Here is a 54,252-nt window from a genome sequence, read left to right as displayed (position 1 = left end):
AGACCGCCCCCGGACTGGGTTCGGAGCTCAATCAGCGGGTCGAGCAACACGCCAACGGTGACGTCGACATCGAGATCAGGTACGTCAACATCGTCGAGGAGTGAGCGTCACCCGTCCCGTTTTCGGGCGCCGTTCTCGACCGAGCTTTCTGACCCTCAGCGGCTCCGGAGCCGCTCGAGCGGCGATCCTCGATCGGTACCGGACGATCGGTCGGCGTCGGTCCCGCCGTCCGCCGCGGTGCTGTCGTCCTCCGTCTCGTCGTCACCGCCCCGACCGAGCCGACGCCGGACCCAGGCTCGCGGCCCGCCGATTCGGTTGACGAGGTACGTCGGGAAGTAGAGCACGAGCAGCCCGAAAAAGAGGAAGCTCACGCCCCAGGCGTACCGCCCCGCGAAGAGATAGTTCGCCGCAAGGAAGAACAGCGGCCCGGCCAGCGAGAAGCCGGCCGCGGTCTGTAACATCCAGAGGATTCCCGGTCCCTTCATCTCGTTACTCCTCGAACGGCAGTTCCGGTTCGTAGCCGATCGCCTCGACGGCCGCATCGAGAACGGTCTCGACGTTCTCGCCGGTCTCGACGCTCATCTCGTAGTCAGCGGCGACGTCGGCCGTCCAGTGTTCGGCGCGGTCGACCTTGTTCGCGACCGTGAACACGGGAACGTTCTCGAACTGCGCGGCGATGGTGTCCCGAAGCTCGAGCTGGGACTCGAGGGGGTAGCCACACTCGCCGCTGGGGTCGAGGACGACGAGCATGCAGTCGGCCAAGTGCTCGATCGCGCTCACGGCCTGTGACTCGATCTCGTTTCGATCTTGCGGCGGGCGGTCGAGCAGCCCCGGCGTGTCGACGATCTGGTAGCGGATGTGGTCTCGCTCGAAGTGACCCAGCCCGATCCCCTTCGTCGTGAACGGGTACGAAGCGGTCTCGCCGCGGGCGTTCGTGACGTCGTTGACGAACGACGACTTCCCGACGTTGGGGTAGCCCGCGACGACGATCGTCGGCTCGTCGGGGTTGATCTCGGGCAGGTCCCGCAGATCGTTGCGCGACTCGTTGATGTACAGCAGCTCGTCGTCGATCTGCTCGACGATGTCCGCGAGCCGGGCGAACGCCTGTTTTCGGTGTTTGCGCGCGGTGTCGATGTCGGTCTTGCGCAGCTTCGGCTGGTACTCCTGGTGGATCTCGCGGGCCTTGCGGCTGGCCCACATCGTCTCCGAGAGGCTCTGACGCAGGCGGTCCACGTCGACGATCGCGTCCGCGATCTCGTAGTAGAACGGGTCGACGTCGTCCTCGTAGGCGAAGTCCGGCCAGGCCGTGACGACGTTTTCCAGATTGTCGGAGATGATGTTCGCCGCGGTCTGGAGCATCGACTGCTGGGCCTCGAGGCCGCCCTTGGCCTTGCCGGCCCGCGCCGCCCGCGAGAACGCCTTGTCGATCAGCTCTTCCGACGTGGGCGTGGTCGGAAGGTCTTCGAAAATCATGCCTCCAGCTAGAACCCGCGGTCGTAAAAGGTCGTTCGTTATCCCGCGGCCATCGTGCGGGCACTGTCCGACGGCCCGACGAGCCGTACCTCCGCAGTATCCACGCCGAGGGCTTATGTCCGCTCGCGTCCGACGGATCGGTATGACAGACTGGCGCTCCGTCGTCATCGGCTTTCTCGTCATCACTATTCTGGGGATCGTCGGGCTCACGCTGCCGGGCGTCGGCCAGCTCGCCGCTGGACTGATCGGCGGTTTCGTCGCCGGCTACCTCGCCGGCGGCGGGCTCGGACGCGGCTTCTGGCACGGGCTGCTCGCCGGCGCCCTCGGCGGGCTCGTCGCCGGCGTGCTCGTCGCGCTCGTCGTCGGGGTCGCCGGCTGGGCCGGCGGCCCGATCGGCGGCGCCATCAGCGGCCTCGCCGGCCTCGGGATCTTCCTCGTCGCGCTGGCGCTGTCCTTTGTCATGGCCCTCGAGAGCGCGATCGCCGGGGCCATCGGCGGGTTCTTCAACTCCGGATCCTCGAGCGACCCGGGGGCTTCAGGGCGTCGGGTGTAGATCGGCCGCTCGAGCGACGAGTTGCGACGAACGTCGCGGGAACGGACGCCGTGCGGAAACTGATCGTCTGGGTTCAGGAGGCGATCGGGGCGGGAAAACCGGTTCCAGACCCCGTGGAAATGCGAAAATGCGGTGCTGAGATCTGTTGAAAACGAGGGATGGGGGATCTCGACTGGAAGCTGCCTGGGCGCGTCGCTCCCGTGGACTCGCGTCAACTGGAAGCCATCTCGCGGCAGCTCTCGACGCAGTTCGGAAGGATCTCGGCGCAGGCCTGACAGTGGTCGTGGTCGTGGCCCTCACACTCCTCGGCGCACTCCTCACAGAGGTCCGCACAGAGCTCGCCCAGTTCCGCGTGGTAACTCGAGTTGCGGGCCATGAACCGCGCGTGCAGCGAGGCGATGTCGGCCACGTCCCGACAGAGCCGGACGCAGCGGGCCATCTCCTCGCCCTCGTCGAGGCAGGCGTCGGCACACCACTCACAGACCTGCGCGGCCTCGAGACAGTTGTCGATACACTCCTGCATGTGGTCGTCGGCGTGTTCGATCTGTTCGACTGCCATGCAGGCCCCCTCACACCGATCGGGACAATCAATCTGGGCCGGGCGGCTGCAAGCGTCGGCCTCGTCGGGCGTTCGTCTAGCGCCGCGCCTCGAGTTCGGCCTCGAGCTCCTCGAGGTCCATGTCCTTCATCGACAGGAGGACGAGCAGATGGTAGACGATGTCGGCGGCCTCGTAGGCGATCTCCTCGCGATCGTCGTCTTTGGCCGCGAGCACGAGCTCGGTGCTCTCCTCGCCGAGTTTCTCGAGCACCGCGTTCTCCCCCTTCTCGTGGGTGAACAGCGACGCGGTGTATGAGTCCTCGGGCAGCGTTTCCTTGCGATCCTCGATGACGGCGAACAGGGCTTCGAGCGTGTCGTCCATTCAGAACTCACCGGAGACGTCACGGATCGATTCGAGGTGCTCGAACTTCTCCCTGTCGTCTCGGCCGTCCTCGAAGACGTCCTCGGTGACCTCGATCGGTGCGTTCGTCCGGGCGGCGAGCGCGAGCGAGTCGCTCGGGCGCGCGTCGATCACCGTCTCGCCGCGGGGGGTCTGGAGGTGGAGGTCGGCGATGTAGGTGCCGCCCCGGTCGTTCATCCCGGGCTCGATCTCGCTGACGACGACGCGCTCGATCCGGCTGCCGAGTTCCTCCATGACGTCGAGCAACAGGTCGTGGGTCAGCGGCCGCCCGATGTCCTCGGCCTCGAGACCGCGATCGATGCTTACGGCCTCGTTGAACCCGATGAAGATCGGGACGACGTCGTCTTCGCTCTCGAGTTCGAGAACGACCACCGGAACCGGACCCTGGGGCGTTCCCGCGACGCGGACGGCGTCGATCGCTGCGTTCATGTTCGATTCGACGGGGGGCAGCGGAAAAACGTGTTCGGTCGCACATGCTTGCACGACCGAGCGCGGTCGAACGATCGCGGCGGTCGACTCGGCCCTACGCGAGCTCCTCGAGCGCCGGCCCAATCGACTCCTCGTTCTCGAAGAACGCCAGCCCGTGGAGGCGACTGTCGGGGGTCAGCTCGGGGTGGAAGGCGGTCGCGACGACGGAACCGTCACGCACCGCGACCGGTCGCTCCCCCCAGCGCGCGAGTACGTCGGTGTCGCCGACGTCGTCGATGGCGGGCGCACGGATGAACACCGCGGGAAACGGCTCCTCGAGGCCGTCGATCTCGAGGGGTGCCTCGAAGCTGTCCTTCTGTCGCCCGAAGGCGTTGCGCTCGACCGAGGCGTCGATCAGTTCGAGTTCGTCGACGCGGTCGTCGTTCGCGTCGCTCGAGGCGACGATCAGGCCCGCACAGGTCGCAAGCAAGGGCTTCCCGGCGGCGACGTGGTCTCGAATCTCGGCGGCGATCCCCTCGCCGTGGACGAGCCGCGAGATCGTCGTCGACTCGCCACCGGGTATCGCGAGCAGGTCGCAGTCGGGGACGATCCCGGAGTCACGGATCTCGCGGATGGTAACCTCCCGTCCGTGGGCTCGCGCGGCGCGTTCGATCGCGTCGGCGTGTTCGTCGACGTTGCCCTGAACGGCGACGACGCCGGCTGTCAGTGACATGGCTGTCGGGTACGGAGCGGACGGCCAAAAACGACGCGTCACGGTGGCGTCTCGAGCGCTTTGGTGCCACGGCTACCGAGACGCTCGTCGAGAACGGCGGGCGAGGATCAGGAGACGAAGATCAGCAACTGGACGAGCACGCCCAGCATGATCCCCGTGGCGATAACCGTCTTCGGGTCGATACGGATCGCGTTCGAGTCCTCTGCGTCGAAGTACCGGACGAGTCCGGCACTGGACATCAGCCCGCCGGAGTTCTGTCCTCTGTCCATACGTACACTATCGGGTCGGGCTGAACTAAAGCTTTCGACGATCGAACGGGTTCGAGCGAGCGGCGTTATAGTAACAATTGAAACGGTTTGCACACCGATCGCACAGTAGTCGTGCGATCGGGTGCGCACTGACTTTCAGTGGCTACTATAGCGTTCGCGAGTTTCCCGTCGAACGGACGCTTGCGGCCGCCATAGACGGCCTCGAGGCCGACCCGGTCCGAATCGGCGCCGTGGTGACTGCAGCATCGACGCCGATCGGACCTCCGTCGGCTGTCGGCGGGAGACGCTGCTCGAGGGCTCGACCACCGATTGGATCGCGCGACGGCGGCGCGGATCGACCCGCGGCGTCCGCGACATCGGCGCAAACCCCCGAGTGGGAAACCCTTATGCGCGGCGCGTGGCAAGTACCCCTGATCACATGTCCGTCACGCTCAAGGACTTCTACGCAGACTGGTGTGGCCCCTGCAAGACCCAGGATCCGATCCTCGAGGAGCTCGAGGACGACTGGGAGGGGCGCTTCGATGTCGAGAAGGTCAACGTCGACGAACAGCAGGACGTCGCCAACGAGTACCAGGTTCGCTCGCTGCCGACCCTGATCATCGAGAACGACGACGGCGTCGTCGAGCGCTTCGTTGGCGTCACCCAGCGCGAGGACCTCGAGGACGCCCTCGAGGACGCCGGCGCGTAGTCCGTCGATCAGCCGACGTTTCTTGCGTCGTTTTTCCGCCGATAGTGGGGCGTGGAGCTTTGCTTCTCTCTCGGTTCGGGTGACAGGAAGCCGTCGTCTGATTGCCGAGGGTACTTTAATGCCTGAAATAACAGGCCGTAGCTCGATGGGGACAGCGTTCACAGTTACGTCCATGTCGGATGGCGCCGGTGGACTACCAGCTACGCTGGAGATCTTACTTGTCGAGGACAACCCTGGGGACGTACGGCTGACGAAGGAGTCGTTGCGAGCGACGCCGATCGACCACGCGTTCCACGTCGTCGACGACGGGAGCGACGCGCTTGACTTTCTCCACCGCCGTGGAGAGTTCGCCGACGCACCTCGTCCCGATCTCGTCTTGCTCGATTTCAAGCTCCCGCGGCTGAACGGCGACGAGGTCGCGACCGAGATCGAGGGAACGCCCGAAATCGAGGAGATACCCCTGGTCGTGCTCACCGGCCACCCCGCACAGGACCGGGTGCTCGGTCTCGACGAACTTCCCATCGACGATGCGATGACGAAACCCGTCGACGCCGACGGCTTTCTCGAGACGCTGCGCTCGCTGGAAACGTCGTGGTCGCGAACCGAACTCGAGACCGAATCCGCGACAGCGTCAGAATCCGAGTCAGAGCTCGCCCGCTAGTCGAACTTCACGCCGACGTCGTGGAGGTCGTCGTTGTACCGTGCGATGTTGATTACGAGCGGCGTGACGCTTTCCACTTCGGCCGCGTTAGCCAGCGGGCCGACGTCGAGCCCTCGAAGTCCCTCGATCTCCTCGGCCAGCGCGATCACTCGCTCTTTTGCGTCCGAATCGTCGCCGACGACGAGCGTGTCGAGATCCAACTCGAGCTCGAGGTCCGTGAGCGCGCCGGCCGCGAGGTTGTGGAAGGCCCCGACCACGGGAACGCCGTCGGGCGCGCGCTTCGCGACGAGCTCGGTGACGCTGCCGGCACTCGGTGGGTGGTAGTGGAGCCCGTCGTCGTCGCCCTGCATCCCGACCGCTGGTGTCACCAGCACGGTGTCCTCATCGAGGACGTCCGCGACGGCCTCGACCGTATCCCCGACGTAGTACGGGGGGACCGAGAGCACGACGACGTCGGCTCGGTCCGCGGCCATCTCGTTGATAAAGCCCTTCACGCTCGACTCGGCGCTGATCGCCTCGAGGGCGTCTTCGTATTCCGCGACCGCGTCGCGGGCCTTCTCGGGATCACGGGAGCCGATGAGGATCTCGTGGTCGGTATCTCGCGCGAACCGAAGCGCGAGCCCCTCGCCGATGTCGCCGGTGCCGCCCAGTAGTGCGATTCGCATACGTCTCTCTCGGGACGGCAGCCGAATAAAACGGTGGGGGTCGGCCGATCTCGCCGGGTTCTCTGGCGCCAGCTCGAGATCAGTAGTCGCCCTGATTGCTGTAGATGCGTTCGTGGCTGTGAGTGTGAATCTCGACGATGTTGCCCCAGGGGTCCTTGCAGTAGGTCATTCGGTAGGGCTGATCGGGGAACAGCTCCCAGACGTCGGTGTGGTGTTCACCGCCACTGTCGTCGATCTCGGCCGCGAGCGTCTCGATCTCCGGGTCGATGACACAGACGTGGAAGTAGCCCGCCTCGGACGGCTCCGGATTGGGACCCGACTCGGTGTCGTCGAACTCGAAGAACTCGATCGCGACCTGGTTGCCCGTCGCGACGTGGGCGATCGAGACGGTGTCGAACTCACCCAGTACATCCGCACAGAGCCTCCCGATGTGGTCCTCGCCGTGGTCGACCTCGACGGGACCCATGATCGTCTCGAAGCCGAGCACGTCCTCGTACCACTCGAGCGCCGCCTCGATATCCGGAACGGTGACGCCGACGTGTGCCACTCCACGGGGGTAGCGAGCCATACTCAGTGGTGGCGTCGCTCGCGCCAAGTGCGCTCGCCCGGCAGCTGACACCTCGGTATCAGGGCGCGTCGTGATCTTCGGGGTTCATCGCCTCGCCGACGTTGCCGTCGTAGGCGTCTCGCTCCTCGATCTCCCGCATCCGCTGATCGAGCCGGTCCTCGAGGGCCTGCCGGCGCTCCTCGTCGATGTCGCCGTCGGTGCTCATTGCCTCGAGGTCCTGCTTTGCGGTCTGGAGCACGGAGAGGGCCTCCTCCTGCTCGAGGTCCTCGACGCGGCCCAGATTCCGTTCGACGTCGTCCAGGGTCGTGTCCGTCATACGCCCTCGGTTCGCTCGGAAGCGTATTGAAAGGCGGCCCGGCAGGCGAACGCTAGGAGTGCTGTCGTCGCCGTGGATCGGTGTAAAAAGAGGCAGATCCGCTAACTACGCACACGTACCTTTTTTCGTCGGGTTCGCTCGCAGGGCTCGCTCACCACTCTTGTGCTCACGGGCGCGAAGCGCCCTCTGTTCACGGACGCACAGCGTCCGTTCACACGGTATGCGAGACCGTTGGTCTCGCACTATTCGCATGGTCAGTGGGACCATCGGTCCCACTCCACTCCAAAAATCTACGCTAAAAACCCGCTCGCTCCCGCTGGTCGCTCGCGGGTGCTGCGCTTGTGGCACTACCGCAGTGGTACCGCCTCCGCCTGTACTGAACGCAAATCGCATAGTGACCGACCGAACTGCACTGCCAACCACTGATAGGGGCCGCAGCCGTGGGCGTCGGTATGCGCACCTCCGACATCATCGCCCACCGCGGCTACGCCGGTGTCGCCCCCGAGAACACGATCGCTGCGGCCGTTGCTGCTGCCGAGCGCGACGCGACCGCGATGATCGAGATCGACGTCCAGCCCGCCGCCTGCGGTACCCCGGTCGTCTTTCACGACGAGCGCCTCGAGGGGACCCGGGACGGACGCCCCGTCACCGACGCCTCGGGGCTCGTCTGGGAGACGCCCCTCGAGACGCTCGAGTCGCAGTCGGTACTGGGAACCGACGAGCCGATCCCGACGCTGTCGGCGCTGCTTGAGGCCGTCCCGGAGACGGTCGGGATCAACGTCGAGCTAAAGAACCCGGGGACGACCGACCTGCGTGTCGGCGAGTCTCTTCCCGAGGACGACCGGGAGCGACGGCGGGAGCTGTGGCAGCCGTTCGTCGAGTGCGTCCTCGAGGACTGCGAGGACTTCGGCGGCGAACTCCTCTTCTCCTCGTTCTGTGAGGGTGCGCTCGCTGCCCTTCGAAACGCTGCCGACTACGCGGCCGCGCCGCTCGTCTGGGGCGACCTCGAGGCGGGCGTCGAGATCGCGCGCCGGTACGACTGCGAGGCGATCCATCCGCCGCGGAACGCGGTCGCGGGGACCGCGCTCGCGAGCGAACCCTACTACGGACTCCCGACGAGCGAGCCCGCACTCGACGTCGTCGAGCTCGCCCACGGTGAGGGCCGTGCGGTCAACGTCTGGACCGTCGATAGCTGGCTTCAGTTTGACGAGCTCGCCGCGGCGGGCGTCGACGGGATCGTCGCGGACTACCCCGGGCTCGAGGCGGGAACGGGAGCGAGGATGGATACAGGACTCGCCCGGTAGCTCATCCTTTTCGAGCGGGTAGGTCCTCGTTCGCCGGCCCCTCGAGGACCTCGCCGTCGGGATCGAACCGCGAGCCGTGGCAGGGACAGTCCCAGCTCTCCTCGGCGTCGTTCCACTCGACGAGACAGTACATGTGGGTACAGACCGCCGAGACGGCGTGGAGCTCGCCGTCCTCGTCTCTGGCGCAGGCGATCGGCTTCCCGCCCTTCCGGACGATCTTGGCCTCGCCGGGCTCGAGCGCGGTGAGATCCGGCGTGACGAGCGTCTGGAACCAGTCGGTGACGAACTCGCTCGTCGTGTCGGCGTTCTCGGTGAGGGTCTTGCCCAGCGAGGCTTTCGGCGTCAGCCGGAGGGGATCGAACAGGTCGAGTTCGGGTACCGGTTCGCTGTCGATGTCGGCCGCCAGCAGTCGCCCCGCGGCGGTGCCGTTGGTCATCCCCCAGCCGCGAAAGCCGGTCGCGACCGAGACGTTCTCCGTTCCGGCGCCCGCGCGGCCGATGAAGGGCACCTTGTCGACCGGTTTGTAATCCTGGGTTGACCACCGGTAGGCGACCTCGTCGACGGGAAATCGCTCGCGGGCCCACGACTCGAGCCGACGGTAGCGGTCGGCGGTCGAACCGCCCTGGCCCGTCTTGTGGTTCTCGCCGCCGACCAGCAACAGCTCCTCCCCGTCGTCGCGGTAGGTGCGAACGGAGCGGTAGGGGTCGCCGCTGCGGTAGTACATTCCTTCTGGGGGGTCGCCGTCGAGGCGGATCCCGAGGACGTAGGATCGTTTCGGGTGCATCCGGGCGAAGTACCCCGCCCGGTCGCGGATCGGGAACCCCGTCGCGAGTACGACGTGTTTCGCCCGAACGGTTCCCCGCCCGGTTCGGACGAAACAGGGCGTCCCGTCCTCGAGGTTCGTCACGCGAGTCTCCTCGTGGAGGTGCGCGCCGTCGTCGGCCCGGAGCTCGTCGGCGATCGCGAGCAGGTACTTCCGGGGGTGGAACCAGGCCTGGTCGTCGAACCGGACCGCGGCCTGGGCGCGCTCGAACGGCGGGACGGAGGTGACGTAGCTCGCCTCGAGCCCGGCCGCGCGGGCGGCGTCGGCCTCGCGTTCGATCTCGTCGGGCTCGTTGCTGTAGAGGTAGGACGGCTGGCGCTCGAACCCGCAGTCGACCCCCAGCTCCTCGATCCGACGCTCGACCCGGTCGATCGCCTCCTCCTGGACGGCGGCGTACCGGCTCGCCTGCGCCGGACCGAACTCCCGGCGAAGGTGGTCGTAGATCGTCCCGTGCTGGCTGGTCAGCTTCGCGGTCGTCTTCCCCGTGATCCCCGTCGCGACGCGATCCCGCTCGAGGACGGCAACGGTCAGGTCCCGCTCGCGCAGCTCGATCGCCGTCGAGAGGCCGGCGATCCCGGCGCCGACGACGGCGACGTCGACGCTACGATCGCCCTCGAGCGGGTCGGGATCCGGATCGTCCTCGCGGGTGCTCGCGAGCCAGACTGAGGTCGCCTCGCCGGGAAGGTCGCCGCTTGCGAAGTCGGACATCGGAATCTGCGGGTAGTACGGCGAAGGCGGGGAAAAAACAGATGGGGGGAGCTGCAGGCCGCGCGGTTCCGGCCGCTCCAGCTTCGACCGACCGACGCTCCCCGATCGCGTCGATCTACTCGAGCAGATCTGGCAGCTCGTTGACCGACTCGAGGACGGCCGCGGCGTCCTCACGCTCGTAGGCCCGGCGGCCGTCCTCGCCGGTGAGCCCACCCGTCAGCACGCCGACGCCGCGGTACGTTCGATCGGGATCGGCCTCGCTCGCGTTGGTCGCCGTCCGCACGTCGTCCAGGGTGTCGCCGACAAAGACGATCGCGTCGGCCTCGAACCGCTCCGCGAGGGTCGTCAGCGCCCGTGGGTTGGGTTTCCCCTCCTCCCAGTCGTCCATCGTAAAGCGGTGTTCGAGCGGGATCGCCTCCTCGAGGCCGACCCGCTCGAGGGCGATCTCCGCTTCCGCGGCAGGACGCCCGGTCAGGACGCCGACGTCGTAGTTCTCGAGGAGCCGGTCCCGGTTCTCGGGCTCGAGGACGACGGGCTCGTCGTGGATGAACCCTCGCGTCTCGAGGTCAGGCTCGCCGCCCTCGAGACCCCGGTAGAGCTCGCTGCCGAGGTAGAGCTGCTGGAAGACGTCCCGGAGCCCCTCGCGATCCCACTGATCCGTTACGCGCTGGGTTGCCCGTGCGCCGATCGCCTCGCGGACGGCACTCTCGGCGGCTTCGAGCCCCCCGCCGCGCTCTGCGATCCCATCGGTAAACTCGTCGATCGACGCGCGGTATCCCTCCCCGGTCGCCAGGACGTAGAGGGCGGCCGCGTAGGTCAGCTCCCAGTCGTTATTGAACCCGCCGGCGTTTTTGAACGACTGGATGTCCTCCTTGCGGATCGTGCGGTCGTGGACGTGCTCGATCGCCTCGACGATCGCTCTGCGGTAGGAGTCGGCGACGTCGACGAGCACGCCGTCGATGTCCAGGACGACTGCGTCTGCGTTCATACGGGGACGAACGCGCCCCTGGGAATAAAGCCGGACGGTTCAGATCGCGAGCGCGTCGACGGCCACAAACGCGAGGACGAACAGCCCGACGGCGTAGAGGACGTGGGCCCAGAGCCACGAGAGCACGTTGACGACGTAGAGCAGGGCAACGACCGGGAGGCCAAGCAACACGGCCGGTGATCGTCGCCACTCCCGTCGGGAGCGAGTCCACAGCGTCCGCGCGTCGGTCGTGCTCGGGAAGGCGGCCATCCCGACCGAAAGCCCGATCCAGCCGAGGACGCCGGCGACGACCGCGTACTCGAGAGAGGCGGTCAGAACTCCCCCGGCCCCGGAGACGACGAGGACGGCGCCGACGAACGCGGCGACCGCGACGACCGTGTTCAGCAGGAACGGGGCAACACTGATCACGACCGACTGGCGGTACCGATCCGGCGTGGTATGGCGAACGTACCCCGGCGGGTTCCCGAATCGGAAGTAGACGGCCTCGATCACCCTGACGCCGACGAGCCGACAGGCGCTCGCGTGGGCGAACTCGTGGACGACGACGCCCGGAAGGACGAACAGGGAGATCGCGATCCGAAGGAGGAATCCCAGCCCTCGCAGGACGACCGCGAGCGAAACGAGCAGTCCGAGGACGGCGAGGATGGTGGTGGCAGGTGGCAGCGATTCGACGGCCATCGTTCCCGCTACTCTCGCGAACTCGTGTAACTCCTTCGCGTTCTAACGGGGCGCGCCGTCACTGCGGGCAACGTACAACGTCCCCTCACGAACCGTCCGCCGTTCGACCGGTATCGCGGGCTGGTCGCCGCCCAACGTTGTAAACAGGAAGTCGGCGCCGACGCGCTCGGCGACCTCGAGCGTCGGCCGATGGAGCTCCGGGGGCAGGTTCCGGGCGTAGATCACGTCGGCGCCTTCGTAGACCGCGAGATCGGGATCGACGACGTCGTCGGTGATGAACTCGACGGCACCGGGGACCGCTCGCCGGGTAATATCAGTTGCCGTCACGGAGACGTCCGCTTCGACGAGGGTCGCTGCCAGATCGGTTCGGCGCCCGATCCCGATCTCGACGGCCCGGTCGTAGGTGGCGAGGTATTCCTCGAGCGTCGCTCGATTCTCGCGGTAACTGGTCACGGCGGGACGTTTATGCTACCCGCGATCATAGCAGTTGCCATGCTCGTCGATATCGTGCCGGTCGGCAGCGTCTCCGCGGAGGTCAAGCGGGCCGCCTCCTCCGCGTTGCGATCGGTCTACGACTGCGACGTCACGGTCAACGACTCGCAGTCGGTTCCGACCGGCGCGTACGACTCCGGCCGGAACCAGTACTGCGCGGAGACGTTCATCCAGCTCGCCGAGCGGGTCGGTCGCGGCGAGAAGAACATCGCTATTACGCCCCACGACCTGTTCTACCGGCGTCGCAACTACGTCTTCGGGCTTGCCTACCTCGACGGCAGCGGCAGCGTCGTCTCCACGTACCGCCTGCAGACCTCGAGCGACGGCGGCTTCTCGAACAAGAGCGCGAGCGAGATCTTCGAGAACCGCGTCCGCAAGGAGATCGTCCACGAGATCGGCCACACCTACGGGCTCGAGCACTGCGACAACAACCGGTGCGTGATGAACTTCTCGCCGACCGTCCGCGAGGTCGACATCAAGGAGGAGAACCTCTGCGGAAGCTGCCAGCGACACGTGCACTGACGACTCCGTTCGCGTCCTCAGAAAGCGTTCTCGTTTTCGAGCAGCCCGTCTCAGTAGTCTTCGATCCATCAGTCCGAAACGGCCGTCCAGTCTGACGACCTCGGCCCGGTTCTGGAAAAACGCTGAACGGCCGTTCAGGGAGCCGTACGTGTTCGTGGTTGCGATTCTCCGGGAACACGTTTATTTCCGTTCCGTGTAGATGTATCCGTATGGTAAAACAGCAACTCGAACTCGCGCTCAGTCGTGCACGGTACGCAGCCATCGGCGCCGCCGTCGGCGCCGGCCTCGGCGGCCTGTTCAACAAAAACGCCGCGAGCTCCGGTGCGGCGGTCGGCGCCCTCGTCGGCGCGACGGTCGGCGAGAGCCGCCTCTCCGCCCAGTCGCGTCTCGACGAACTACGAGCGCGCAAGGACGAACAGTTCGGCGATGTACTCTCGAAGTCGAACAACGAGTAACTCCTCGAGTCGACTTACGGCGAGTAGTAGTACTCGCCTTCCCGCTTTTGCTCGCGATCGAGCTGTGACTCCGGCTTGTTGATCCGCGGACGCGAGGTCCGTTCGTCCCGCCGGAACGTGATCTCGAGGTTCGAGAGGAACTCGTTCATCCCCTCCCGCATCGGCTGGGGCTCGCTGGCGTGGCCCTCGACTGCGGGCTCGCCCTCGAAGACCATCAAGCGGTCGGCCAGCAGGTCGATCGTGTAGATGTCGTGATCGATGACCATCACGGTGGCGTCCTGCTGTTCGGCGTAGCGCCGGATGGCGCTGGTGGCCTGGACCCGCTGTTCGACGTCGAGGTGGGCCGAGGGTTCGTCGAGCAGGTAGAGATCCGCCGACTCCGACAGGCAGGCCGCGATGGCGACCCGCTGGCGCTCACCGCCGGAGAGATCCGAGAGGTTCTGTTCCATGATCCGCTCTAACTGCAGCGGCTGAGCGATCTCGGTGTTCCAGTACGAGGAGCCGAACTGGTCCGTAATGGAGGAGAGGAAGGCGTCGACCCGCATGTGCTGGTCGATGGTGACGTACTGCGGCTTGTACGAAATATCCAGATCGAGGTCGGCGTCGCCCGCGGTCGGCTCGAGGTTGCCCGTCAACAGCTTCGCGAACGTCGACTTCCCGATCCCGTTGGGACCGACGATCCCGAGCACCTCGTTGCGGTGGATCTCTCCGCCCTCGATCTCGAGGCTGAACTCGCCGTCGCCGTAGCTCTTGGTGAGGTCGGGGTAGTCGACCAGCACGTCGCCGTGAGACGCGATCCGGGGGGCGTGTTCCTCGAACTCGATGCGGTCCTGTCGGATCCGCATGTTCTCGTTGTCGAGATACCCCGAGAGGTACTCGTTGATCCCGTTTCTGACCGATTTCGGCGAAGTGATGACACCGTAGGCGCCGGGCTCACCGTAGGCGACGTGGAGGGTGTCGGCGAGCAGGTCCAGGATCGCGAGGTCGTGCTCGACGACCAGCATCGATCGGTTCTCCTCCTCGGCGAGTTCGCGGATCAGCCGCGCCGCGGTAACGCGCTGGCCGATGTCGAGATAGGGCGTCACCTCGTCGAGGAAGTAAAAGTCCGTATCCCGCGCCAGCGTCGCTGCCAGCGCGACCCGCTGGAGCTCCCCGCCCGAGAGGTCCTCGATCGCCTGGTCCATGACGGGACCGATCTCGAGGCGTTCGACTAGCGAGTCGAGTGCCCCACGTTCGTCGGTTCGCTCGAGCAGCTCGCGGGTGTTGCCGTCGAAGCTCTCCGGGATCTGATCGACGTACTGGGGTTTGCGGGCGACGGTAACCTCGCCGTCGCGGACGTCGGCGATGTAGTCCTGCAGTTCGGTCCCGCGGTAGGCCTCGAGGACGTCGTCCCAGCCGACGGCCTCGTCGCGGCCGAGGTTGGGCTGGAGTTCGCCCTCGAGGATGCGAACGGCGGTGGTCTTCCCGATCCCGTTCGGCCCCAGAATCCCCGTGACCTTCCCCTCCTGAGGCGCCGGGAGGCCGTACAGCGAGAAGGCGTTCTCGCCGTAGCGGTGAACGGGGTCGTCCTGGAGCTCCTGGGGCAGGTTGATGATCTCGATGGCGTCGAACGGACACTTCTCGACGCAGATGCCACAGGTCTCGCCCAGACAGATCTCCTCGGAGATGTGTATCTGGTCGGGCTGGCCCTGATCGGCCTCCTCGCCCCGGAGCGTGATACACTCCTTTCCCGTGCGGTTGGGCGGACAGTAGTTTTTGCACTCGTAGCTACACCGGTCGGGCTGGCACCGATCTAAGTCTACGACGGCGATGCTGTCGTCGGCCATCTTAACCCATTGCCTCCGTCGTGAGGAGGATTCCGAGGACGACGAACCAGAACGAGAACGTCATGAACGTGATGAACAGGTAGTGTTTCACGCCGAACTCGTCGTCGCCGTAGATATCCGTGAAGTCGTAGAGGACGAACTGGACGAGGATCGCCCCCAGAACGAGCAACAGTCCCCGCGTGTCGGTTGCGGCAGCGCTGGCCGCCTCGACGGACGACACGTCACCCGCCATCGCCAGCGAGGCGAACGCCGCACCGACGCCGAGCAGCGCTGACAGCGCCGTCACGCTGATCGAGCGGATATGCTCGCGTCGGTCGCTAATCGATTCGGTCGACATGGCTCGAGTTCTGTCGTCGGTGGTGAAAAGGGGTTCGCATTGTGGAGCGGCCGAACGCTCGCGAGCCTCGTTACTCGACCTCGAACTGCGCCGTTCCGACCTCCTCCGTCTCGGTCCTAGTGAACGAAACCTCGTAGGGTCCGCCGTCGTCGTCCGTCGCGTAGCTGCCGACCTCGATAACGATCTCATCATCGTGACCGTCCTGCGGGGCGACTTCGTAGACGATCGCCCCATCGCTTTCGTGGACGTCGCCGTTGCCCTCGGCGACCTCGAGGTTCTGCTCCTCGAACGTCTCGGTGTAGTCGACGCCGTCGCCGTGCGGATCATTCAGGTCGATTTCGATCTCCTTGTGGGGTCGTCGGTTCCCCGCGAGTGTGAAACCGACCTGCTGGCGTTCCTCTCCCGGACTCACGGACCCAGAGACGTCGTCGACGAAGATCGAGTCGAAACCGGCTCCCGGCTCCGTTTCACCTGGCGATCCCGGATCGGATCCTTTGGAACAGTCACGCTCGATCGCAAACGATCGCTCTAGCTCTTCGATCGAGATCCCGGTCCCGCTAGCGGAGTCGACCGCGACCTCGAGGTCCGTCTCTCCGACACCCTCTCCGGGCTCGCAGGTCACCGCGTAGGTCGTCTCCTCGCCCGGCGAAAGCGTGTCGTCGAAGCCGCTCGCCTCCTCGAGTCCGGGCCCTCGAATCGTCACGTCGGCGTCGATCGACAGCTCCTCGTCGGCGTTGTTCGTCATCACGAGCACCGTTTCGGCATCGTTCTGATCGTTGACAACGGTGTCGACCGACTCGATGCCGAGGTACGCCTCCTCGTCGTCGGCAGTCCCGACCGAAACGCCACGGTCCGCGGAAATCGAAACGAATCCGAAGGTCGGGCCCGCGAGCAAGACAACGCCGAAAACGACACAAAGTATCGCCAGGGATTTTGTCGTTCGCATACTATGGTGGTCGTTCCACCTCTCCCAGCCGCATCCGTCGATTCTGAACGACGTGGACGATCGACGACGCCGCGAACAGCCCGACTACGAGTGTCGTCCAGCCGAGTGCCGGAATCGTCCCGGTCGGAACGAACTCGAGCCACAGCCCAGCCATTACGATCGACGCGAGTACGGAGAGACCGAGGTAGTAGACTCCCCACGGGACGCTGTCGCTGGGAACGATATCGAGGTAGACGTCGAGTTCGGCCGCCTCCTCGGTGAGTTCGATCGTTCGGTCGTCGAAAACGATCATTCCGGCCCGCTCGAGGGTTGGCAGGTGGCTCTGCTGGAGGGAGGTGTAGACGCGCTTTCGTTCCGCGGCAGTCAGCTCCGAAACCTCCTTCTCGAGTTCCCAGGCGGCGACGTGTTCGGCGAGGTCGCCGAGCTCGACCGGTCCGTCCTCGCGCTTGCAGTAGTGGATCGCGTACCGCCGCCGCTGGTTCGAAAGCAGCCCGAAGATCTCGCCTCGATTTGGCGTCGGCTCGTCGAGATCCGTCTGCGTCTCATCGGCGGTCGTGTTCGTCGCCATCAGAACGTCAGTGCAGTGCACAGTACCGACCACCGATAGATAAGCCTACTGGCCAACGCGTTCGTTTCACCGTTCGTTCCGGAGTTGAAACGGTACGACGGCCGTTAGGATCCGGTTCTGGGAGGGCTTGAACAAATAGTAACTTCCTAAATTGACTTTCAGGATGACAAATACAAAGTGCGTGGGCCGTATAGTTCAAGACAGGAACCGTCCGCGACCTCGCTCGAGATCACGGTCGCCGGCGGCAATAGGAGACACTCATAATGAAAATCAACCGACGAAACACGCTCATCGGACTCGGAACGATCGTCGCCGGCGGCGGCGCAGCACTCGGCACCGGCGCGTTCAGTACAGTTGAGGCGGATCGATCAGTGGACGTCAGTACCGAAGGTGATGGCGATGCGCTTCTGGAGTTAGAGATCGATAGCGAAACACTGAGCGGAGATGATGACCTCATCGAATTCGATCTCGATAACCTCAATGAGGACGCAACGACGACGTTCGACGACGCGCTCGTAATTGGATATGACGGAGAAGAGACAAACGTCGAATACTCGATCGATATTGAGGATGAAGACACCGGAGATGGCCTTCTCAACAATGGAGAACATGCAATGTACTTCGAGGGAGACGAAGATCCAGAACTAACAGATAGCACAGATGTGACTCTGGACGTTGTTTTCGATCTTCGAAATAACGACGAAGAAGATATTCCTGAAGATGTCTCCATTTCTGCGACCGATGAGACCGGTGAGTAACGAATACGAACGTCGCTGATCAACGAGGAATTTGATCTTTGGCCAGGATATCGAGAACCGACGCTAACACCCGTCGCAGCCACAATACGAGTGTTACTGCTAGTAGACGCAGATATTTCTCCGTTCCGGAACTGTGTAGGTAGATTATGATAAGTAGTACAGATGAGGGATAGAGATGCGGTCGGTCGTTACCCACATAATAGCCGGACTCGTCGTTCTCGCCGTCGCCCTGCTCGTCGTCGGGCAGGTGCTCGGCCAGCCGATCCTGCTGGGCTACGTTGCGACGGGGAGCATGGAGCCGACAATGGACGCCGGCGACGGGTTCGTCGCCATACCGGACGCCGTCGCCGGCTCGCCCAGCGAGGGCGACGTCGTCGTCTTCGACGCCGAAGAGCTCCACGGGGGCGAACTGACGACCCACCGAATCGTCGAGGAGACGCCTGAGGGGTACGTGACGGCCGGTGACGCCAACCCCTTTACCGATCAGGGCGGCGACGAGCCACCGGTGAGCGACGAGCAGATCGTCGCCGTCGCCTGGCAGCCGGGCGGCGAGGTCGTGACGATCCCCTACCTCGGAACGGCCATAATGGGCGTCCAGGGCGCCCTCGAGTCGGCGTACGGGACGGTCGCGTCGGTTATCGGCGTCTCGCCGGCCGACAGCCACGGTATGGGTTCGGCGCTGGTCGGGCTCGGCGTTGCGCTGTTCGGCGTGGGAATCCTCCTCGATCGAGTGGGTGTTACGCGACGCGAGACGGTGCGGTCGACCTCCCGGGAGAACGTCTACGCGTTCTGGGGGACCGTCGCGCTCGTGGTGTTCGTGATCGTCGCGCTGGCCACCGTAGCGATGGTGGCTCCCGCCGGCACCTACGAGTACGAGGTCGCCGTCACGGAGTCGCCGACCGACGATCCCCAGATACTGGCTCCGGGCGAGACGGGCGAGCTGACTCGAGAGGTCGAAAACGCCGGCTACGCCCCGGTGGTCGTCGTCCACGAAACCGGCGGGGGACTCGAGGCCGAGCCCGGATCGCAGACGCTCGGTCCCCGCTCGGAGAGCGCGACGACGCTGTCGGTATCGGCCCCCCAGGAGACCGGCGAGTACACCAGCCACGTCGGAGAGTACCGCTATCTGACCGTTCTTCCCCCTTCGCTGCTCGTCTGGTTGCACGGAATCCATCCCCTCGCCGCGATCGCCGCCGTCGATCTCGTGCTCGTTGGCATCGTCGTCGGGACTGTCATACTCATGTTTGGACGGGGCGACTTCCGGATCCGAAGCCCCGGTGATCACGTCCCGCTCTCGACGCGGCTTCGGCGTCGACTGCGTCGGTGGCGGTAGGCGTTCGGGGCCGCTACCGTTATCACGATCGGGATTCTTGCCGTATGTATGAACAGTTCTCCCGAACGACCTGTTCGCTCGAGGGACACTCGGGGTCGAACATGGGATGGAAACCGGGGGAGGCCGCTGGGCGGAGGGGAGCGTGATCGATAACCCGCGTCTGGATCTGGTGATCGCGGATCGCGGTCGATCCCTCGCGATCGCTCTCGCGCTCGTGGGGGTGCTCGCACTCGTCGGCGCCGGCTGGGTTGCAGCGACGCCGGGAACGTCGACGACGACCGAGGAGGTCGATCAGGAAACCGTCGCAACCGAGGTAACGACGAGTGCGACGATCGTCGAGGACGGTCCCTGGGAGGCCGGTACGGAACTCGAGGGGAATCCGGTCTACACGCTGCCCGAGGCACCGGAGCTGACCCTCAGTGCGGCGACGTCGGTTCCGAGTGACGACGCCGAGGTCGTCCACGAGGTCCACGTCCGCCACGAGGCCGAACACGAGGACGCGGTCTTCTGGGAGGAGACGGTACGAGAGGAACGGACTGCCGCAACTATCGAGGACGGCGTCGCGCGGTCGGAGACGACGATCGACGTCGACTCGCTCGCGGCCGAACGAGCTGACGTCGAAGCGGAGTTCGATGACGTCGGAACCGTCCGAACGGTGCTCGAAATCGTCGCCGTCTACGATACGGGAACCCATGCCGACGAGCAGACGCTGTCGAGCACGCTCGAGCTGACCGAGGACGCCTACTGGCTCGAGGAAACGGAGCTGGCAGAGTCGACCGATCACAGCGAGACGACGCAGGTCGAGGTCGGGGAGTCACCGAACGCGGCGGCCGTCGTCGGACTGGCGGCGCTCGGACTACTTGCGCTCGGTGGGGCCGGAGTTGTTCATACGCGACGGCCAGTTGACACCGATTCGGCTCGCCGGTCCGTCCACGAACGCCGCTACGCGGAGTGGATCTCGGCGGGATCGATCCCGATGTGGGTCGGCGACTACCACGTCGAGCTCGATACCCTCGAGGACGTCGTCGATGTCGCTATCGATACGAACGCACGCGTCGTCCACGACCGACAGCGCGGACTGTTCGCGGTCGTCAACGATAACGTCGTCTACTACCATTCCGAACGCGGCAAATGGGAGCGAACCGCCTGGCCGGAGCTCGAACTCGGCAATACGGCCGCGGAGACGAGCGACGGATCCGCGATTCCCGCCGAGGAGTCGGTCGGCGAACTTCCGGATCCCGACGACGACGACGCCTGGGAACGAATCTGAGTCGGCCACTGACCGAGCCGTGGCCGGTATCCCCGCTCCCGACGACCGTTTTTGAGGAGTCCCCGGGTCAGGCTGACTGATCGGTCAAATAGTCGGGATTTTGCGGCATAGAACCCATGGAACCATTTTACTCGCACCTTGTGGCCAATATATTATGTCGAACTCCGTCCCTGTAAGGCTCAACTTTTATACTACTGGGAGCTTTCGAAACGTAATATGACCGCGACTGACGGCGAGGACCTCGAGGATCTGCCACCGAGCGCGAAGCTCGTTTTCAAGGTTCTCGAGTACGACGGTCCGCTCACGCAGAAACAGATCGTCGAGGAGTCGATGCTCTCGGCTCGGACCGTCCGTTACGCCCTCGAGCGCCTCGAGGATATCGGCATCGTCGACGAGGACATCTACTTTGCGGACGCCAGACAGAGCCTCTACCGCCTCGAGGAACCCGTTGCGGCCGACGGCAGCGGCGTCGAGGAATCCCCGAAGAAGGACGCCTGCTGCGCGGAGTAGACCAGAAGCGGCAGGATTATTTTTCAGTGGTGATCGCCTCCGTGTATGGACAAGGAGCGATTGCCGCGGTGGGGGTGGCTGCTGGCCGGACTGTTCGTCATGTCGATCCTGGCACAGATACTCAACCAGCTCGTGTTGTTTCCGGCGGGACTGCCAGAGGCGTACCAGTCGATCACGGTCATCACGCTCATGTCGCCGGTGTTGATCTACGTCGGCGTCTGGTACGACGAGAGTCGCCAGCACTACTGGGACCGATCACAGGAGCGGATCGCCGGCGACCTGGCGTTCGTCGTCGCCGGCGCGGCGCTGGGTTCGGCGATCGTCCTGGTCGCAATCGTCGATCTCGGTCTGCCCCAGATCGTCCAGGACATCGTCGCGATGGCTGTCGGCTTCATGCTCTCCTGGGGACTGTTCTGGTGGCGAAACCCGGACGTCTACCTCGAGTAGGGATCAGGGATCGACCGACGCGAATCCCTCGCGGCTCGCGACTCCCGGCGTGTGCGGCGTCGTCCGCTTGTGTGCCGTTTCGGCGAACAGCGAGACGATCTCGCGGGCGAGGCCGGGGTCGATCTCGAGGGCGTCAACCGCCTCCTCGAGGGATTCGCCCTCGTCGACGAGACGGTAGAGCAGGGGATCGATGACGTCGTACGGTGCGCCGAGCTCGCCGGCGTCGGTCTGGGTGGCCCAGAAGCCGGCGGTCGGCGTCTTGCTGATGATGCGTCTCGGAACTCCGAGTCGCTTGGCGAGCGCCCAGACTTCGGTCTTGTAGAGGTCGCCGATCGGATACGTATCCGCGGCACCGTCGCCGTACTTCGTGAAGTAGCCCAGCAGGAGCTCCGAGCGGTTCGCCGTTCCGACGACGAGCCGCGAGCCGCGGTTCGCGGCGTAGTACGCACAGCACATCCGCAGTCGCGCGATCACGTTTCCGACCGCGCGGTTGCGCTCGTTTGGTCGCTCGGCAGACGCCGACTCGAACTCGGCCCCGATCGTCTCCTCGAAGGCTCCCAGCAGCGGCTGGAGCTGGATCTCGCGGAACTCCATGCCGAGTCCGTCGGCGATCGTTCGGGCCTCGTTGACCTGTGTCCGGTCGCTCTTGTGACAGGGTAACCCGAGCCCAAGCACTCGGTCGCTTCCCAGCGCCTCGACGGCCAGCGCGGCAGTCACTGTCGAGTCGATCCCGCCGCTCATCGCGACGACGATACCGTCCGCACCGGCGTCGGCGACGGTCTGGCGAATGTCGTCGGTGATCCGGTCCCGAACGGCCTCGAGGGCGTCCCGATCAGTAATAAAGGGTCCAACACCGTTCTCGAGCTCAGAGTAGATGAACGTTTTTCTTTTAGCACCCATAGTTGAATCACGTAGTGTTGATCTACAGATAACCAGACATTTGTCTCCGTTAAGTGTTTTACGGTTATACAGCTAGTACTCTCCCGTATGGGTGGTCATGACACGACCGAATAGCGCTGGATCTGTCCATATGTCTCAATATCTCTGAGGCAATCGAAAAGACTCAATTTCCATCTACGAACAGCGGTCCGTATCATCAAAGCCAAGAGTTCGAAGGATAGGTACCCGTCTCGGCCGCTCGCTTACTGACTCACGGATGGTACCTGTTCGTCCTTTCGCAGCGCGTTTCGCTACGCTCTCGTTTGCTCGCGGAACGACTACGAGGGAACGACCGTGATCGGGTCCTTGCGGTCGATCGCCTGCTCGAGGTCGTCGGCGATCGCGCTCCCTCGCGAGACCTGGATCTCGCCACCGCGACTCACCGTCGCGGTGAAGAGATAGTCGCCGCCGGCCTGGACCTCGACGGTCTCGCCGTGGCTGCCGTCGACGGGGATGACGATGTGTCTCGAGGTGATCTCCGGCGTGACCATTTCGCCGGGCTGGGAGCCCGCGGCGTTTCCGCCGGCTCCGCCACCGCTACCGCCGCTTCCGGCTCCGTAGTTCGGGTTCTCGTCGTGGGTCCGGACGTCGATATCGATCCCGAGGCGGTTCTCGATGTCGGTGATGCGACCGCCGCCCTTGCCGATCACGCTCGAGATATCGTCCTCTTCGACGTAAGTGACTGCCTTGTCCTGGCTCTTGAGGTCGACGTCGACGTACCCTCGCGCGACCGAGCGGATCTCGCGTTCGATCTCCTGTTTGGCGATGCGGTCGACGCCCGACTCGCTGCCGGGGCCGCCCTCGTCGTCGTTGAGCGGGACGGTGACGACCTGTCGGTTGAACGTGTAGATCTCGTAGTCGGGTTCGCCTGTCTCGAAGTCGGTGACCTGGATGACGGGTCGAGCGAGGTCCTCCTCTGTGAGCCCCGCGGGGACCTTGACCTCCGTTCTGACGTCGTAGACGGTGTTGACCTCACCGGCCTCGATGTAGACGACGGTGTCGACGACCTGGGGGATCATGCCGAGTTCGACTCGGCCGACCAGCCGCTGGAGCGCGTCGATCGGTCGGGTCGCGTGGACGACCCCGATCATCCCGACGCCAGCCAGGCGCATGTCCGCGAAGACCTCGAAGTCGTCGGTCTTGCGGACCTCGTCGTAGATGGTGTAGTCGGGCCGGACCATCAGCAGGGCGTCGGCGGTCTTCTCCATTTCGCCGGCCAGTTCGGTGTACTGAGTGATCTCGGGGCCGACCTGCAGGTCTCGCGGTTTCTCCATCGTCTTGACCGCGTAGTCGTTGTTCGAAATGAAGCGGGCGACCGCCTGGGCGAACGTCGACTTCCCAGCGCCCGGCGCCCCCGAGATGAGGACGCCTCGCTGGCGCTCGAGCAGTCGCTCTTTGAGCTCGTCGGCGTTCTCGTAGTCATCGATGTCGGTCTGGGCGATCGGGCGGACGGCGGTGATCTCGATGCCGTCCGAGAACGGGGGGCGACCGATGGCGATCCGGTAGTCCCGGAACTGGACGATCTTCATCCCCGGCTCCGAGAGCTCGATGAAGCCGTCGTGGGACTCCTTTGCGCCGTCGACGATCTCGCGGGCGTATTCGTCGATCGTCTCTTCGTCGAGCGGTTCGTCGGCGATCTCCTCGTACCGCATCTCGCCGAGTTCGCCCCGCTTGGCCTTCGGAACGGCGCCGGCCCGCAGGTGGACGCTCATCGTCCCGTCGTCGAAGAACTCCTCGACGGTCAGGGTCCCGACCTCCCGGACCTCCGGCGAGACGTGCTCGACCTCGAGACCCTTCGCCTGGGCGACCTCGGCCTGGACGATGTCGCTCGTAAGGAACGTCGCCCCCAGCTCCTCCGCGAGGTCGCGGATCAGGGCGTCGATCTCGCCCTCCGAGGCGTGACCGCGCTCGATGGCGTTCGGCCGGTCGCCGACGTACTCGAGCGAAATCGCGCCCTCGTCGGCGAGGTCGGCGAGCCGCTGGAGCTCGGAGAGCCCGTCCCAGCCGCTGTCGAGCCCGTCGTTGGCCTGCGCCTCGAGTTCCGCGACGACGGCTTCCGGCACCGAAATCGTCGCTCCCTCGAACTGCCCGTCTTCGATCGTCGCCGAGACGCGGCCGTCGATGACCACGCTCGTATCCGGCACGACATTCATACCGGATACTGGGTTCCGAACGCCAATAAGGGTGTTCAAGCATATGAAGGGGTGGTGTCAGACGATTCCACGACTACGGTGTCGACTGCTCGCCGAACCAGCGACCGGCTACGGTGTAGTCAACTGTCCAGCCGAGGAACGACAGTTCATATCGGTTACTGATCTGATTCGAGAGCTCGTCGAGGTTTCGAGCTACGAGGACGAGACTGCCATCGGCAACGTCCTCGAGCCGTAGCTCCGGCACGAAACCGCCGCGAAGGTCCGCTGGAACGATGCTGGATACGTGGCCGGCAGAAATAGTTCGCACAGCCGGCTGCAGCTACGTAGCACCGTGGTCCACACAACTGAGGTCGGCCCTGACGAGGACACGATACTGCGTGCTCAACGCCGTCGAGCGAATCTGCTGGCTCAGTATACCGACTTCGAAGTAGTTGGCAACCACCTCGAGAGCCGCCTTGTGGTCTTCACAATTCGGGTACCGTAGAGCTCGGCGATGATACACGCGAAGACGGATTCGATTCGGGGTCCTGCGACGCTGTCGTGAAACCTACTGGCTGGCGTCATCGTAGCCCGGGACCCGACGGTATCCGAGGGATCCTAGACAGCGTCGTCCTCCGCTCGAACGGGGCCGGCAGAGCGGCGATCCGCCTCTCGGCCGTTGGTCCAGAGCAGATCGAACAGCTGGGATTGTGTTCGGTACAAAGTGTCGCTTGTGGTAGATATTGCGGCGTAGCCGTCGGCGTCGCTGACGGGGAACGCGACTAACACGTGCGTCGTATCGTAGAGATAGATCCGTCCTTCGATGGTCTCGGCGCGTCGAATGTCCATGAACTCCACAGCGCGTTCGTAGACGGCGGGTGAGATCGTACCGTCCTCGGAAACGATCGCCTGAATCGTCGTTCCGTCGTCGGCCTTCCGTACCAGTTCCTCGGCGTGGTGGTTGAGGATCCGCTCGAAGCTGATCGGCGTCGTGATCATTCGGATCTCTGAGGTCGTCGAACGCGTCAGTTCGGACAGCTTTTCCAGGATGCGGTGACGGTCGGAATAGGTCCAACAGACGTCCGGCTGGTCCGGAGAGCACGTTTCGGTATCGACTGTCTCGGCGAGCTGTTCGCCGAGGCGCTGGATCTCCGCCAGTTGCTCGTCGTACTGGCGCTGTTTGTACTGTTTGAACCGGTCGATCGCGGTGTCAGGTTCGATGGGGCCGAACTTCTTCGGTCGGCCGGGCTGGACGTCGATGAACCCCTTCTGTGAGAGTTCGTCGAGCGCATCGTAGACACGTGGCTGTGGAACGTCGGCACCGTCGGATACTTCCTGCGCGGTCGATACACCCTGCCGAAGGAGACACGCGTACGACTGCGCCTCGTACTCGCACAATCCAATCTCCTTGAGATACATTATCACCCGTCGCTCCATACCCCGTACGGCAACGACGATCGAGTTAAGACTTCGTCAAGTATTCACACACCTGTACGAAAAATATACTTCCAAAAACCTATAATTAAAACATCGACGCGAGGAGTCCGAGAAAGAGAGTTCGAGCGGAGTTGTCGTGTCGTTCGTGTGACGACGATTCGCCATCTCGGCGCCCATCTTGCGTCCGAGAGCGAGACACGCGTATCCGGTGTCCTGGCTCGAGTCCTGTCTGGTGGCCGTGACACAGCTGGAGACGCACACGACTCGGTTTCGAAGCAGCGGCTCCGATCCACAGGACCTCTAGGTTACTACTAGGGAGTTGTTACCAAGCACCAATACAACACCCGATAGAAAGACGCGTATCGGTCCGATCCACCACGAGCACCGCGATCGGGCCGGCACAACCCATGAGCAAACAACGAGAATCCGTAACCCCCGATCACCCGCTCGATCCGCTCACTGCCGACGAAATCGAAACCGTAGCTGCTACTGTCGGGGCGGAGACCGACCTCGAGGGCGAGATACAGTTCCACAACATCGTCCTCAACGAACCGCCGAAGGAGTTGGTCAAGGCGTTCGAACCCGGTGACGCGTTCGACCGAGAGGCATCGGTCGTCGCTAGAGTCGACGCGGAGACCTACGAGGGGACCGTCTCGCTGTCCGATGAGACGCTCCTTGAGTGGGAGCATCTGCCCGACGCCCAGCCCGCAGTGATGCCCGAAGAGATCGAGGAAGCCCGCGAAGTCGTCAAGAACGACCCAGAGTGGCAGGAGGCGGCGGCGAAACGCGGCGTGGAGAACTTCGATCTCGTCATGGTCGACCCCTGGTCAGCCAGTGGCTTCGAACCGGAAGAACACAAGGGGAAACGGCTCTGCAGAGCGATCTCGTGGATTCGGACGAGCGAGAACGACAACGGTCGGGCACGGCCGATAGAGGGACTGTTCGCATTCGTCGACCTAGACGGGATGGAAATCGTCGATATCGAGGACAACGGCGTCCCGGATCCGGAGAATCCGCTGCCGCCGGAGGACGCCGACTACCGAGCCGACAGGGTCGAAACACGCGACGACTTCGAGCACTTAGATGTCGTCCAGCCCGACGGCCCCAGCTGGGAAGTCGACGGCCACAACGTTGAGTGGCTCGACTGGGAGTTCCGCGTCGGCTGGACCGCCCGCGAGGGACTCGTCTTCCACGATATCACGTTCGACGACGGCGACGAGTCCCGGTCGGTCCTCCATCGCGCGTCGGCCTGTGAGATGGCCGTCCCCTACGGCGATCCGGACCCCAATCACTCCTGGAAAAACGCCTTCGACATCGGCGAGTACCACGTCGGCCGGATGGCCAACAGGCTCACCGAGGGCTGTGACTGTCTGGGCGTCATGAAGTACTTCGACGTCGAGATGAACACCATCGAGGGCGGGTCCGAGACCTTAGAGAGTGCGATCTGTATGCACGAGGAGGACGACGGCGTCCTCTGGAAACACACCGAAGAGCGCAAACCCCACACCGAGGTCCGACGACGACGTCGGCTCGTTGTCTCCTTTATTGCGACGGTGTACAACTACGACTATGGCTTCTACTGGTACTTCTACCCCGACGGGAGTATCGAGGCTGAAGTCCGACTGACCGGCATCGACTCGAACGGCGTTGTGCCGGCCGAAGAGACCGCTGAGGACACGTACGGCCAGTACGCCATCGTCGCACCACAGGTGAAAGCCCCCATCCACCAGCACTTCTTTAATTTCCGGCTGGACTTCGACATCGACGACGGCCCAATGCGGGCTTACGAAGTCCACAACGAGCCGACGGGCAGCGAACGGAACCGAAAGAACGGATTCCGAGCCAAGGAGACGTTACTCGAGCGTGAGAACGAGGCCCGTCAGGACATCGATCCCCTTCGTGGTCGATACTGGCGGATCGCAAACAGTGAGACAGAAAACTCATACGGACGCAACTGTGGCTACAAGCTCGAGCCCCACACGAACGTCTCGGCGCCGATGAAGCCGACCTCGAGTTACAAAGAGCGGTCGGGATTCATCCAGAACAACTTCTGGGTGACGCCACACGATGACGGCGAACGGTTCGCCGCCGGCGATTACCCGAACCTGAACGACGACACGACAGGCCTGCCCGAGTGGACGGAACAGGACCGATCGCTCGTCGACGAGGACCTCGTCGTCTGGTACACACAGGGAGTCAACCACGTGCCTCGAGCCGAGGACTGGCCCGTGCTACCGGTCGAGATCGCGAGTTTCGAGCTAAAACCCGAAGGGTTCCTCGACGGCAACCCCTCGATCGATCTACCGCCTGAGCCGTGTCACACGGAGTACGATATCACTAGCCCCAGTGACGACGACTGATACGGGGTGCTGTACGTCAATTCCGGAGCAACCACGGACTCTCCTGTGGTCGTTTCGGTAATTCGACACAGCGGGCCGTACGACCGTACCGGTTCCAACAACGATTACGACTACTGTACAATCGCCTACCCAAAGGAAATACAGACAGTCGCCGTCGGTACCGGTGGAACTACGCCCGTTCTGCGGTTACACCGGCATACAGTTACAACAGTTCGCATGAAAGGACGATCCATGTCGGTTACCGATCTGACTCGAGAGTTCGTCGAAATTCCGAGCCACGAGGACGAAACCGCCGCGGGCGACCTGCTCGAGGAGTGGCTCCGCCGCGAGACCGCGGCCGAGGTAACTCGAGACGAGGTCGGCAACGTCCTCGCCAGGAAGGGTGTGGGCGAGGAGACGCTCGCGCTCGTGGGCCACCACGACGTCGTCGCGCCCGCCGAGTCGCAGGTCGTTGCGGGCGGCGACGAGTACGTCGTCGAGGAACGGGACGGTCGACTGTACGGTCGGGGAACGGCGGACATGAAGGGAGCGGTCGCCGCGGCGGCGATCGCGTTCCGCGATGCGGACCCTGCCGGCGAACTCGTCTTCGCGAGCTTCGTCGGCGAGGAAGTCGGAGGGATTGGCGCGCGCCACGCCATCGAGAACGGGTTCGCGCCCGACTACGCGATCGTCGGCGAGGGATCGACCGGGTACTCGGTGCCCGGCGTCACCGACGTCGCCGTCGCCCACAAGGGACGCCGCGGGAGCACGATCACCGCTCGAGGCGAGCGGGCCCACGCGAGCGAACAGGAAGCGGGAGAGAACGCCATCTACCGAGCGAGCGACGCCGTCGACGGCGTTCGGAATCTCGAGGCGCCGACGGTCGAGGTGGCCGGCGAGCGGCTCGCCGGCAGCATCGTCGTCACCGAGATCGAGGGCGGGACGGCGATGAACGTGGTTCCCGACCGCTGCGAGCTAACGGTCGACGAACGGACCGTTCCCGGGGAGCGGGCGGCTCTCGAGCGGGTCGAAGAACTCGAGGGCGTCGAGTGGACGATTGATCAGGACCTGCCGCCGATGGAGTGTGGGGACGAGGCGTTCGCCGAGGCGGTCCTCGAGGCAGCCGACGGCGCCCAGTCCGGCTCGCCGCAACTCGTGACGAAGCCACACGCGACCGACGCCGGCTGGCTCGCTCGAGCCGGAACGGAGTGTGTGATCTGTGGTCCCTCGGAACCCGGCGAGGCCCACACGGATACGGAGAGCGTCTCGATCGCGGTGCTCGAACGCTGCGTCGATCTCTACCGTCGTTCGGCCGAGACATGGCCGCAGTAACAGCTCACTCCTGGTTCGGCGAGTTGTCGGTCCCATCGGTCGGCGAGGAACCGTCGGCGGAACCGGTCGAAGGATCGGATTCCTCGTCACTGGCCGGTTCCGCGGCGTCGCGGCCGTCCGAGTCTCCGTCGTCCGTACTCGTGTTGCGTTCAGTGACGTTCTCGCTGCCACACTCCGGACACGTCTGTTCGGTGTAGAACGTGTTTCCGCACTCCTCGCAGCGGTACCCCGCCTCGTCGGCGGCCGCCTCCTTCGCCTCGTGCGTGAACTCGCCGACCTTCCGGCCGAGCTTCTCGAACAGTCCCATTGGTCACGAATTGGCGATCGAACCGGATAACTCTTCACCGTCGAGGGGAGTGACACCGGGTGTGGTTCCTCTGCTAGCGGCGACGGGTACACGAACGTTCCTTCGAACGGGCGGTCGGTACCACACCCGAACGCTCAACCGATCTCACGGCAGTTCTCCGCTCGAGAGGGGCCGTATCCACCGCGAGTACAACGTCAGGCACCTGGGACGCCAGCCGCTTCGAACCCGGTGAGCCCGACGAACGCGAGCACGTACAGCACGACGAGCACCGACAGCCAGGCGACGATGGTGATCGTGAGCGCTGCGATCCAGCCGCCCGGATACCGGGAGTTGATCACGGCGAGGTACGCGAGGAACACCAGTATCGGGCCCAACAGCGGGATCCACCCGAAGAAGAACCCGACGACCGCCCAGACGATCGCCCCGATGAGGGCGGTGATGAACGCGTAGGTGTAGTCCTCGACGTCCACGACGAACTTCGCCCCGAGAAAGATCCCGAGGGCGCCGATGAGCAAACTGACGATGAACACGACGAGTGATGCGACGACCATTGCATCACGTTACTCACCAGTCTCGACAAACAGTCCGTGGCTTGCAGTTCCCACAGGTGTATCATTCTCGAACGTTTTTCCGGGAACTGAACTCGAACCGCCACGGCGAGTCGGTTCCGGAACCACGACGTTGATGGCACTCCCGTAAGTATTGCCAGCCAATGGCAACCGATCAGGTCCAGAACGAGCACCAGAACGACGCCTACGATCAGTTCGAAGAGCGAATTACGCGGATCTCGAACGTCGGCAACGCAGCCGGGATCCTCCGGTGGGATCAGGAGGTCGTCATGCCCGAGGAGGCGACGCCCGCCCGCGCACAGCAGCTCTCGGCGCTGTCCTCGATCAGCCACGAGCTGCTCACGGCGGACGAGACCGGCGACCTGCTCGAGACCCTCGAGTCCGCAGAACTCGGGGACGAACAGCAGGCGGCGGTCCGGGAAGTACGACGTCAGTACGACCGAGAGACGAGCGTCCCGCAGGAGCTCGTCGAGGAGATTTCCGAGACGACCGCCAACGCCCACCCGACCTGGAAACAGGCCAAGGAGGAAGACGACTTCGAGCAGTTCGCGCCGACCCTCGAGAAGCTCGTCGAACTCAAGCGGGAGTACGCTGAGCACATCGACCCCGACGCCGACCCCTACGCCGTGCTCTTCGCCGACTACGAGCCCTACCTGGACCTCGAGACCGCAGAACGGGTACTCGAGCGCCTGCGCGAGGAGCTCGTGCCGCTGATCGACGCGATCCAGGATACCGATGCCGACCTCGCGACCGACACCTTCGCCGGCGAGTTCGACGACGACGATCAGGAGGCGCTGGCTCGCGACGTCCTCGACGCGTTGGGGTACGACTGGGGTCGTGGTCGACTCGACACCGCACCGCACCCGTTTTCGTCGGGCACGCAGTTCGACGCCCGCGTTACCACCCGCTTCGAGGAGGACGACCTGCTGGGTTCGCTGACCTCGACGATCCACGAGTTCGGCCACGCCAACTACACGCTCGGACTTCCCGACGAGGCCTACGGCACCCCCCTTGGGGACTCCCGCGACCTGACGGTCCACGAGTCCCAGTCCCGCCTCTGGGAGAACCACGTCGGCCGCTCGCAGCCGTTCTGGGAGCAGTTCCTGCCAACCGTCGCCGACCGGTTTGCGGAACTCGAGGACGCAACTCCCGAAGAGGCCTACGAGGCCGCCAATCAGGTGTACGACGACAACCTCATCCGAGTCGAGGCCGACGAACTCACCTACCACCTCCATATCGTGATCCGCTTCGAGATCGAACGCGACCTGATCTCGGGCGATCTCGCTGTCGAGGACGTCCCCGAAGTCTGGAACGACAAGTACGAGGAGTACCTCGGCGTCCGGCCCGAAACCGACGCGGAGGGCTGTCTGCAGGACATCCACTGGTCCCACGGCTCCTTCGGCTACTTCCCAACGTACTCGCTCGGCTCCGTGCTCGCGGCCCAGCTGTACGCCGCCGCCGAGGACGACCTCGGCGATCTGGACGACGATATTCGAGCGGGAGAGTTCGACGAGCTCAACGGCTGGCTGCGCGAGCAGATCCACCAGCACGGCTGCCGGTACACCACACCTGACCTGATCGAAGAGGCGACCGGTGAGGAGTTCTCGGCCGACTACTTCCTCGAGTACGTGAAATCGAAGTACGGCGAGCTGTACGACCTCGAGGAGTACTGAGACCGGTTGTGGGGATTGATTCTTCCTTTTCGAGTAAGCGACGAGTGTTCTGTACAGAGTAGATGGGTACACAGCAATCGATTCCGCCGGTAGTGTCCATCCGGCAGGAATGGGACACTCCGAACCGCCCGTGAGGGGACGTCGCCTGCGGAGTCCGGAACCGTTCTCGGAGCCGTGGGTTCTGATTGGCCGCGAATCTGGACACTGTGGGTATTGTTCCTGCAAGCTCTGACGCAGAACCAGAACCCCACCCACCACTACACGGGAGGGCTGTCCGACCTCCCGGAGGACCAACGCGAACGTGTCGGGAGTTTCGACACCGTTAATCCACGCCGTTCGAATCGTTCGAGCAGCATGATCACTGAGGCGGCGCTTACCGTTGACCTCGCCATTATCCTCTTGAGTGCGACGCTCGCCGGCTTCGTCGCCAAACAGACGGGCCAGCCGACGATCATCGCCTACATCCTCGTCGGCATCGTGATCGGGCCGGCGGCCCTCGGGCTCGTCGAGGTCGGCGAACTCACCGAATTGCTCTCCGAACTCGGACTGGCGTTCCTGCTCTTCCTGCTCGGGATCAAGATGCGAATCGACGAGATCCAGCACGTCCTCTCGCCGATCGTCAAGATTTCGATCCCTCAGATGATCGCGATCTTTCTCGCGGGCGCAGGGGTCGCGTTCGCGCTCGGGTTCGGACCCGTCGAGTCGTTCCTGATCGGGCTCGCAGTAATTTACAGCTCGACGGCGGTCGTCATCAAGATGTTAAACGACAACGACGAGGCGACGTCGCTCCACGGCAAGGTCGACGTCGGTGTGTTGCTCGTTCAGGACATCGTCGTCGTCATCATCCTGGCCGTGCTCGCGGCCGGACAGCCGGACGACCTCGCCGAGGTCGCGACGACGCTCGGCGTCGTGCTCGTCCTCGTCGCGCTCGTAACGATCGCGGCGCTTGCCGCCTCGCGGACCGTTCTGCCACGTCTCTTCCGCCGGATCGCCGACAACAAGGAGGTGTTTTTCCTAGTCGCCCTCTCGTGGGCGTTCCTCTTCGTCTTCGTCTCGGACAACATCAACCTCTTTCTTGCACCCCTCGGCATCGAGGCGTACCTCTCGATCGAGATGGGCGCGTTCATGGCTGGGGTCGCCATCGCACAGCTGTCCTCTAGCAAGGAACTCCAGGACAGAATCAACCCACTGACCGACCTGTTCGTGATGGTGTTTTTCGTCTCGGTCGCGCTCGACCTCGAGGCCGCACAACTGCTCGCCTACTGGCAGGAAGCGATCGTCGCCGCACTGGTGCTGATCCCGATCAAGTTCCTCGTCTTCATGTATCTGCTCGACTGGCAGGGCTTCGACACCGAGACGACGTTCCTCGGCAGCATCCACATGATCCAGGTCAGCGAATTCGGCATCATCGTCATAGCCGTCGCCCAGACGGCCGGCTTCGTCGACGCGGAGGTGCTCGGCTTCGTAACGCTGCTCGCGATCTTCACGATGGCCGTCTCGGTGTACTTCATCGAGTTCAGACATCCGCTGTTCGATCGCTTCGAGCCGACGCTCTCGCGGGTGACGAGCGAGGGAACGTTCGAAACCAGCACGCGGGAGTACCGTGACCACGCGGTCGTCGTCGGCTACGACGACATGACCCGAAACGCCCTGCCGATCCTCGCGGACCGCTACGAGGATATCGTCGTCATCGACCGACGCGTCGACCACATCGACACGCTCGAAGCGGACGGATACGACGCAGTGTACGGCGACGCCCGCAAAGCAACGATTCGAAAGGACGCGGCGCTGAAACGGGCGGACTTGGTCCTCTCATCGTCGGCTGATCCAGCGGTGAACAAGGCGTTGCTCAGGGAGGTCGGCGACGAGACGGCCGTCTTCCTCGAGGCGGATCGGGTTCAGGACGCGCGCGATCTCTACGACAGCGGTGCTCACTGTGTGCTCATGACGGCCTACCTGTCCGGTAACAAGCTCGCGGAGTACCTCCGGGCGTATCTCGACGAAACGGAGGCACTCGAGGCATCGATCGACGACGACGTCGAACTGTTACGGAGCGAAAAATCGATTCCGGATATCCACTTGCTCGGAGGTGAGCCCGATGAGTGAGCTGCTCACTGCGGTCTCGATCATCTTCATCGTTATGGGGCCGTTCCTCGTGGTCGCAAACCGGTTCGATCTGCCGACCGTTCCGTTCTTCATCCTCGCGGGGATCGTCGCCGGGATCGGAATGGACCGGTTCGGGATCGACGAGGCGCTCACGCTCGAACTCGCCCAGTACGGGATCGCGCTGCTCGTGTTCACGTTCGGCGTCGGGATCGAGCTCTCGTCGGTCAGGTCGGTGTTGGTCGACAGCGAGACCGCCGCCCTCGGACAGATCCTCGTCGTTGGTGGGCTTGGCATCGGGGCCGGCGTCGCGTTCGGGGTGCCGCTCTCCGAGGCGCTCTACCTGGGTATCGCCGCGGCACTCTCGTCGACGATCGTCGGAACTGCCCTGTTGCAAGCCGAGATCGGCATGGACCTCGTCCACGGACGGGTCGCCGAATCGATCCAGTTCCTGCAGGACCTGCTCGCCGTCCTGTTGCTGCTCGTCCTGAGTGCCGGCGTGCTTGCTGCCGATCCGATCGCGGAGATGTTGGGGTACGGACTCGCGTTACTCATCGCCGCCGTCCTCGTCAATCGGTTCCTGTTCGACGCGATCGGACGGCTCGCGGGAGAGTCGTCCGAGCTCATGATCCTCGGAACCGTTTCGCTGCTCGCACTGTTTATCGGTGCGGCGGAGTTCGCGGACGTCTCCATCGTCGTCGGTGCCTTCGCCGCCGGCCTCGCGATCCGTCACGACCCCATCGAGCATCTCGGCCTGGTCAACGGCCTCCAGTCGATCAGGGACTTCTTCGTCGCGATCTTCTTCGTGACGATCGGGGCACTGGTCGTCTGGCCGTTCGTCGAGGTCGGCTGGGCCGCCTCCGTCGATAAGGTCCTCATCGCCGGTGTGCTCGTGTTCCTGACGGCAGTCGTGAAACCGGCGGTCACGACGGCGATCCTGCTCTACCAGGGTTACGAGGCCCGGTCTGCGACGCTGACCGGCCTCAACACCGACCAGGTCAGCGAATTTGCGCTTATAATCGCGATCGAAGCGCTGTTACTCGGCGCGCTGACCCAGTCGGTGTTCGACGCGATCATCCTCGCTGCAGCCGTGACGATGATCTCGTCGAGTCTTACCAACTACTACAGCGACGGGATCTACCAGGTGCTATCCGACCGCGGGGTCCTCAAAAGCGGACACGACAAGATCGATTCGTGGAGCGAGGTGCCCGACGACATCTCCGATCACGTCGTCATCCTCGGTTACGGTCGACACGGACGGAAGCTGGTCGACGCCTGCGAGGAACGCGACCGGCCGTACGTCGTCGTCGAGAACGATCCGGCTCGCCGGGACGAGGTGCGAGCCGAGTGTGACGCCGTCGTCATCGGCGACGCATGGGAACCGTACACCTGGGAGAAGGCTAATGTCGGGGACGCGCGCGTCGTGATCTCGACGGTCGAGGCTGAATCCCTCTCCCGGCGAATCCTGCGACTCGACCTCGAGCCCGACGTCGTGTTGCGCGCTCGTGACCAGGAGACGGCGCTTTCCCTGCTCGAAGAAGGAGCACTGTACGTCAACGTCCCGGCGTTGCTCGCCGGTCGGCAGTTGGTCGAGCAGATTCAGGCAGTGCTCGATGGGGATCTGACGGCCACAGAACTTCGTGAACAGCAGCTAACCGAATTGGAATCCTACACGCATACGTCTCTCGGCGGATCCGCAGACGACACGCCGTCGGTTCGGCCCTAGTACGCCAAGCTGAACCTCGTCCGATATTTGTGCCCAGTATTCCGCTCTCAACTCTACCAGACAGACCCGACTCATCGCTCGCCCGGCCGTCGCCTCGACCCGAGCGTTTAGTACGCTCTCCGGTGTATTTCGAACCGAAACATGGCAACCGCCGACGAAACCCACGACACCGCTGACGCACCCGATGCCTACCACGCCCTCCTCGAGCGCTCCGAGAAGCTCACGAACGTCCAGATGGCCTCGATGGCGCTGGGCTGGGATCAGCGGGTGATGATGCCGGAAGGCGGAACCCCCGCGCGAGCCGGCCAGCTTTCGACGTTGTCGGGACTGGGTCACGAGCTACTGGTCGACGACGAGGTCGGCGAGTGGCTCGAGGAGCTCGACTCTGTCGACCTGAACGAGGAACAGGCTGCCGTCGTCCGCGAACTGCGCCGGGAGTACGACCGCTCCGCCGAGGTTCCCGCAGCGCTGGTCGAACGGCTCGCGGCCCACCAGGCCGAGACCCAGCAGGTCTGGCAGGAGGCGAAAGCCGACGACGACTTCGAGCGCTTCGCGCCCGCACTCGAGGAGCTGATCGACCTCCACCGCGAGCGGGCGGCGGCGATCGAGCCCGACGCGAACCCGTATCGAGTGCTGTACGAAGACAGTCTTCCGTATCTTCCGCTCGAGACCGTCGAGGGAATCTTCGACGAGCTTCGCGAGGGGCTCGTTCCGCTGATCGAGACCATCGAGGCCGAGGGCCGGGAGCTACCGTCGCCGTTCCGGGATCCGGAGTACACCTACGACGAGGACGATCAGATGGCCCTCTCGCAGGAGGTCGTCGACCTGCTCGGCTATCCCGAGGAACACGGTCGTCTCGACACCGCGCCGCACCCGTTCATGTCGGGCAACCAGTTCGATGCCCGGATCACTACCCGGTTCCGGGCCCACGACCCGCTCGACGCCCTGATGGCGACGATCCACGAGTTCGGCCACGCGAGCTACCAGCTCGGACTCCCGAAAGAGGAGTACGGCAACCCGCTGGGCGCCTCGCTCTCTTCGGGCGTCCACGAGTCCCAGTCGCGATTCTGGGAGAACCACGTCGGCCGGACGCGAGCGTTCTGTGAGTTCTTCCTTCCGACGATGAAAGCGCAGTTCCCCCACCTCGAGGACGTCACCGTCGACGAGGCCTACGCCGCCGTCAATCGGATCTACCCGGAGAACCTGATTCGGGTCGAGGCCGACGAGCTCACCTACCACCTCCACATCATCCTCCGCTGTGAGATCGATCGGGCGTTCGTCGAGGGCGACCTCGACGTCGCCGAGATTCCCGAGGTCTGGAACGAGAAGATGAACGACTACCTTGGGGTCGTCCCCGAGACCGACACCGACGGCTGCCTGCAGGACACCCACTGGTCGTACGGCTTCGCGGCGTTCCAGGGCTACACCGTCGGCAGCGTGTTGGCCGCCCAGCTCGACGCCGCGATCCGCGAGGACCTCGACGTCGACGGCCTGGTCCGCGAGGGCGAGTTCGAGCCGCTCTGGGAGTGGATGACCGAGCACGTCCACCGCCACGGCCAGCGCTACCCCACCGGGGAGCTGATCGAGGTCGCGACTGGGGAACCGCTCACGGCCGACTACTTCCTCGAGTACGTCGAGTCAAAGTACGGCGAGCTGTACGAGCTCGAGGGGTACTGACACAAACATAGCGGAAGCCCACGACTTCAGTCGTGGGAGGACGTCACGAACCCGAACCGGACACTTTCGAACCCTTCGGAAACGCTTAGGGGGTAACGGCCGTCCCACCCGGTACGATGACCGACCAACTCGAGCAGCAGACGGCGATCGTCACCGGGGCGAGCGCGGGGATCGGCGCGGCGACCTGCCGGGAGCTCGCGGACGCGGGGGCGAACGTCGTCCTCGCGGCCAGAAGCGAGGGCGACCTCGAGGAACTGGCCGACGACCTCGAGACCGAACACGGCGTCGAGACGCTCGTCGCCCCGACGAACGTCCGCGAGGAAGCGGACGTCGACGATTTGATCGAGGAGACCGTCGATCGCTTCGGCGGGTTCGACATCCTGGTGAACAACGCCGGGCTTTCCCGGGGAAGCGAGATCGCCGAGATGAGCACCGAGGAGTACGAGACGATGCAGGAGACCAACGTCGACGGCGTCTTCTACGCGACCCGTGCGGCGATTCCCCACGTCCGCGAGCGGGAGGGCCACCTGATCTTCCTCGGAAGTTTCGCCGGGCAGTATCCCCGTTCTTTTAACCCGATCTACGCCGCCTCGAAGTGGTGGGTCCGGGGGTTCGCCAAGAGCGTCGCGGCCCAGGTCGGCGACGACGGCGTCGGCGTCAGCATCGTCAACCCCGCGGAGGTCCGCTCGGAGTTCGAGACCACCAGCGGTGAGACGTTCGCCGAGGCCTTCGACGAGAGCGAGGCCAGCGAGCCCGAGGAGGTCGCCGAGGCAATCCGCTTCGTCGCGAGCCAGGACCACTCGAGCGTGAGCGAACTCGACATCAATCGGCGAGACAAGTTCGCGGATCGCTTCTAATAAAAGGGGCTGGGAGTGCCGGCTCCAGTCTTACCCTCGAACGGACCTACTCTCAGGTATGCGCATCTCGATTCCCGGCTTCGACGGCGTCTACTTCGACACCGACGCAGAGTCGTCGGCGCTGACCCTCGCCTTTACCGCGGCGGGTCGCCGCGCGCCGAAACCGCAGGGGTACGCCGTGCAGCTGCTGCCGTACCTCTGGTCGTTCGACGTCGACCTCCGCGAAGTACCCAACGATCATCCTGTCCAGTACCTCCATCCCGAGGGCGCCCAGAGCCTCGGCGAGCTCCCCGCCGAACGGGGAATCCAGCAGGCGGGCGCCGAACTCGAGACGGTTTTGCGATTCGTCTGGGCGGTCAACGACGAGGTCGAGTCCGCGACCGGGAAGATGGTCGGCCGCCAGCGCGACCACGACGGCGTCACCATCGAGATCACCGACGGCAGCGTCGGCGTCGACGGGGAGGAACTCGAGACCGACGAGTTCGACATCGACGAGGAATCCTCGGAGACGACGATCGACATCGAGGACGATCCGACCGAACAGCCGGGTGACTCGGCGGACCCGGACCACGAGTTCGGCGACAACTCCGAGCGGGATCTCGGCGAGTACTGATTTTGTCGCTTCGCCGGGGCCGCAGCTTTTGATCCTGCCGTTCCTACGGGAGGTATGCGAATCGTTACGACGCTTCCATCGGCGACCGAGCTCGTCGCCGCACTGGATCTCGACCCCGTCGGCGTCTCCCACGAGTGTGACTATCCGCAGCGCGTCGCGTCGCTGCCGTCGATCACGCGTTCCCGCGTCGATGCCGATGCCTCGAGCGAGGAGATCGACCGCCAGGTCCTCGAGATCGGCGAGACCGACGACGGCGTCTACGAGGTCGACGTCGACCTGCTCGAGGCGCTCGAGCCGGACCTGATCATCACGCAGGGAATGTGCGACGTCTGTGCGGTCGACGAGGCGGTGATCGCCGACGCGGTAGATCGCATCGAGGCCGATCCCGACGTCCTGACGGTCGACCCCCACACCGTCGAGGACGTGCTGGACGACCTCGAGCGGATCGGCCGTGCGACAGGTCGCGAGGAGCGCTCTCGAGCGGTTCGAGCGGAGCTCGAGGACCGAACCGATTCCGTTCGGGAGCAAACGGCCGATATCGCGAGCGAGGAGCAACCCCGGGTCGCCATCTTCGACTGGACCGACCCTGTCATGATCGCGGGCCACTGGACGGCCGAACTCGTCGACTGGGCGGGCGGCGAGTACGGGCTGGCCGACGTCGGCCAGCGCTCGACGCCACGCGAGTGGGAGGAAATCCTCGAGTACGATCCCGAACTCGTGGTCGTCGCGCCCTGTGGGTTCGACCTCGAGCAGACCGCGGCGAATCGGGCGGATCTCACCGCCCGCGAGGGGTGGGACGAGCTCGCGGCAGTCCGCGAGGATCGAGTGTGGGCGATGGACGGCCACCACTACCTCAACCGCCCCGGACCACGCCTCGTCGACACCCTCGAGGCGCTCGCGCCGATCGTCCAACCGGAGCGATTCGACGGCCCGCCCGAGTCGGTCGCCGTTCCGTTCGACGACCTCGAGGGCCTCGAGACGGACACGAACGATTCGTCAATCGAGCCGCAAGCAGATCCGACCCCGTAGCCGTGCTGGTACTCCCTGAAAGCGTTCGCGACGAGATCGTCGACCGAGCTCGTGACGGGACGCCGCTCGAGATCTGTGGCGTCCTCGGGGGCGAGTACGAGTCGAACGGTCGAAGCGAGGTCCGGTCCCAGTACGCCGCCGAGAACATCGCCGACCACCCCCGAACCCGGTACCGGATCGACCCCGAGGAACAGCTCGAGATCTTCGATCGCCTCGAGGATCGGGGCGAGGAGATCGTCGGCTTCTATCACTCCCACCCGCAGGGCCCACCCCACCCCAGCGAGACCGACACGGCCGACGCGACCTGGCCCGATCGGTCGTACGTCATCGTCTCGCTCGACCCATTCGAGATCGGGTCCTGGCGCTGGCGCGAGGACGACGGGTTCGAGCGCGAGGACGTCGTATCCGAGTGATCGGCGTCGTTCACCGACACCGAACGGTTTCTGACCCCGGATCCAGTTCCAGACGACCTCCGATCGGTAGTGGTGCGATCGGGGTCGTATGGCCCCAGTCGAGACCCAGCAGGACGGGCGCCTCGGGGTTGTACCGCCGAACCTGCTCGACGATTTCTTCGTAGAGTCGGTCACGGTAGCGCTCCCGCTGCTCCTGTGGCGGTTCCTCCAGAAAGCTCCGGGTCGGGGGACGACCGATCACGACGCCGTCGAACCGCTCGAGCAACCCGCGCTCGCCGAGACACATGAGAGTCCCGCCGACAGTGTCGGGGCCGGGAATCGATTCGGCGGTTTCGAGACACAGGATCGCCCCATCGAGAGCACTCGGTGCAGGCATGAACCGATCGGTTGCCAGGAACCACTCGACGATCGCGCGACACCCGCCCCACGTTCGGCCCTCGGCGGCGTCGGTCCCACTAGCCCACCGTCGCCCCGGGTTCGGCTCGTATGCCGGCGGCGAATCCATCGCCGAGGGATCGGTCCACCACGTTGAGGGCTCGTCGGACCACTCCGGGGCGGGCTCGAGCCGGCCGAGGTCCTCCTCGAAGAACGCGCGCCGGCAGTACCGCTCGGTGTAGGCGGGCAGCTCGCCCGGGACGCCGAGCTCGTTCATCAGCTGTGCGCCGTTGTACGAGACGACGCCCGCGTTCCACAGAAACAACTGGAGGGCGGTGTTGTCGCTCATCCCGTAGAACCGGGTCGGGTTAGCCCGGAGGACGTCCGGGTCGAGATGTTTCAGGATCCGTAGCTGGTCGCTGCCGCCGATGGTCGCAACGATTCCACCGATATCGGGGTCGCGGAAGGCAGCGTGGACGTCCGCGGCTCTGGCGCGGGGGTTGGCGACCAGAAACTCGTTTCCTTGCCGGGCCGTCGGGTAGATGACTGGCTCGAGATCGAATCGGTTGCGAAGCCGTTCGAGGCCCAGTTCGAAGACGTGGAGAGCTTCCCGCGCCCCGCCGCTCGAGGGAGCGAGGACGGCGACGAGATCGCCCCGTTCCAGCGGTGGCGGCGTGACGAATTCGGACATACGCCACCGTCACGTCGACCAGATATACTTCTGTCGCGACTCGTTGCCGTCAGCCGCGAGGAGTTATCCTCCGTTGCCGTCGGTCTCGAGGTCGGCGGCCTCTTGTTGTTTCTTCTCGGCGTCCTCGCGGAACTCCGTGATCCGGTCCTGGAGCTCGCGGCCGACCTGGTACGTGAAGTCGTCGGGCATCAGCCCGCGCTGGATCTCGATCGTCACCATCGTATCGCAGTCGTCGACGATCTCGGGCGCCCACTTTCCCGCCGCGAGTTTGGACTCGTCGGTGACGACGGCGTCGCCGTCCTCGACGTCGATGAAGGCGGTGACGGTGTTCCAGATCCTCGGATCGCTGGTCGTCGCCTCGTCGAACAACCCCTCGAGTCGGCTCTCTTTGACCGGCTCGTCCCGCAGTTCAATGACGAGGTCCTCGAGCGCGTCGGCGATCGCCTCGTTCTCGGCGGCCTGTTCGCGGAGCTCCTCGGGGTCCGGTTCGTCGCGTCCGGATCGGCTCATCGGTTCCCCTCCGTCGCGATCGGTCCGTCGGTCATGGGCGTGCCTACCGGCCTCGAGACCGTAAACGTACGCTTCCGGGTTGGGCGATAGGTCCTGTTAGTCCCGTTCTCGTAGGACGTCCGGCACCCACTTCCGGTTCGGGTCGTCGGTCCGGTTCATCCAGTCAACCAGTCGCTCCCGCATCGCCTCGCGAACGTCGGCGTAGCCGGGGTGGTCGATCAGGTTCTGCAGCTCGGCGGGATCGCCCTCGAGATCGTACAGTTCGTCGATATCGGGGCCGTTGTAGACGTACTTGTACCGCCTCGTTCTGACCATCCGCTGGGTGTAGAGCCCGAACTCGTCGCCGTGGTACTGCGCGAAGACGGAGTCGGGGCGCTCCTCGGGATCCTCGCCCTCGAGCAGGGGAACGAGGCTCTGCGAGTGGAACGACTCCGGAATCTCGAGACCACTCATCTCGAGGAAGGTCGCGGCCAGATCGTGGAGGTGGACGGGGTCCTCACAAACCGTGCCGGGATCGACGACGCCCGGCCAGCGCACCTGCAATGGGATCCGGTAGGTGTCGTCGTACATCAGCGGCCCCTTGTTGAACTGGCGGTGGCCGCCGACGAAGTCGCCGTGATCCGAGGCGTGGACCACCGCGGTCTCCGCCTCGAGTCCGTGATCCTCGAGGACGTCGAGGATCCGCTCGAGCTGGTCGTCGATCATGGTCACGAACCCGCGGTACTTCGCGACCGCCTCGGCCCAGGTCTCCCAGTCAAAGTCGGCGACGCCGCGGTAGTGCAGGAAGTTCTCGTGAACTCGGGGTTTCCCGTCGAACGTCTCGGCGTAGCTGTCGGGGCGGTCGATCTCTGCTGGGTCGTACATCGAGGCGTACGGCTCGGGGACGACGTAGGGGTGGTGGGGGCTGTAGAAGTCCGCCCGGTGGAAGAACGGCTCCTCGCGGTCGTCCTCGGCGTGGGCCTCGATCGCGTCGATCGTCCGCTCGGCGAGGAAGTAGGCTCGGGTGTTCTCGACGTCGACGGGCGTCGTCGCGGCGACGAAGGTTCCTGACTCCTCGCCGCCGCGGGTATAGATCTCGTCCTCGAGCTCGGTCTCCTCGAGGGGGGTCCCGCGCTCCTCGCGGTACTCGCGGAACGCCTCGTCGATGTCGTCGTGATGTACGTCGCTGCCGCCCAGATACGAGAAACCGAAGTCCTCGGGCGTCTGGTCGTCGCCGACGTGCCACTTGCCCGTGTAGGTGAGCTCGTACCCCGACTCGGCGAGCAGCTCGGAGAACGTCGGCAGCTCCGCCGGCAGGTTCGCCCGAATCGCGTCGGCCTCGTGGCTGTTGTTCAGCATCCCGTGACCGTGGGGGAACAGCCCCGTCAGGAGAGAGGCCCGAGCGCTCGTACAGATGCTGATCGGAGTAACGGCCCGCTCGAAACGCATCCCCTCGTCCGAGAGCCGATCCATCGTGGGTGTCTCGACGGACGGGCCGTCGGGCGCGGAGTAGTCGTAGCGCTCCTGATCGGTGAGGACGAACAACACGTTCGGACGACCGTCGGCGTCTGGCATCGGGCGTCGTACGGCGAGCGCGCAGTTAACGGTGGTCCTCGAGTCCCGGGAAACTGCTCCCGTAATTCACGGGATTGAACCAGATAATTCAAGATCCCGTACTCGAAACTCCGGATGTGCCAATCGCGTACTGCGAGGAGTGTGAGTGGAGCCGTCGCGTCGACGACGACGACGACGGCGAACTCAACGAGGTGATGATCCGCCACTACGTCGAGACCGGTCACTCAGTCGAGCAACGCGAGCTCCGGGAGTCGGATCGGGAACTCGAGTCCTAGCAAGGGTTGAGCAGACGGGTTCTTCGTTCAGTCGGAGTCGTGTTTCGGAATCGGTCGATTCGTCACGCAACGCGTGCAGACGTACCTTTTTCTCGTCGGGTTCGCTCGCGTTGCTCGCTCACCACTCTCTGCTCACGGGCGCGAAGCGCCCTCTGTTCACGGACGCGCAGCGTCCGTTCACACGGTATGCGAGACCGTTGGTCTCGCACTATTCGCATGGTCAGTGGGACCAGCGGTCCCACTCGACTCCAAAAACCTACGCTAAAAAACCGCTCGCTCCCGATGGTCGCTCGCGGGTGCTGTGCTTGAGCCGCACCGCAACGGTATCGGCTTCGTCTGTACAGAACACGTGTTTCACGCGACTTTCTCGAGCGGAACTCTGCTATGTCCGTCTATCAGCCAGCTTCGCGTAGGCGTCCCACGAGGGATCGACCCGCGGGTGCTCGAGCCGTTCGCCGTCGGCGAGGACGCTCCCTTCGTCGCCGTCGGAACTCGCCTCGACCCGCCCGATGTCGGCCACGACGGTGCCGCGCTCCTCGAGTGCCTCGCGAACCGCGTCGACGCCCGCGGGGTCGACGGCGATGACGAGCGAGCCGCAGCTGGTCGCCGCCCAGGGGTCGATCTCGAGGTGCGCACAGACTTCGGCGACCCCGGGACGTATCGGGACGGCGGCGTGGTCGATTTCGAACCGCGCGCCCGCACCCGTGGCCATCTCGTTTAGCGCGCCCGCCAGCCCGCCCTCGGTGACGTCGTGCATCGCTCGGACGGGTCCCGCCGCGGCCGCGGTGAGGGCGTCCCGGACGCAGTGGACCTCCTCGAGCCGTTCCTGGGCGTCGGCGATCACGGCGTCGGGTAGCTCGAGCTCCTCGGGAAAGAGCGTGCTCAGGAGCCCGACGGACTCGACGGCGGGACCGGTCGTCAGCAGCAGCCGATCGCCCTCGCGGGCGCCGTCGGGACGGACGATGGCAGCGTGGTCGCCGACGCCCATCGCGGTCGCGGCACCGATCCAGGGGTGGGAGGGATCGGAGTAGCGAGCGGTGTGGCCGGTCACGACGGCGACGCCGAGGTCGGCACACTCCTCGTGGATCGTCTCCCAGACGGTTCCGAACGCCTCGTCGCTCATCGTCTCCGGCAGCGTAAAACAGATCGAGAGGTGTGAGGGCGGGATTCCACTGACGGCGACGTCCGCGAGGATCAGATCGAGCGCGAATCGGGCGGCGCGCTCGAGGCCGAGTGCGGGGAGGATCGAGACGGGGTCGGTGGCGGTCACCAGCGCCCGCTCGCCGACGTCGATAACGCCGAAGTCGACGCCGTGACTCGGCCCCAGGACGACGTCGTCGCGCTCGGCGCCGAGGTTGGGTGCGATCCGCGATTCGAAGAACTGCCGATCGATCTTGCCGAGGTCGCTCACGGCCGGTGAATGCGGGGACTGACTCTTAGCGGTAGCGGTAGTGGTCCGTCGAGTAAACGCCTCGTCCAGCTGTTCGGAGTGCGGTCCGACGAGCCCCCGATAGTGAGCTACTCCGCCCTACTCGTTTCCTTCGGCGACTCCTTGAGGACGGAGGCTTGGCGCCCTCTCTTTCAGCTAACTCCGCAGCAGTCCGCCGTCGATCGGCACCTCGGTGCCGTTGACGAAACTCGCTCGCGGACTCGAGAGGAAGGCCACGACCTCACCCAACTCTCGCGGGTCGCCGATGCGATCCATCGGGATGTCGTCGGCGAGATCGACCAGTCCCGACTCGTAGTCGTCGTACTCGCTGCGCTCGACGCGGGCGTCGACGAGCTCTTCGATTCGGGGCGTCTCGATCGTTCCCGGCAGAACGGCGTTGGCCCGGACTTCGGGGGCAAACTCCCGCGAGACCGTCTTCACCAGGCCGATCACGCCTCGCCGGACGGAGTTTGACAGCAACAGACCGTCGGCGACCTCCCTGACCGTTCGGGAGGTAATGCAGGTGATCGCTCCGTGTTCGGAGTCGCGCAAGTGTGGATGCGCCTCCTCGATCGTCCAGACGACGCTCATCACCAGCAGGTCGTAGGCCTGGTACCACTGCTGTTCGCTGGTCTCGAGGAAGGTCGTGCTCGGCGGGCCGCCCGCTGAGGTGACGAGATGGTCGAGCCCGCCGAAGGTCTCGACCGTCTTGCTCACCAGTCGCGAGACGTGGTCGGGATCGGTGAGGTCGGTCTCGACGGCCAGCACCTCGCCCGCGGCCGTCTCCTCGAGTTCCTCGCGGGCGTCCTCGAGTCGCTCGGCGTCCCGGCCACAGATCGTTACGTTCGCTCCCTCCTCGGCCAACGTCTGTGCGCTCGCGAACCCGAGTCCGCTCGAGGAGGCCGTCACCAGCGCCGTCGTGTCGTCGAGATCCAGTTCCATACCGCGACCGACGTCGTCCGGATACAAAGCCCTCGGGACTCCGGCACTGCGATCACTCCTGATGGCGCACCCGGACGACGCCCTCGGAGGTGACGCTGACGGTCAGCGTCGCGGACACCTGTCGGCCCGTGATCGCGGATCCGGCGGCGTCGCTGACGACCTTCATCAGGTCCGGAGCGGTGTGGTCGACCTTGACGCCGGCCTCGTCGCAGGCCTCGTAGACGAGTTGTGGCACGTCGTAGAGATCGGTCCCCTCGGGAACCCGAACTCGGACTGGGGCCTGAAGCGCCTCGGCGAAGGCGACGGTCTCACTGGCCTTCGAGACGTTCTCTCGGGCGCTGGCCTCGATCGAGGAGACGTTAGCACGCGAGGTTCCCAGCGCGTCGGCGATGTCGGCCTGGGAGACGTCCCGTTCGCGTAACGCGAGCACCTGCGCCTGGCGGTAGGTCAACACGCTGTTCTCGGGATCGAAACCGATCTCCTCGAGGACCGTCGCGACGTCATCGATCACGACGATCCCCTCCGCTGGCAGTCGGGTGGGCTCGCGTCGGCATACGAGCTACTAGCCGGTGGCGGGATGAAAGCTTCCACGGTCGCAGACCGGTCCGCGAGCCGTGCCGTGGTCCGAATGAAATTGAAACTGTCCACTCGAGGGGACTACGAGCCCCAGAAGTTCTCGCGGCTACCGAGTCGCTCGCGCTTCGGTGCGGTGTGTCTCTCGTTGGACTCGGTCTCGTCGTCGTCGGTAACACGGTCATCGTCGTCGACTCCCTCGCCGTCGTTGCCGTCGTTGTCGTCGTCCTCGTCCTCGTCGTCCTCCTCGCCGTCCATCGGCAGAAGTTCGAGTTTCTCCGCGCGTGCGTGGTTGCTGTGGACTCGGGTGATTTCGACTCGTGCTCGGGCCTCCGGCAGGACGCCGTCGACCATCACGATGAAGCCGTCCTCGGTGCGACCGACGCCGGCGCCGCTTTCGTGCATGTCGACGACGTCGACCACGACCTCCTCGCTGGGTTTGACGGGCTGGGTCTTCAGATCCTGGATCGGCTGGTTGTAGTGGTTACACCACTCCTTGCCACCCCGATCGCCGTAGTGTTGACAGCCCATCCCCGAGATCCGCTCGGAGAAGCTCGGGCAGTCATCAGCGAGTGGACAGTCTGCCATGCGGTATACTACCGGTGGCGCCGTTAAACCGTTTCCGTCTCGAGATCCGGGCTGGGACCGTCTCCCACGGGATTCGTCCGCCGAGCGTGTGGTGGGTGCGCGACGAGAGCGGAATTCGTGGGACGAACGCCGATTGACCTCCTCCACGGCCTTTAGGCCGTGGAATCCCACCATGGGATTTCCGCGTCGCTGCTGTTACGCGTTCAAGGTTTCAAGACGCATACGCTCACACGTCATCCACTCCCTCCCCGCAGAGCCTAACCACTGGATGCTAGAGTTCGTGTCAGCGTGAGTGTCTTGTGGCACGGTCAAACACGCCCCGTCGCCAGTCATGTCATCGCCACCACCTTCTCGTCGGATAAAAACTCCGAATCTGTTCGGACATGGCTCTCACAACTGGCGTAGTATCTACTGATGATGTTGAGTGCGGCGTTTAAATCCGCCTGATACTCGCCAATCCAACACTCCGCGTTCGAGCACTTGAACACCGCCTGTCGCAAGCGATACCCATACTCGCCGCACGCGTGACACTCCTTCGACGTGTACGCGGGGTCCACGGTTTCCACTGGGATACCGTGTTCCTTCGCTTTGTACGATATCTGCGCGTGGAGTTTCGCAAACGCCCACCCGTGCAATCGACGGTTCATGAATTGACCGTAATCCATGTTCTCACGGATGTGCGTCAAGTCTTCAGTGACAAGTACGGGGTTGTTAACCTGCTGGGCGTATTCGACGATATTACTCGACACGGTGTGGAGGATATCGTCGATTCGCGCCCAGAGTTCGTCGCCGTACTCTTCCGCAAGGCGTTCGCTATCGCGCTCTTGGAGTCGTTTGACGGCTCTGAAGTAGGTTTCGCGGAGTCGTCGGACTTCTCTGCCTTCACTGCTCCAGAGTGTTGGGTTGGCCGGGGAGCCGCACTCAGTACGGTGACACACCGTAGCTAACGAAGCTTCCCCGATATCTACTCCAATCGGCGTCTGCTCTTCAACAGACACCGAACTGGACTGCTCGACTATCCTCGTCGCACTCATGTGAAAATACCACTCGCCATCCTGTCCGATGAGTTGACACTCCCCCATCTCCGCGTCCCCACGATACAAGGCTTCGAGCCACTCCCGCTGATTCGACTTAGGTTGCGCGGGGAGCCACAAGTGGTAATCCTCGTGGTGAGGGATTTTCACGTACCATTCGATGGCGTTCTGTGGCTTGTGGTCGAGCGTTGGCCCTTCGTTTGTGAATCGCACGGGGTGGTCTCCTTCTTGGAGTTCTTCTGCCCCGTACGTGTCGTCGTCGAGGAGGTTGGGAACGTATTGTTTCAGTGCGTTCTTCGCGTATCCAGAGAGGTCGTAGTTGACGACGACGTTGTTGGCTTTGGATTGCGTGTCGCAGCCTTGGGTGAATGCGTCGTGGAGGGCGAGTTGGTATTCGCCGTGAGTCTCACGGAGTTTCCGCTCTTTGTGCGTGTTGGGATTGACGAGTTTGAGCGTGAGGGTCTCCGTGAGAGGGTTCATGTGTTAGTCTTCGTTGGGCTGGCTGGTGCGGACGATTTTGACGTCTGCGCCACGCCAGTCTTTGGGTACGAGGACGTGGGCTCCATTGCCGGTGGGTTTGACCTCACCTGTGATTACTTCGTGGCCGTTGATTTCGAAGCGGTCCTCCATACCAGCGTTTATACTTTGTATCAACTTAAACACTGTGATTGGGAAATCAGGACTGCTGTCATACGGCGGTTGGTTTACTATGCCTACCGCTTGACCCGCGCCTGAAGACGCGGGTATGCGCTATCGTTCTGTATCAACTGGTCGTTCGTGACACGGTGTTTCGAAAACGTTTACGGGAGGGGCGTCCGATCGATAAATGATGAAGATCCTCGTTACGGTAAAAGAGGTCTCGACCGTCGAAGACGAGTTCGAGATCGAAGGCACGACGATCGCCGACCAGTACCTCGGCGCCGACCTCAACGAGTGGGACGACTACGCCGTCGAGGAGGCCGTCCAGCTCCAGGAAGCGGGCATCGCCGACGAGGTCGTCACCGTGACGATCGGCCCCGAGGACTGCGAGCAGACGATCCGCCAAGCACTCGCGAAGGGTGCCGACCGCGCGATCCGCGTCTGGGACGACGCCCTCGAGGACGTCGACCTGCTCGACGTCGGCGCCAAGACCGAGATCCTGCGGGCGGTCGTCGAGGCCGAGGATCCGGACCTCGTGCTGACGGGCGTCCAGTCCGGCGACGACAACTGGGGCGCCACCGGCGTCTCCCTGGCCGAGGAGCTCGGAATCGAGTGGGGCGCCGTCGTCAACCACCTCGAGCACGATCTCGCCGAGGGCACTGCGTCGGTCCGGCGCGAGCTCGAGGGTGGCGTCGAAGAACTCACCGAGATCGAACTCCCCGCGGCGCTGACGATCCAGACGGGGATCAACGAACCCCGGTACGCCAGCCTGCGGGGTATCCGACAGGCCCAGCGCAAGGAACTCGACGTCCACACGCTCGGCGACCTCGGCGTCGACGAGGGCGCGGTCGAGGGCGCCGTGACGGTCACGGACATGTACGAACCGGAAAGCGAAACCGACGCGACGGTCTGGGAAGGAAGCCCCGAGGAGACCGCCGCGGAGCTCGGTGAGCTCCTTCGCGAGAAGGGGGTGGCACCATGAGTGATGTTCTCGCAGTAACCGACCACCGCAGGGGCGAACTGCGCGACGTCAGCTACGAGACGATCACCGCCGGCCGCGAGCTGGCGGACGAAACCGGCGGCGACCTCCACGTCGCCGTCATCAGCGGTCCCGTCGGCGAGTTCGCCGAGAAGCTCAACCGGGAGGGCGTCGACGTCGTCCACACCGTCGAGTACGGCGAGGAGTTCAACCACGACGTCTACACGCAGGTACTCGTTCAGCTCTACGACGAACTCGCACCCCAGTACGTCGTCGCGCCCAACAGCGTCAACGGCCTCGACTACGCACCCGCCGTCGCGAACACCCTGGACCTGCCGATCGTCACCGACACGGTCGGCCTCGAGACCGACGGCGAGACGCTGACCGCGACCCGCGAGATGTACGGCGGCAAGGTCGAGACGGCCAACGAACTGACGGGCAACGCCGTCGTCACCATCCGCGGGGCCGAGTGGGCCGGCGCGGACGGCACCGGCGACGCCGAGATCCGGGAGTTCCACGCCGAGATCGACGAGGAGACGATCCGCTCGACGGTCACCGGCTTCGAGGAGGTCGGCGGCGGCGACGTCGACATCAGCGACGCCGACGTGCTCGTCTCCGTGGGCCGCGGCATCGAAGAGGAGGAGAACCTCGAGCTCATCGAGGAGCTGGCCGACGCCCTCGACGCGACGATTTCCTCCTCACGCCCGATCGTCGACAACGGCTGGCTGCCCAAGAACCGCCAGGTCGGCCAGTCCGGGAAGGTCGTCACGCCCGACGTCTACATCGCGATCGGGATCTCGGGTGCCGTCCAACACGTTGCGGGTATGAAGGGCTCGGAGACGATCGTCGCGATCAACACCGACCCCAACGCGCCGATTATGGACATCGCCGACTACGCGATCCACGACGACCTCTTCGACGTCGTCCCCGCGCTGACCGAAGAGTTCCAGTAGCCGATCGATCCGCCAGCGGTTCCGGCGGGCGCGTTTCGCGACGGGAACTCGAGCGAGCGTCGTCGACAACCGTTACCTACTTTTTCGCCCTCTCCTAAGCGCGGGTAATGGAACTTCTGGAGCGCCGACGGGCGCTGATCGAGGAGCGTCTCGTCGCGGTCGTCGACGGGGTCGAACCCGAGACGCTCAACGAGGAAGTTCGCCACGTCGCGCTCTCGGGCGGTAAACGCGTGCGGCCGATGGTGACGCTGCTGGCTTGCGAAACCGTCGGCGGCGAGCCGGAAGATGCCGTCGACTTCGGCGTCGGGATCGAACTCGTCCACAACGCCTCGCTGGTGATCGACGACATCATCGACCGCTCGGACCTGCGTCGAGGGACCGCGAGCGCCTGGGCCGAGTTCGGCTACGGGCCGGCGATCATCACCAGCGACGGCCTGCTCGGGGAGGCGTTCGCCCTCTTTTCGGCGGATCCCAAGGCTACCCAGGTCGTCGCCGAGGCGATGGTCGAACTCGGCGTCGGCGAGGCGACTGAACTCTCCTCGCAGCCAACCAACGAGGAGGAGTATATGACCCTCGCGAGACGGAAGACCGGTGCCCTGTTTCGGGCGGCGGCCGAACTCGGGGCGATCGCCGCCGGCTCCGATCCCTTCACCGTTGAAGCCCTCGGCGAGTACGCTGAACGCGTCGGCGTCGCCTTCCAGATCCGCGACGACGTTCTCGACGCCGTCGCCGATCCCGAGGAACTCGGGAAGCCGACCGGCCACGACGCCGAACTCGAGCGTCCCTCGGTCGTCCAGGTGACCGATCTGAGTCCGGCGGAGGCCAATGCCCGCGCCCGCGAGGAGGCCGATAGGGCGATCGACGCCTTAGAGCGGGTCGACACCGTCGACCGCGAGGCCCGGGACTACCTGCGCGAGCTGGCGGATTTCGTTGTCGAGCGCGACCAGTAGTTCCGCGTCGGCCGGATCACTCAGGCGCTGTCGGGTCGGTGTGGCTCCTCGCTCTCGTCCTCCGAGAAGTGCGATTCGGCGACTGCGAACGCGAGCGTGCTTACGATCCCCAGTAGCGTTCCCGCGGTCAGTGCCGTTGCGAGGAAGGTGAGTCCGACGGCGTCGAGGAAGTACGCGCTCACCGCGTAGAGCACGATCGCGATAGAAATGACGTAGAAGGGAGCGTTGAGGTAGCGCCACTCGAGGCGGCCCGCGATGTACTCGTCGGTGATCTGGCCGAGGCTCGTGGTGACCCCTGCGGCGGCGAACCACTGGACCGAACCGTACAACAGTGCGGAAAGCATGACGGGGACGCCGACCTCGCCGGCCGCCTCGGCCTGGACCCGCTCGAGTTCGTTCGCCCCGCTGACGCCGCCCAGAACGAGCAGCGCGGTCGCGACGACGTAGGCGAGGATCGTCGTTCGGCCGGCGTACAGCGACCGCCTCGCACTCTCGACGGCGTCGTCGAGACGCTCCCCGAGGCCGAGCCCCCGCGAGATGAGGTAGAGCCCGAGCAGCGTCGAGGTCACCCCCAGGACGACCCCGGGCATCTCGAGGACGGTTCCGATCAGTGCCAGCGGATAGATCAACAGGAGGATCCCGAGCGGGATGAGGACGGTTCCCCGGGTCTCGGGATCGTTCAGCACCTGCTTGAACGTGTAGTACATCGACTCGAGGTTCTGGGCCTGTCTGACGACGACGCGGCGCACGCCGTCGATCGGCACTCGAGAGCGGATGACGGGGATAACGGACTCGTCCTGTGCGCCGTCGGTGACGACCAGCGCGGTGACGTCCTCGGCCGTCGAGAGGCTCGCGAGGACGGTGTCGACCTCGTCGCCGACCTCGCGGTTGGCGTCGACGTCGCCGTCCTCGTTGCCCGTGACGATCGCGACCTCGACGCTCTCGTTTCGGGAGGTGAGGTCGTCGTAGATGTGGACGCCCTGAAAAGCGACGTTGACGTCGGAGTCCTCGGGATCGGCGGTCGCCAGTGCAACAGCCGCCTTCTCGACGGCGTCGCGACCGATTACCGGTGTCGTAAAGTCGGTCTTGCGGCCGAGGTCGTCGTCGAGGTCGACACACAGGACCAACAGCATCGCTTCGTGGTTGGACACCGCGGTATTTCCGTCTTCTGGGAGCGACGGAATCCGCCGCGCGCTCGCCCTGTTCGGCCCGTGTGAACCACGGACAGGATCGAACGCCGACGTTCCGCACAGTTTTTGAGGCTCGACCGGCTACGTACCTCCGAATGATATCGAAGGGCTGTGAGCAGTGCGCGAAAGGCGGCAAGATGGTGCTGTTCGTCTACGGTTACTGCGACCAGCGCGACTGCTTTTACTGCCCGCTCGGCGAGAACCGCAAGAACGTCACCGACGTCTACGCGAACGAACGGCAGGTCGAACGCGACGAGGACGTCCTCGAGGAGGCCCACCGGATGGACGCCCTGGGTACCTCGATCACCGGCGGCGAACCCCAGGAGGCCTTAGAGCGGACCTGTCACTACCTCGAGCTTCTCAAGGACGAGTTCGGCGAGGACCACCACACCCACCTCTACACGGGGATCACGGGCGGCCGCGAGAACATGCGCAAGCTCTCGGAGGCCGGCCTCGACGAGATCCGCTTCCACCCACCGTACGAGCTGTGGGGCGACATGCACGGCACCGAGTGGGAGGAGATCCTCTACGTCGCCCGCGAAGAGGGGCTCACCCCTGCCTTCGAGATTCCCGGCATCCGCGCCGAGGAGGAGTTTCTCGAGTTTCTCGACGAGGGCGCCGCCGACTTCTGTAACGTCAACGAGTTCGAGATGTCCGACGGGAACTACCGCCGGATGCAGGAAGAAGGGTACGAGCTCAAGGAGGGCCACATGAGCGCCGTCGACGGCTCCCGCGAGCAGATCCTCGAGGTGATGGGCGACCACGAACGGGTCTACTTCTGTACCTCCGTGTTCAAGGATGCGGCCCAGCACCGCCGCCGACTGAAGCGGGCCGCCCGCAACGTCCGACGGGAGTTCGACGACGTCACCGACGACGGCACGCTCGTCTACGGAAAAACGTACACCGATCCCCAGCGATTCGCCGAACTGGGCGTCCCCGAGGAGTTCTACACCGTCAAAACCGAGCACGTCGAGGTCGCCTGGTGGCTCCTGGAGGAGATGATCGAGGAGGGCGACCTCGAGGACGGAGAGATCGTCGAGCAGTACCCGACGTACGACGGGCAGGTCGTTGAGCGGACGCCGTTGGCATAGAGCGCTGCAAGTGAGCGAAGCGAACGAGCGGCTTTTTGATGCAGGTTTTTCGAGGAGGGTGAGCGGGGCGAACTC

At 64.6% G+C, this 54,252-nt stretch carries 60 protein-coding genes and 1 pseudogene (1 of these 61 cut by a window edge); 28 read left to right on the top strand and 33 right to left on the bottom strand.

Features of this window, described 5'->3' with window-relative positions; translation table 11 throughout:
* Positions 1-104: the final stretch of a TIGR00341 family protein gene (locus QA600_RS15600; protein ID WP_278292875.1), read on the top strand. 1,189 nt of this gene lie to the left of the window's left edge; only the last 104 of its 1,293 coding nucleotides appear in the window; the start codon falls outside the window, past its left edge; it ends in the stop codon at positions 102-104.
* Positions 105-155: 51 nt separating this feature from the next.
* Here QA600_RS15600 and QA600_RS15595 read toward each other — a convergent pair whose 3' ends face one another.
* Together QA600_RS15595 and QA600_RS15590 are read right to left on the bottom strand one after the other, a co-directional pair.
* Complete coding sequence (locus QA600_RS15595) at positions 156-485, bottom strand: hypothetical protein (RefSeq protein ID WP_278292874.1); 330 nt, start codon at positions 483-485, stop codon at positions 156-158.
* A 4-nt stretch (positions 486-489) separates the two neighbouring features.
* Positions 490-1,473 (bottom strand): GTPase, encoded by a 984-nt coding sequence (locus tag QA600_RS15590; RefSeq protein WP_278292873.1) that lies wholly within the window; start codon positions 1,471-1,473, stop codon positions 490-492.
* Positions 1,474-1,615: 142 nt separating this feature from the next.
* On the opposite strand from QA600_RS15590, the gene QA600_RS15585 reads away from it, so the two are divergent.
* Positions 1,616-2,026, top strand: coding sequence for a DUF5518 domain-containing protein (locus tag QA600_RS15585; RefSeq protein WP_049891366.1), 411 nt, complete (start codon positions 1,616-1,618; stop codon positions 2,024-2,026).
* Between the two features lie 211 nt (positions 2,027-2,237).
* On the opposite strand, the gene QA600_RS15580 is transcribed toward QA600_RS15585, so the two are convergent.
* The 5 genes from QA600_RS15580 to QA600_RS15560 all read right to left on the bottom strand — a co-directional run bounded on the left by QA600_RS15580 (position 2,238) and on the right by QA600_RS15560 (position 4,395).
* Positions 2,238-2,585, bottom strand: a complete 348-nt coding sequence (locus QA600_RS15580) for a four-helix bundle copper-binding protein (RefSeq protein WP_005553341.1) — start codon at positions 2,583-2,585, stop codon at positions 2,238-2,240.
* 76 nt (positions 2,586-2,661) lie between these two features.
* Complete coding sequence (gene hisE, locus QA600_RS15575; RefSeq protein ID WP_005553340.1) at positions 2,662-2,946, bottom strand: phosphoribosyl-ATP diphosphatase; 285 nt, start codon at positions 2,944-2,946, stop codon at positions 2,662-2,664.
* Entirely contained in the window at positions 2,947-3,414 is a 468-nt protein-coding gene (locus tag QA600_RS15570) for a bifunctional nuclease family protein (RefSeq protein ID WP_278292871.1), read from the bottom strand.
* 94 nt (positions 3,415-3,508) lie between these two features.
* Positions 3,509-4,126: a pyridoxal 5'-phosphate synthase glutaminase subunit PdxT gene (pdxT, locus tag QA600_RS15565; RefSeq protein WP_278292870.1), complete on the bottom strand. Its 618-nt coding sequence runs from the start codon at positions 4,124-4,126 to the stop codon at positions 3,509-3,511.
* A gap of 107 nt (positions 4,127-4,233) precedes the next feature.
* On the bottom strand, positions 4,234-4,395 hold the full coding sequence (locus QA600_RS15560) for a preprotein translocase subunit Sec61beta (protein WP_005553336.1): 162 nt from the start codon (positions 4,393-4,395) through the stop codon (positions 4,234-4,236).
* A gap of 418 nt (positions 4,396-4,813) precedes the next feature.
* Between QA600_RS15560 and QA600_RS15555 the strand changes: the two genes are divergently transcribed.
* Together QA600_RS15555 and QA600_RS15550 are read left to right on the top strand one after the other, a co-directional pair.
* A complete protein-coding gene (locus QA600_RS15555) occupies positions 4,814-5,083 on the top strand; it encodes a thioredoxin domain-containing protein (RefSeq protein WP_278292869.1) in 270 nt (89 codons plus the stop codon).
* A 172-nt stretch (positions 5,084-5,255) separates the two neighbouring features.
* Positions 5,256-5,744, top strand: a complete 489-nt coding sequence (locus tag QA600_RS15550) for a response regulator (RefSeq protein WP_278292868.1) — start codon at positions 5,256-5,258, stop codon at positions 5,742-5,744.
* Here the strand turns inward: QA600_RS15550 and npdG are convergent.
* The 3 genes from npdG to QA600_RS15535 all read right to left on the bottom strand — a co-directional run bounded on the left by npdG (position 5,741) and on the right by QA600_RS15535 (position 7,293).
* Positions 5,741-6,409, bottom strand: coding sequence for an NADPH-dependent F420 reductase (gene npdG / locus QA600_RS15545; RefSeq protein WP_278292867.1), 669 nt, complete (start codon positions 6,407-6,409; stop codon positions 5,741-5,743). The two genes, QA600_RS15550 and npdG, sit on opposite strands and share 4 nt — an antisense overlap.
* A gap of 79 nt (positions 6,410-6,488) precedes the next feature.
* Positions 6,489-6,977, bottom strand: coding sequence for a VOC family protein (locus QA600_RS15540; protein ID WP_278292866.1), 489 nt, complete (start codon positions 6,975-6,977; stop codon positions 6,489-6,491).
* Between the two features lie 58 nt (positions 6,978-7,035).
* Positions 7,036-7,293 (bottom strand): hypothetical protein, encoded by a 258-nt coding sequence (locus tag QA600_RS15535; RefSeq protein WP_278292865.1) that lies wholly within the window; start codon positions 7,291-7,293, stop codon positions 7,036-7,038.
* A 452-nt stretch (positions 7,294-7,745) separates the two neighbouring features.
* On the opposite strand from QA600_RS15535, the gene QA600_RS15530 reads away from it, so the two are divergent.
* On the top strand, positions 7,746-8,597 hold the full coding sequence (locus tag QA600_RS15530) for a glycerophosphodiester phosphodiesterase (RefSeq protein ID WP_278292864.1): 852 nt from the start codon (positions 7,746-7,748) through the stop codon (positions 8,595-8,597).
* A 1-nt stretch (position 8,598) separates the two neighbouring features.
* On the opposite strand, the gene QA600_RS15525 is transcribed toward QA600_RS15530, so the two are convergent.
* The 4 genes from QA600_RS15525 to QA600_RS15510 all read right to left on the bottom strand — a co-directional run bounded on the left by QA600_RS15525 (position 8,599) and on the right by QA600_RS15510 (position 12,247).
* Positions 8,599-10,128, bottom strand: coding sequence for an FAD-dependent oxidoreductase (locus QA600_RS15525; protein ID WP_278292863.1), 1,530 nt, complete (start codon positions 10,126-10,128; stop codon positions 8,599-8,601).
* 115 nt (positions 10,129-10,243) lie between these two features.
* On the bottom strand, positions 10,244-11,116 hold the full coding sequence (locus tag QA600_RS15520) for a TIGR01548 family HAD-type hydrolase (protein WP_278292862.1): 873 nt from the start codon (positions 11,114-11,116) through the stop codon (positions 10,244-10,246).
* A 39-nt stretch (positions 11,117-11,155) separates the two neighbouring features.
* A complete protein-coding gene (locus tag QA600_RS15515) occupies positions 11,156-11,794 on the bottom strand; it encodes a metalloprotease family protein (protein WP_278292861.1) in 639 nt (212 codons plus the stop codon).
* A gap of 42 nt (positions 11,795-11,836) precedes the next feature.
* The gene (locus QA600_RS15510) at positions 11,837-12,247 is read right to left on the bottom strand and encodes a UPF0146 family protein (protein WP_278292860.1); all 411 of its coding nucleotides are present in this window, start codon (positions 12,245-12,247) and stop codon (positions 11,837-11,839) included.
* A 39-nt stretch (positions 12,248-12,286) separates the two neighbouring features.
* Here QA600_RS15510 and QA600_RS15505 point away from each other — a divergent pair, with 39 nt between their 5' ends.
* Together QA600_RS15505 and QA600_RS15500 are read left to right on the top strand one after the other, a co-directional pair.
* A complete protein-coding gene (locus tag QA600_RS15505; protein WP_015321632.1) occupies positions 12,287-12,808 on the top strand; it encodes an archaemetzincin family Zn-dependent metalloprotease in 522 nt (173 codons plus the stop codon).
* A gap of 209 nt (positions 12,809-13,017) precedes the next feature.
* The gene (locus QA600_RS15500; protein WP_005553316.1) at positions 13,018-13,263 is read left to right on the top strand and encodes a YMGG-like glycine zipper-containing protein; all 246 of its coding nucleotides are present in this window, start codon (positions 13,018-13,020) and stop codon (positions 13,261-13,263) included.
* Between the two features lie 14 nt (positions 13,264-13,277).
* Here the strand turns inward: QA600_RS15500 and QA600_RS15495 are convergent, their stop codons facing one another.
* The 4 genes from QA600_RS15495 to QA600_RS15480 form a co-directional block, all read right to left on the bottom strand.
* On the bottom strand, positions 13,278-15,089 hold the full coding sequence (locus QA600_RS15495) for a ribosome biogenesis/translation initiation ATPase RLI (RefSeq protein ID WP_278292859.1): 1,812 nt from the start codon (positions 15,087-15,089) through the stop codon (positions 13,278-13,280).
* Between the two features lies 1 nt (position 15,090).
* A complete protein-coding gene (locus tag QA600_RS15490) occupies positions 15,091-15,426 on the bottom strand; it encodes a hypothetical protein (RefSeq protein ID WP_005553313.1) in 336 nt (111 codons plus the stop codon).
* 70 nt (positions 15,427-15,496) lie between these two features.
* The gene (locus QA600_RS15485; RefSeq protein WP_278292857.1) at positions 15,497-16,372 is read right to left on the bottom strand and encodes a hypothetical protein; all 876 of its coding nucleotides are present in this window, start codon (positions 16,370-16,372) and stop codon (positions 15,497-15,499) included.
* Between the two features lies 1 nt (position 16,373).
* Entirely contained in the window at positions 16,374-16,940 is a 567-nt protein-coding gene (locus QA600_RS15480; protein ID WP_278292856.1) for a hypothetical protein, read from the bottom strand.
* 263 nt (positions 16,941-17,203) lie between these two features.
* Between QA600_RS15480 and QA600_RS15475 the strand changes: the two genes are divergently transcribed.
* The 5 genes from QA600_RS15475 to QA600_RS15455 all read left to right on the top strand — a co-directional run bounded on the left by QA600_RS15475 (position 17,204) and on the right by QA600_RS15455 (position 21,258).
* Complete coding sequence (locus QA600_RS15475; RefSeq protein ID WP_278292854.1) at positions 17,204-17,698, top strand: hypothetical protein; 495 nt, start codon at positions 17,204-17,206, stop codon at positions 17,696-17,698.
* Positions 17,699-17,873: 175 nt separating this feature from the next.
* Positions 17,874-19,031: a signal peptidase I gene (locus QA600_RS15470; protein ID WP_278292853.1), complete on the top strand. Its 1,158-nt coding sequence runs from the start codon at positions 17,874-17,876 to the stop codon at positions 19,029-19,031.
* 106 nt (positions 19,032-19,137) lie between these two features.
* Complete coding sequence (locus QA600_RS15465; protein ID WP_278292852.1) at positions 19,138-20,301, top strand: DUF5305 family protein; 1,164 nt, start codon at positions 19,138-19,140, stop codon at positions 20,299-20,301.
* Between the two features lie 216 nt (positions 20,302-20,517).
* Entirely contained in the window at positions 20,518-20,811 is a 294-nt protein-coding gene (locus QA600_RS15460) for a winged helix-turn-helix domain-containing protein (protein WP_005553305.1), read from the top strand.
* A gap of 45 nt (positions 20,812-20,856) precedes the next feature.
* The gene (locus tag QA600_RS15455; RefSeq protein ID WP_278292851.1) at positions 20,857-21,258 is read left to right on the top strand and encodes a hypothetical protein; all 402 of its coding nucleotides are present in this window, start codon (positions 20,857-20,859) and stop codon (positions 21,256-21,258) included.
* Positions 21,259-21,261: 3 nt separating this feature from the next.
* Here QA600_RS15455 and QA600_RS15450 read toward each other — a convergent pair whose 3' ends face one another.
* The gene (locus QA600_RS15450; RefSeq protein ID WP_278292850.1) at positions 21,262-22,158 is read right to left on the bottom strand and encodes an NAD+ synthase; all 897 of its coding nucleotides are present in this window, start codon (positions 22,156-22,158) and stop codon (positions 21,262-21,264) included.
* Positions 22,159-22,475: 317 nt separating this feature from the next.
* Positions 22,476-24,350, bottom strand: a complete 1,875-nt coding sequence (locus QA600_RS15445) for a PINc/VapC family ATPase (RefSeq protein ID WP_278292849.1) — start codon at positions 24,348-24,350, stop codon at positions 22,476-22,478.
* Between QA600_RS15445 and QA600_RS15440 the strand changes: the two genes are divergently transcribed.
* Positions 24,319-24,585: a hypothetical protein gene (locus QA600_RS15440; RefSeq protein ID WP_278292848.1), complete on the top strand. Its 267-nt coding sequence runs from the start codon at positions 24,319-24,321 to the stop codon at positions 24,583-24,585. The genes QA600_RS15445 and QA600_RS15440 overlap by 32 nt on opposite strands.
* Before the next feature lie 362 nt (positions 24,586-24,947).
* Here the strand turns inward: QA600_RS15440 and QA600_RS15435 are convergent, their stop codons facing one another.
* Positions 24,948-25,766, bottom strand: a complete 819-nt coding sequence (locus QA600_RS15435; RefSeq protein WP_278292847.1) for a helix-turn-helix domain-containing protein — start codon at positions 25,764-25,766, stop codon at positions 24,948-24,950.
* Positions 25,767-26,173: 407 nt separating this feature from the next.
* Here QA600_RS15435 and QA600_RS15430 point away from each other — a divergent pair, with 407 nt between their 5' ends.
* Together QA600_RS15430 and QA600_RS15425 are read left to right on the top strand one after the other, a co-directional pair.
* Entirely contained in the window at positions 26,174-28,126 is a 1,953-nt protein-coding gene (locus QA600_RS15430; RefSeq protein WP_278292846.1) for a primary-amine oxidase, read from the top strand.
* 231 nt (positions 28,127-28,357) lie between these two features.
* Entirely contained in the window at positions 28,358-29,437 is a 1,080-nt protein-coding gene (locus tag QA600_RS15425) for a M20/M25/M40 family metallo-hydrolase (RefSeq protein ID WP_278292845.1), read from the top strand.
* A gap of 4 nt (positions 29,438-29,441) precedes the next feature.
* Here the strand turns inward: QA600_RS15425 and QA600_RS15420 are convergent, their stop codons facing one another.
* A complete protein-coding gene (locus tag QA600_RS15420) occupies positions 29,442-29,744 on the bottom strand; it encodes a zinc ribbon domain-containing protein (protein ID WP_278292844.1) in 303 nt (100 codons plus the stop codon).
* Positions 29,745-29,938: 194 nt separating this feature from the next.
* Positions 29,939-30,295, bottom strand: coding sequence for a hypothetical protein (locus QA600_RS15415; RefSeq protein WP_278292843.1), 357 nt, complete (start codon positions 30,293-30,295; stop codon positions 29,939-29,941).
* 161 nt (positions 30,296-30,456) lie between these two features.
* On the opposite strand from QA600_RS15415, the gene QA600_RS15410 reads away from it, so the two are divergent.
* The 8 genes from QA600_RS15410 (at position 30,457) to QA600_RS15375 (ending at position 40,404) form a co-directional block, all read left to right on the top strand.
* Positions 30,457-31,986: a carboxypeptidase M32 gene (locus tag QA600_RS15410; protein ID WP_278292842.1), complete on the top strand. Its 1,530-nt coding sequence runs from the start codon at positions 30,457-30,459 to the stop codon at positions 31,984-31,986.
* 354 nt (positions 31,987-32,340) lie between these two features.
* Positions 32,341-34,092 (top strand): cation:proton antiporter, encoded by a 1,752-nt coding sequence (locus QA600_RS15405; RefSeq protein WP_278292841.1) that lies wholly within the window; start codon positions 32,341-32,343, stop codon positions 34,090-34,092.
* Complete coding sequence (locus tag QA600_RS15400; protein WP_278292840.1) at positions 34,085-35,815, top strand: cation:proton antiporter; 1,731 nt, start codon at positions 34,085-34,087, stop codon at positions 35,813-35,815. Before QA600_RS15405 ends, QA600_RS15400 begins: the two co-directional genes overlap by 8 nt.
* Before the next feature lie 141 nt (positions 35,816-35,956).
* Complete coding sequence (locus tag QA600_RS15395; RefSeq protein ID WP_278292839.1) at positions 35,957-37,492, top strand: carboxypeptidase M32; 1,536 nt, start codon at positions 35,957-35,959, stop codon at positions 37,490-37,492.
* Between the two features lie 116 nt (positions 37,493-37,608).
* Entirely contained in the window at positions 37,609-38,349 is a 741-nt protein-coding gene (locus tag QA600_RS15390; RefSeq protein ID WP_278292838.1) for an SDR family oxidoreductase, read from the top strand.
* Positions 38,350-38,407: 58 nt separating this feature from the next.
* The gene (locus QA600_RS15385; RefSeq protein ID WP_278292837.1) at positions 38,408-38,962 is read left to right on the top strand and encodes a hypothetical protein; all 555 of its coding nucleotides are present in this window, start codon (positions 38,408-38,410) and stop codon (positions 38,960-38,962) included.
* 54 nt (positions 38,963-39,016) lie between these two features.
* On the top strand, positions 39,017-39,991 hold the full coding sequence (locus QA600_RS15380; protein ID WP_278292836.1) for an ABC transporter substrate-binding protein: 975 nt from the start codon (positions 39,017-39,019) through the stop codon (positions 39,989-39,991).
* Between the two features lie 2 nt (positions 39,992-39,993).
* Positions 39,994-40,404: a desampylase gene (locus QA600_RS15375; protein ID WP_278292835.1), complete on the top strand. Its 411-nt coding sequence runs from the start codon at positions 39,994-39,996 to the stop codon at positions 40,402-40,404.
* A gap of 10 nt (positions 40,405-40,414) precedes the next feature.
* On the opposite strand, the gene QA600_RS15370 is transcribed toward QA600_RS15375, so the two are convergent.
* The 3 genes from QA600_RS15370 to QA600_RS15360 all read right to left on the bottom strand — a co-directional run bounded on the left by QA600_RS15370 (position 40,415) and on the right by QA600_RS15360 (position 43,534).
* Positions 40,415-41,470 carry a S66 peptidase family protein gene (locus QA600_RS15370; RefSeq protein WP_278292834.1) on the bottom strand — a complete coding sequence of 352 codons (1,056 nt, stop codon included), beginning with the start codon at positions 41,468-41,470 and terminating at the stop codon, positions 40,415-40,417.
* A 63-nt stretch (positions 41,471-41,533) separates the two neighbouring features.
* A complete protein-coding gene (locus QA600_RS15365) occupies positions 41,534-41,980 on the bottom strand; it encodes a hypothetical protein (RefSeq protein WP_278292833.1) in 447 nt (148 codons plus the stop codon).
* A gap of 96 nt (positions 41,981-42,076) precedes the next feature.
* On the bottom strand, positions 42,077-43,534 hold the full coding sequence (locus QA600_RS15360; RefSeq protein ID WP_278292832.1) for a sulfatase-like hydrolase/transferase: 1,458 nt from the start codon (positions 43,532-43,534) through the stop codon (positions 42,077-42,079).
* A 116-nt stretch (positions 43,535-43,650) separates the two neighbouring features.
* Between QA600_RS15360 and QA600_RS15355 the strand changes: the two genes are divergently transcribed.
* Positions 43,651-43,809 (top strand): hypothetical protein, encoded by a 159-nt coding sequence (locus QA600_RS15355; RefSeq protein ID WP_278292831.1) that lies wholly within the window; start codon positions 43,651-43,653, stop codon positions 43,807-43,809.
* A gap of 382 nt (positions 43,810-44,191) precedes the next feature.
* Here the strand turns inward: QA600_RS15355 and QA600_RS15350 are convergent, their stop codons facing one another.
* The 6 genes and pseudogenes from QA600_RS15350 to QA600_RS15325 form a co-directional block, all read right to left on the bottom strand.
* Positions 44,192-45,220: an AIR synthase family protein gene (locus tag QA600_RS15350; RefSeq protein ID WP_278292830.1), complete on the bottom strand. Its 1,029-nt coding sequence runs from the start codon at positions 45,218-45,220 to the stop codon at positions 44,192-44,194.
* A gap of 174 nt (positions 45,221-45,394) precedes the next feature.
* Entirely contained in the window at positions 45,395-46,180 is a 786-nt protein-coding gene (locus QA600_RS15345) for an SDR family oxidoreductase (protein ID WP_278292829.1), read from the bottom strand.
* Between the two features lie 52 nt (positions 46,181-46,232).
* Positions 46,233-46,691 carry a Tfx family DNA-binding protein gene (locus QA600_RS15340; protein ID WP_278292828.1) on the bottom strand — a complete coding sequence of 153 codons (459 nt, stop codon included), beginning with the start codon at positions 46,689-46,691 and terminating at the stop codon, positions 46,233-46,235.
* 146 nt (positions 46,692-46,837) lie between these two features.
* Complete coding sequence (locus QA600_RS15335; protein WP_278292827.1) at positions 46,838-47,341, bottom strand: TRAM domain-containing protein; 504 nt, start codon at positions 47,339-47,341, stop codon at positions 46,838-46,840.
* A 195-nt stretch (positions 47,342-47,536) separates the two neighbouring features.
* A pseudogene (locus QA600_RS15330) lies at positions 47,537-48,855 on the bottom strand (transposase).
* A 3-nt stretch (positions 48,856-48,858) separates the two neighbouring features.
* On the bottom strand, positions 48,859-49,005 hold the full coding sequence (locus QA600_RS15325; protein ID WP_160062660.1) for a DUF2080 family transposase-associated protein: 147 nt from the start codon (positions 49,003-49,005) through the stop codon (positions 48,859-48,861).
* Between the two features lie 199 nt (positions 49,006-49,204).
* On the opposite strand from QA600_RS15325, the gene QA600_RS15320 reads away from it, so the two are divergent.
* The 3 genes from QA600_RS15320 to QA600_RS15310 all read left to right on the top strand — a co-directional run bounded on the left by QA600_RS15320 (position 49,205) and on the right by QA600_RS15310 (position 51,896).
* A complete protein-coding gene (locus QA600_RS15320) occupies positions 49,205-49,996 on the top strand; it encodes an electron transfer flavoprotein subunit beta/FixA family protein (protein WP_278292824.1) in 792 nt (263 codons plus the stop codon).
* The gene (locus tag QA600_RS15315) at positions 49,993-50,946 is read left to right on the top strand and encodes an electron transfer flavoprotein subunit alpha/FixB family protein (RefSeq protein WP_278292823.1); all 954 of its coding nucleotides are present in this window, start codon (positions 49,993-49,995) and stop codon (positions 50,944-50,946) included. The genes QA600_RS15320 and QA600_RS15315 overlap by 4 nt, the downstream gene beginning before the upstream one ends.
* A gap of 107 nt (positions 50,947-51,053) precedes the next feature.
* Positions 51,054-51,896: a polyprenyl synthetase family protein gene (locus QA600_RS15310; protein WP_278292821.1), complete on the top strand. Its 843-nt coding sequence runs from the start codon at positions 51,054-51,056 to the stop codon at positions 51,894-51,896.
* Between the two features lie 20 nt (positions 51,897-51,916).
* On the opposite strand, the gene QA600_RS15305 is transcribed toward QA600_RS15310, so the two are convergent.
* Positions 51,917-53,029, bottom strand: coding sequence for a DUF373 family protein (locus QA600_RS15305; RefSeq protein WP_278292907.1), 1,113 nt, complete (start codon positions 53,027-53,029; stop codon positions 51,917-51,919).
* A gap of 152 nt (positions 53,030-53,181) precedes the next feature.
* On the opposite strand from QA600_RS15305, the gene QA600_RS15300 reads away from it, so the two are divergent.
* On the top strand, positions 53,182-54,177 hold the full coding sequence (locus QA600_RS15300) for a radical SAM protein (RefSeq protein WP_278292820.1): 996 nt from the start codon (positions 53,182-53,184) through the stop codon (positions 54,175-54,177).
* Positions 54,178-54,252 lie beyond the last annotated feature (75 nt).

The sequence above is a fragment of the Natronococcus sp. A-GB1 genome (assembly GCF_029688845.1).
GTDB lineage: Archaea > Halobacteriota > Halobacteria > Halobacteriales > Natrialbaceae > Natronococcus.
This window is presented reverse-complemented; position numbering and strand designations above follow the sequence as displayed.

What these genes read in the sequence shown, in the direction of transcription:
- QA600_RS15515 (WP_278292861.1), bottom strand. Translation starts at nt 11,794, where the DNA reads ATGGCCGTCGAATCGCTGCCACCTGCCACCACCATCCTCGCCGTCCTC.
- QA600_RS15585 (WP_049891366.1), top strand. Translation starts at nt 1,616, where the DNA reads ATGACAGACTGGCGCTCCGTCGTCATCGGCTTTCTCGTCATCACTATT.
- QA600_RS15370 (WP_278292834.1), bottom strand. Translation starts at nt 41,470, where the DNA reads ATGTCCGAATTCGTCACGCCGCCACCGCTGGAACGGGGCGATCTCGTC.
- QA600_RS15495 (WP_278292859.1), bottom strand. Translation starts at nt 15,089, where the DNA reads ATGGCCGACGACAGCATCGCCGTCGTAGACTTAGATCGGTGCCAGCCC.
- QA600_RS15335 (WP_278292827.1), bottom strand. Translation starts at nt 47,341, where the DNA reads ATGGCAGACTGTCCACTCGCTGATGACTGCCCGAGCTTCTCCGAGCGG.
- QA600_RS15445 (WP_278292849.1), bottom strand. Translation starts at nt 24,350, where the DNA reads ATGAATGTCGTGCCGGATACGAGCGTGGTCATCGACGGCCGCGTCTCG.
- QA600_RS15415 (WP_278292843.1), bottom strand. Translation starts at nt 30,295, where the DNA reads ATGGTCGTCGCATCACTCGTCGTGTTCATCGTCAGTTTGCTCATCGGC.
- QA600_RS15485 (WP_278292857.1), bottom strand. Translation starts at nt 16,372, where the DNA reads ATGCGAACGACAAAATCCCTGGCGATACTTTGTGTCGTTTTCGGCGTT.
- QA600_RS15475 (WP_278292854.1), top strand. Translation starts at nt 17,204, where the DNA reads ATGAAAATCAACCGACGAAACACGCTCATCGGACTCGGAACGATCGTC.
- QA600_RS15430 (WP_278292846.1), top strand. Translation starts at nt 26,174, where the DNA reads ATGAGCAAACAACGAGAATCCGTAACCCCCGATCACCCGCTCGATCCG.
- QA600_RS15505 (WP_015321632.1), top strand. Translation starts at nt 12,287, where the DNA reads ATGCTCGTCGATATCGTGCCGGTCGGCAGCGTCTCCGCGGAGGTCAAG.
- QA600_RS15570 (WP_278292871.1), bottom strand. Translation starts at nt 3,414, where the DNA reads ATGAACGCAGCGATCGACGCCGTCCGCGTCGCGGGAACGCCCCAGGGT.
- QA600_RS15480 (WP_278292856.1), bottom strand. Translation starts at nt 16,940, where the DNA reads ATGGCGACGAACACGACCGCCGATGAGACGCAGACGGATCTCGACGAG.
- QA600_RS15385 (WP_278292837.1), top strand. Translation starts at nt 38,408, where the DNA reads ATGCGCATCTCGATTCCCGGCTTCGACGGCGTCTACTTCGACACCGAC.
- QA600_RS15500 (WP_005553316.1), top strand. Translation starts at nt 13,018, where the DNA reads ATGGTAAAACAGCAACTCGAACTCGCGCTCAGTCGTGCACGGTACGCA.
- QA600_RS15580 (WP_005553341.1), bottom strand. Translation starts at nt 2,585, where the DNA reads ATGGCAGTCGAACAGATCGAACACGCCGACGACCACATGCAGGAGTGT.
- QA600_RS15465 (WP_278292852.1), top strand. Translation starts at nt 19,138, where the DNA reads ATGGAAACCGGGGGAGGCCGCTGGGCGGAGGGGAGCGTGATCGATAAC.
- QA600_RS15460 (WP_005553305.1), top strand. Translation starts at nt 20,518, where the DNA reads ATGACCGCGACTGACGGCGAGGACCTCGAGGATCTGCCACCGAGCGCG.
- QA600_RS15410 (WP_278292842.1), top strand. Translation starts at nt 30,457, where the DNA reads ATGGCAACCGATCAGGTCCAGAACGAGCACCAGAACGACGCCTACGAT.
- QA600_RS15420 (WP_278292844.1), bottom strand. Translation starts at nt 29,744, where the DNA reads ATGGGACTGTTCGAGAAGCTCGGCCGGAAGGTCGGCGAGTTCACGCAC.
- QA600_RS15455 (WP_278292851.1), top strand. Translation starts at nt 20,857, where the DNA reads ATGGACAAGGAGCGATTGCCGCGGTGGGGGTGGCTGCTGGCCGGACTG.
- QA600_RS15315 (WP_278292823.1), top strand. Translation starts at nt 49,993, where the DNA reads ATGAGTGATGTTCTCGCAGTAACCGACCACCGCAGGGGCGAACTGCGC.
- QA600_RS15540 (WP_278292866.1), bottom strand. Translation starts at nt 6,977, where the DNA reads ATGGCTCGCTACCCCCGTGGAGTGGCACACGTCGGCGTCACCGTTCCG.
- QA600_RS15530 (WP_278292864.1), top strand. Translation starts at nt 7,746, where the DNA reads ATGCGCACCTCCGACATCATCGCCCACCGCGGCTACGCCGGTGTCGCC.
- QA600_RS15390 (WP_278292838.1), top strand. Translation starts at nt 37,609, where the DNA reads ATGACCGACCAACTCGAGCAGCAGACGGCGATCGTCACCGGGGCGAGC.
- QA600_RS15395 (WP_278292839.1), top strand. Translation starts at nt 35,957, where the DNA reads ATGGCAACCGCCGACGAAACCCACGACACCGCTGACGCACCCGATGCC.
- QA600_RS15405 (WP_278292841.1), top strand. Translation starts at nt 32,341, where the DNA reads ATGATCACTGAGGCGGCGCTTACCGTTGACCTCGCCATTATCCTCTTG.
- QA600_RS15400 (WP_278292840.1), top strand. Translation starts at nt 34,085, where the DNA reads ATGAGTGAGCTGCTCACTGCGGTCTCGATCATCTTCATCGTTATGGGG.
- QA600_RS15365 (WP_278292833.1), bottom strand. Translation starts at nt 41,980, where the DNA reads ATGAGCCGATCCGGACGCGACGAACCGGACCCCGAGGAGCTCCGCGAA.
- npdG (WP_278292867.1), bottom strand. Translation starts at nt 6,409, where the DNA reads ATGCGAATCGCACTACTGGGCGGCACCGGCGACATCGGCGAGGGGCTC.
- QA600_RS15520 (WP_278292862.1), bottom strand. Translation starts at nt 11,116, where the DNA reads ATGAACGCAGACGCAGTCGTCCTGGACATCGACGGCGTGCTCGTCGAC.
- QA600_RS15555 (WP_278292869.1), top strand. Translation starts at nt 4,814, where the DNA reads ATGTCCGTCACGCTCAAGGACTTCTACGCAGACTGGTGTGGCCCCTGC.
- QA600_RS15305 (WP_278292907.1), bottom strand. Translation starts at nt 53,029, where the DNA reads ATGCTGTTGGTCCTGTGTGTCGACCTCGACGACGACCTCGGCCGCAAG.
- QA600_RS15560 (WP_005553336.1), bottom strand. Translation starts at nt 4,395, where the DNA reads ATGGACAGAGGACAGAACTCCGGCGGGCTGATGTCCAGTGCCGGACTC.
- QA600_RS15425 (WP_278292845.1), top strand. Translation starts at nt 28,358, where the DNA reads ATGTCGGTTACCGATCTGACTCGAGAGTTCGTCGAAATTCCGAGCCAC.
- QA600_RS15590 (WP_278292873.1), bottom strand. Translation starts at nt 1,473, where the DNA reads ATGATTTTCGAAGACCTTCCGACCACGCCCACGTCGGAAGAGCTGATC.
- QA600_RS15380 (WP_278292836.1), top strand. Translation starts at nt 39,017, where the DNA reads ATGCGAATCGTTACGACGCTTCCATCGGCGACCGAGCTCGTCGCCGCA.
- QA600_RS15310 (WP_278292821.1), top strand. Translation starts at nt 51,054, where the DNA reads ATGGAACTTCTGGAGCGCCGACGGGCGCTGATCGAGGAGCGTCTCGTC.
- QA600_RS15435 (WP_278292847.1), bottom strand. Translation starts at nt 25,766, where the DNA reads ATGGAGCGACGGGTGATAATGTATCTCAAGGAGATTGGATTGTGCGAG.
- QA600_RS15595 (WP_278292874.1), bottom strand. Translation starts at nt 485, where the DNA reads ATGAAGGGACCGGGAATCCTCTGGATGTTACAGACCGCGGCCGGCTTC.
- pdxT (WP_278292870.1), bottom strand. Translation starts at nt 4,126, where the DNA reads ATGTCACTGACAGCCGGCGTCGTCGCCGTTCAGGGCAACGTCGACGAA.
- QA600_RS15440 (WP_278292848.1), top strand. Translation starts at nt 24,319, where the DNA reads ATGACCACGCTCGTATCCGGCACGACATTCATACCGGATACTGGGTTC.
- QA600_RS15325 (WP_160062660.1), bottom strand. Translation starts at nt 49,005, where the DNA reads ATGGAGGACCGCTTCGAAATCAACGGCCACGAAGTAATCACAGGTGAG.
- QA600_RS15450 (WP_278292850.1), bottom strand. Translation starts at nt 22,158, where the DNA reads ATGGGTGCTAAAAGAAAAACGTTCATCTACTCTGAGCTCGAGAACGGT.
- QA600_RS15300 (WP_278292820.1), top strand. Translation starts at nt 53,182, where the DNA reads ATGATATCGAAGGGCTGTGAGCAGTGCGCGAAAGGCGGCAAGATGGTG.
- QA600_RS15345 (WP_278292829.1), bottom strand. Translation starts at nt 46,180, where the DNA reads ATGGAACTGGATCTCGACGACACGACGGCGCTGGTGACGGCCTCCTCG.
- QA600_RS15490 (WP_005553313.1), bottom strand. Translation starts at nt 15,426, where the DNA reads ATGTCGACCGAATCGATTAGCGACCGACGCGAGCATATCCGCTCGATC.
- QA600_RS15535 (WP_278292865.1), bottom strand. Translation starts at nt 7,293, where the DNA reads ATGACGGACACGACCCTGGACGACGTCGAACGGAATCTGGGCCGCGTC.
- QA600_RS15470 (WP_278292853.1), top strand. Translation starts at nt 17,874, where the DNA reads ATGCGGTCGGTCGTTACCCACATAATAGCCGGACTCGTCGTTCTCGCC.
- hisE (WP_005553340.1), bottom strand. Translation starts at nt 2,946, where the DNA reads ATGGACGACACGCTCGAAGCCCTGTTCGCCGTCATCGAGGATCGCAAG.
- QA600_RS15360 (WP_278292832.1), bottom strand. Translation starts at nt 43,534, where the DNA reads ATGCCAGACGCCGACGGTCGTCCGAACGTGTTGTTCGTCCTCACCGAT.
- QA600_RS15525 (WP_278292863.1), bottom strand. Translation starts at nt 10,128, where the DNA reads ATGTCCGACTTCGCAAGCGGCGACCTTCCCGGCGAGGCGACCTCAGTC.
- QA600_RS15320 (WP_278292824.1), top strand. Translation starts at nt 49,205, where the DNA reads ATGAAGATCCTCGTTACGGTAAAAGAGGTCTCGACCGTCGAAGACGAG.
- QA600_RS15550 (WP_278292868.1), top strand. Translation starts at nt 5,256, where the DNA reads ATGTCGGATGGCGCCGGTGGACTACCAGCTACGCTGGAGATCTTACTT.